General features: G+C 71.4%; 52 protein-coding genes, 1 other RNA gene and 4 pseudogenes (2 of these 57 only partly in view). 31 read left to right on the plus strand and 26 right to left on the minus strand.

Annotated elements, in window-relative coordinates; genetic code table 11:
- A protein-coding gene (locus AB0G20_RS00505; RefSeq protein ID WP_361293565.1) for a globin domain-containing protein crosses the window boundary here: on the plus strand, positions 1-1,124 show its 3' portion. 64 nt of this gene lie to the left of the window's left edge; 1,124 of the gene's 1,188 nt are visible here — the last part of the coding sequence; its start codon lies off the left edge, out of view; the stop codon is at positions 1,122-1,124.
- On the opposite strand, the gene AB0G20_RS00510 is transcribed toward AB0G20_RS00505, so the two are convergent.
- Positions 1,121-1,591 carry an Rrf2 family transcriptional regulator gene (locus tag AB0G20_RS00510; protein ID WP_361293568.1) on the minus strand — a complete coding sequence of 157 codons (471 nt, stop codon included), beginning with the start codon at positions 1,589-1,591 and terminating at the stop codon, positions 1,121-1,123. The two genes, AB0G20_RS00505 and AB0G20_RS00510, sit on opposite strands and share 4 nt — an antisense overlap.
- A gap of 192 nt (positions 1,592-1,783) precedes the next feature.
- Here AB0G20_RS00510 and AB0G20_RS00515 point away from each other — a divergent pair, with 192 nt between their 5' ends.
- From AB0G20_RS00515 to AB0G20_RS00540, 6 genes are all read left to right on the plus strand, one after another.
- Complete coding sequence (locus AB0G20_RS00515; RefSeq protein ID WP_361293571.1) at positions 1,784-2,449, plus strand: DUF3105 domain-containing protein; 666 nt, start codon at positions 1,784-1,786, stop codon at positions 2,447-2,449.
- On the plus strand, positions 2,446-3,066 hold the full coding sequence (locus AB0G20_RS00520; RefSeq protein WP_361293574.1) for a DUF305 domain-containing protein: 621 nt from the start codon (positions 2,446-2,448) through the stop codon (positions 3,064-3,066). Before AB0G20_RS00515 ends, AB0G20_RS00520 begins: the two co-directional genes overlap by 4 nt.
- Before the next feature lie 168 nt (positions 3,067-3,234).
- Entirely contained in the window at positions 3,235-5,175 is a 1,941-nt protein-coding gene (locus AB0G20_RS00525) for a S53 family peptidase (protein WP_361293577.1), read from the plus strand.
- 78 nt (positions 5,176-5,253) lie between these two features.
- Complete coding sequence (locus AB0G20_RS00530; protein WP_361293580.1) at positions 5,254-7,008, plus strand: NAD+ synthase; 1,755 nt, start codon at positions 5,254-5,256, stop codon at positions 7,006-7,008.
- Between the two features lie 130 nt (positions 7,009-7,138).
- A complete protein-coding gene (locus tag AB0G20_RS00535; RefSeq protein ID WP_361293583.1) occupies positions 7,139-7,534 on the plus strand; it encodes a VOC family protein in 396 nt (131 codons plus the stop codon).
- A 120-nt stretch (positions 7,535-7,654) separates the two neighbouring features.
- Positions 7,655-8,368: a haloacid dehalogenase type II gene (locus tag AB0G20_RS00540; protein WP_361293586.1), complete on the plus strand. Its 714-nt coding sequence runs from the start codon at positions 7,655-7,657 to the stop codon at positions 8,366-8,368.
- Positions 8,369-8,561: 193 nt separating this feature from the next.
- Here the strand turns inward: AB0G20_RS00540 and AB0G20_RS00545 are convergent, their stop codons facing one another.
- From AB0G20_RS00545 to AB0G20_RS00560, 4 genes are all read right to left on the minus strand, one after another.
- A complete protein-coding gene (locus AB0G20_RS00545; RefSeq protein ID WP_361293589.1) occupies positions 8,562-9,779 on the minus strand; it encodes an MFS transporter in 1,218 nt (405 codons plus the stop codon).
- 136 nt (positions 9,780-9,915) lie between these two features.
- Positions 9,916-10,968 carry an endonuclease/exonuclease/phosphatase family protein gene (locus AB0G20_RS00550; protein WP_361293592.1) on the minus strand — a complete coding sequence of 351 codons (1,053 nt, stop codon included), beginning with the start codon at positions 10,966-10,968 and terminating at the stop codon, positions 9,916-9,918.
- Positions 10,969-11,146: 178 nt separating this feature from the next.
- On the minus strand, positions 11,147-11,797 hold the full coding sequence (locus AB0G20_RS00555; protein WP_361293595.1) for a TetR/AcrR family transcriptional regulator: 651 nt from the start codon (positions 11,795-11,797) through the stop codon (positions 11,147-11,149).
- Between the two features lie 70 nt (positions 11,798-11,867).
- Positions 11,868-13,469: an MFS transporter gene (locus AB0G20_RS00560; protein WP_361293598.1), complete on the minus strand. Its 1,602-nt coding sequence runs from the start codon at positions 13,467-13,469 to the stop codon at positions 11,868-11,870.
- Between the two features lie 203 nt (positions 13,470-13,672).
- Between AB0G20_RS00560 and panB the strand changes: the two genes are divergently transcribed.
- The 3 genes from panB (at position 13,673) to AB0G20_RS00575 (ending at position 16,580) form a co-directional block, all read left to right on the plus strand.
- Complete coding sequence (panB, locus tag AB0G20_RS00565) at positions 13,673-14,548, plus strand: 3-methyl-2-oxobutanoate hydroxymethyltransferase (protein ID WP_361293601.1); 876 nt, start codon at positions 13,673-13,675, stop codon at positions 14,546-14,548.
- Positions 14,549-14,748: 200 nt separating this feature from the next.
- Positions 14,749-15,768: an ATP-binding cassette domain-containing protein gene (locus tag AB0G20_RS00570; RefSeq protein WP_361293604.1), complete on the plus strand. Its 1,020-nt coding sequence runs from the start codon at positions 14,749-14,751 to the stop codon at positions 15,766-15,768.
- The gene (locus AB0G20_RS00575) at positions 15,765-16,580 is read left to right on the plus strand and encodes an ABC transporter permease (protein WP_361293607.1); all 816 of its coding nucleotides are present in this window, start codon (positions 15,765-15,767) and stop codon (positions 16,578-16,580) included. Before AB0G20_RS00570 ends, AB0G20_RS00575 begins: the two co-directional genes overlap by 4 nt.
- A 19-nt stretch (positions 16,581-16,599) precedes the next feature.
- Here the strand turns inward: AB0G20_RS00575 and AB0G20_RS00580 are convergent, their stop codons facing one another.
- Positions 16,600-19,878, minus strand: a complete 3,279-nt coding sequence (locus tag AB0G20_RS00580; protein WP_361293610.1) for a BTAD domain-containing putative transcriptional regulator — start codon at positions 19,876-19,878, stop codon at positions 16,600-16,602.
- 308 nt (positions 19,879-20,186) lie between these two features.
- Entirely contained in the window at positions 20,187-20,906 is a 720-nt protein-coding gene (locus AB0G20_RS00585) for a DUF6578 domain-containing protein (protein ID WP_361293613.1), read from the minus strand.
- 104 nt (positions 20,907-21,010) lie between these two features.
- Between AB0G20_RS00585 and AB0G20_RS00590 the strand changes: the two genes are divergently transcribed.
- A complete protein-coding gene (locus tag AB0G20_RS00590; RefSeq protein ID WP_361293616.1) occupies positions 21,011-21,811 on the plus strand; it encodes a site-2 protease family protein in 801 nt (266 codons plus the stop codon).
- Positions 21,812-21,815: 4 nt separating this feature from the next.
- On the opposite strand, the gene AB0G20_RS00595 is transcribed toward AB0G20_RS00590, so the two are convergent.
- The 3 genes from AB0G20_RS00595 to AB0G20_RS00605 form a co-directional block, all read right to left on the minus strand.
- Positions 21,816-21,995 (minus strand): hypothetical protein, encoded by a 180-nt coding sequence (locus AB0G20_RS00595; RefSeq protein ID WP_361293619.1) that lies wholly within the window; start codon positions 21,993-21,995, stop codon positions 21,816-21,818.
- 72 nt (positions 21,996-22,067) lie between these two features.
- Complete coding sequence (gene npdG / locus AB0G20_RS00600) at positions 22,068-22,787, minus strand: NADPH-dependent F420 reductase (protein WP_361293622.1); 720 nt, start codon at positions 22,785-22,787, stop codon at positions 22,068-22,070.
- Between the two features lie 38 nt (positions 22,788-22,825).
- Positions 22,826-23,899 carry a sialidase family protein gene (locus tag AB0G20_RS00605; protein ID WP_361293625.1) on the minus strand — a complete coding sequence of 358 codons (1,074 nt, stop codon included), beginning with the start codon at positions 23,897-23,899 and terminating at the stop codon, positions 22,826-22,828.
- Positions 23,900-24,017: 118 nt separating this feature from the next.
- Between AB0G20_RS00605 and AB0G20_RS00610 the strand changes: the two genes are divergently transcribed.
- Positions 24,018-24,620 (plus strand): hypothetical protein, encoded by a 603-nt coding sequence (locus AB0G20_RS00610; RefSeq protein WP_361293628.1) that lies wholly within the window; start codon positions 24,018-24,020, stop codon positions 24,618-24,620.
- An 86-nt stretch (positions 24,621-24,706) separates the two neighbouring features.
- Here AB0G20_RS00610 and AB0G20_RS00615 read toward each other — a convergent pair whose 3' ends face one another.
- Positions 24,707-24,940: a hypothetical protein gene (locus AB0G20_RS00615; RefSeq protein ID WP_361293631.1), complete on the minus strand. Its 234-nt coding sequence runs from the start codon at positions 24,938-24,940 to the stop codon at positions 24,707-24,709.
- A 58-nt stretch (positions 24,941-24,998) separates the two neighbouring features.
- Between AB0G20_RS00615 and map the strand changes: the two genes are divergently transcribed.
- A complete protein-coding gene (gene map / locus AB0G20_RS00620; RefSeq protein ID WP_361293634.1) occupies positions 24,999-25,856 on the plus strand; it encodes a type I methionyl aminopeptidase in 858 nt (285 codons plus the stop codon).
- Between the two features lie 103 nt (positions 25,857-25,959).
- On the plus strand, positions 25,960-26,607 hold the full coding sequence (locus tag AB0G20_RS00625; protein WP_361293637.1) for a biliverdin-producing heme oxygenase: 648 nt from the start codon (positions 25,960-25,962) through the stop codon (positions 26,605-26,607).
- Positions 26,608-26,679: 72 nt separating this feature from the next.
- On the opposite strand, the gene AB0G20_RS00630 is transcribed toward AB0G20_RS00625, so the two are convergent.
- Positions 26,680-26,889 carry a hypothetical protein gene (locus AB0G20_RS00630; protein WP_097216267.1) on the minus strand — a complete coding sequence of 70 codons (210 nt, stop codon included), beginning with the start codon at positions 26,887-26,889 and terminating at the stop codon, positions 26,680-26,682.
- Positions 26,890-26,987: 98 nt separating this feature from the next.
- Positions 26,988-27,632: a PhzF family phenazine biosynthesis protein gene (locus tag AB0G20_RS00635; RefSeq protein ID WP_361293640.1), complete on the minus strand. Its 645-nt coding sequence runs from the start codon at positions 27,630-27,632 to the stop codon at positions 26,988-26,990.
- Positions 27,633-27,815: 183 nt separating this feature from the next.
- Between AB0G20_RS00635 and efeO the strand changes: the two genes are divergently transcribed.
- The 4 genes from efeO (at position 27,816) to AB0G20_RS00655 (ending at position 32,173) form a co-directional block, all read left to right on the plus strand.
- The gene (gene efeO / locus AB0G20_RS00640; protein WP_361293643.1) at positions 27,816-28,964 is read left to right on the plus strand and encodes an iron uptake system protein EfeO; all 1,149 of its coding nucleotides are present in this window, start codon (positions 27,816-27,818) and stop codon (positions 28,962-28,964) included.
- A gap of 11 nt (positions 28,965-28,975) precedes the next feature.
- Positions 28,976-30,211 (plus strand): iron uptake transporter deferrochelatase/peroxidase subunit, encoded by a 1,236-nt coding sequence (gene efeB, locus AB0G20_RS00645; RefSeq protein WP_361293646.1) that lies wholly within the window; start codon positions 28,976-28,978, stop codon positions 30,209-30,211.
- A gap of 4 nt (positions 30,212-30,215) precedes the next feature.
- A complete protein-coding gene (gene efeU / locus AB0G20_RS00650) occupies positions 30,216-31,052 on the plus strand; it encodes an iron uptake transporter permease EfeU (RefSeq protein ID WP_361293649.1) in 837 nt (278 codons plus the stop codon).
- Positions 31,053-31,180: 128 nt separating this feature from the next.
- A complete protein-coding gene (locus AB0G20_RS00655; protein ID WP_361293652.1) occupies positions 31,181-32,173 on the plus strand; it encodes a hypothetical protein in 993 nt (330 codons plus the stop codon).
- Between the two features lie 33 nt (positions 32,174-32,206).
- Here the strand turns inward: AB0G20_RS00655 and AB0G20_RS00660 are convergent, their stop codons facing one another.
- Positions 32,207-32,944, minus strand: coding sequence for a bifunctional DNA primase/polymerase (locus AB0G20_RS00660; RefSeq protein ID WP_361293655.1), 738 nt, complete (start codon positions 32,942-32,944; stop codon positions 32,207-32,209).
- A gap of 208 nt (positions 32,945-33,152) precedes the next feature.
- Here AB0G20_RS00660 and AB0G20_RS00665 point away from each other — a divergent pair, with 208 nt between their 5' ends.
- Complete coding sequence (locus AB0G20_RS00665) at positions 33,153-34,010, plus strand: glycerophosphodiester phosphodiesterase (RefSeq protein WP_361293658.1); 858 nt, start codon at positions 33,153-33,155, stop codon at positions 34,008-34,010.
- Here AB0G20_RS00665 and AB0G20_RS00670 read toward each other — a convergent pair.
- Complete coding sequence (locus AB0G20_RS00670) at positions 33,989-34,630, minus strand: TetR/AcrR family transcriptional regulator (RefSeq protein ID WP_361293661.1); 642 nt, start codon at positions 34,628-34,630, stop codon at positions 33,989-33,991. The genes AB0G20_RS00665 and AB0G20_RS00670 overlap by 22 nt on opposite strands.
- A gap of 108 nt (positions 34,631-34,738) precedes the next feature.
- Here AB0G20_RS00670 and AB0G20_RS00675 point away from each other — a divergent pair, with 108 nt between their 5' ends.
- Complete coding sequence (locus AB0G20_RS00675) at positions 34,739-34,948, plus strand: DUF6243 family protein (protein ID WP_361293663.1); 210 nt, start codon at positions 34,739-34,741, stop codon at positions 34,946-34,948.
- Positions 34,949-35,080: 132 nt separating this feature from the next.
- Complete coding sequence (locus tag AB0G20_RS00680; protein WP_361293666.1) at positions 35,081-36,448, plus strand: S28 family serine protease; 1,368 nt, start codon at positions 35,081-35,083, stop codon at positions 36,446-36,448.
- A gap of 7 nt (positions 36,449-36,455) precedes the next feature.
- On the opposite strand, the gene AB0G20_RS00685 is transcribed toward AB0G20_RS00680, so the two are convergent.
- The 3 genes from AB0G20_RS00685 to AB0G20_RS00695 form a co-directional block, all read right to left on the minus strand.
- Positions 36,456-37,439 carry a small ribosomal subunit Rsm22 family protein gene (locus AB0G20_RS00685; RefSeq protein ID WP_361293669.1) on the minus strand — a complete coding sequence of 328 codons (984 nt, stop codon included), beginning with the start codon at positions 37,437-37,439 and terminating at the stop codon, positions 36,456-36,458.
- Between the two features lie 586 nt (positions 37,440-38,025).
- Complete coding sequence (locus AB0G20_RS00690) at positions 38,026-39,201, minus strand: serine hydrolase domain-containing protein (protein ID WP_361293672.1); 1,176 nt, start codon at positions 39,199-39,201, stop codon at positions 38,026-38,028.
- Positions 39,144-40,451, minus strand: a complete 1,308-nt coding sequence (locus tag AB0G20_RS00695) for a multidrug effflux MFS transporter (protein ID WP_361293675.1) — start codon at positions 40,449-40,451, stop codon at positions 39,144-39,146. Before AB0G20_RS00695 ends, AB0G20_RS00690 begins: the two co-directional genes overlap by 58 nt.
- Positions 40,452-40,548: 97 nt before the next feature.
- Between AB0G20_RS00695 and AB0G20_RS00700 the strand changes: the two genes are divergently transcribed.
- A complete protein-coding gene (locus AB0G20_RS00700; protein ID WP_361293678.1) occupies positions 40,549-41,571 on the plus strand; it encodes a Gfo/Idh/MocA family oxidoreductase in 1,023 nt (340 codons plus the stop codon).
- 50 nt (positions 41,572-41,621) lie between these two features.
- Positions 41,622-42,380, plus strand: coding sequence for an SDR family oxidoreductase (locus tag AB0G20_RS00705; RefSeq protein WP_361293681.1), 759 nt, complete (start codon positions 41,622-41,624; stop codon positions 42,378-42,380).
- Positions 42,381-42,642: 262 nt separating this feature from the next.
- Here the strand turns inward: AB0G20_RS00705 and AB0G20_RS00710 are convergent, their stop codons facing one another.
- Positions 42,643-43,629, minus strand: a complete 987-nt coding sequence (locus tag AB0G20_RS00710; RefSeq protein WP_361293684.1) for an aldo/keto reductase — start codon at positions 43,627-43,629, stop codon at positions 42,643-42,645.
- 59 nt (positions 43,630-43,688) lie between these two features.
- Positions 43,689-44,015, minus strand: coding sequence for a nuclear transport factor 2 family protein (locus AB0G20_RS00715; protein WP_361293687.1), 327 nt, complete (start codon positions 44,013-44,015; stop codon positions 43,689-43,691).
- 171 nt (positions 44,016-44,186) lie between these two features.
- Between AB0G20_RS00715 and AB0G20_RS00720 the strand changes: the two genes are divergently transcribed.
- A complete protein-coding gene (locus AB0G20_RS00720; RefSeq protein ID WP_361293690.1) occupies positions 44,187-44,744 on the plus strand; it encodes a DoxX family protein in 558 nt (185 codons plus the stop codon).
- 48 nt (positions 44,745-44,792) lie between these two features.
- Positions 44,793-45,131 (plus strand): MazG-like family protein, encoded by a 339-nt coding sequence (locus AB0G20_RS00725; protein ID WP_361293693.1) that lies wholly within the window; start codon positions 44,793-44,795, stop codon positions 45,129-45,131.
- A gap of 138 nt (positions 45,132-45,269) precedes the next feature.
- Here AB0G20_RS00725 and AB0G20_RS00730 read toward each other — a convergent pair.
- Both AB0G20_RS00730 and AB0G20_RS00735 read right to left on the minus strand, forming a co-directional pair.
- Positions 45,270-45,587: pseudogene (locus AB0G20_RS00730) on the minus strand (ATP-dependent helicase); the annotation flags it as partial.
- 1 nt (position 45,588) lies between these two features.
- Positions 45,589-46,601, minus strand: a pseudogene (locus tag AB0G20_RS00735) (phage resistance protein); the annotation flags it as partial.
- Positions 46,602-47,554: 953 nt separating this feature from the next.
- Here AB0G20_RS00735 and AB0G20_RS00740 point away from each other — a divergent pair.
- The 3 genes from AB0G20_RS00740 to AB0G20_RS00750 all read left to right on the plus strand — a co-directional run bounded on the left by AB0G20_RS00740 (position 47,555) and on the right by AB0G20_RS00750 (position 49,421).
- Positions 47,555-48,013, plus strand: a complete 459-nt coding sequence (locus AB0G20_RS00740) for a lactococcin 972 family bacteriocin (protein ID WP_361293696.1) — start codon at positions 47,555-47,557, stop codon at positions 48,011-48,013.
- 881 nt (positions 48,014-48,894) lie between these two features.
- Positions 48,895-49,167: a type II toxin-antitoxin system Phd/YefM family antitoxin gene (locus AB0G20_RS00745; RefSeq protein WP_361293699.1), complete on the plus strand. Its 273-nt coding sequence runs from the start codon at positions 48,895-48,897 to the stop codon at positions 49,165-49,167.
- A complete protein-coding gene (locus AB0G20_RS00750) occupies positions 49,164-49,421 on the plus strand; it encodes a Txe/YoeB family addiction module toxin (RefSeq protein WP_055511941.1) in 258 nt (85 codons plus the stop codon). Before AB0G20_RS00745 ends, AB0G20_RS00750 begins: the two co-directional genes overlap by 4 nt.
- Before the next feature lie 452 nt (positions 49,422-49,873).
- Here AB0G20_RS00750 and AB0G20_RS00755 read toward each other — a convergent pair.
- Positions 49,874-50,564: pseudogene (locus AB0G20_RS00755) on the minus strand (hypothetical protein); the annotation flags it as partial.
- Between the two features lie 12 nt (positions 50,565-50,576).
- Between AB0G20_RS00755 and AB0G20_RS00760 the strand changes: the two are divergent.
- Positions 50,577-50,993 (plus strand): DUF6177 family protein, encoded by a 417-nt coding sequence (locus AB0G20_RS00760; protein WP_361293703.1) that lies wholly within the window; start codon positions 50,577-50,579, stop codon positions 50,991-50,993.
- A gap of 374 nt (positions 50,994-51,367) precedes the next feature.
- On the opposite strand, the gene rnpB is transcribed toward AB0G20_RS00760, so the two are convergent.
- The 3 genes and pseudogenes from rnpB to AB0G20_RS00775 all read right to left on the minus strand — a co-directional run bounded on the left by rnpB (position 51,368) and on the right by AB0G20_RS00775 (position 53,515).
- Positions 51,368-51,773: RNase P RNA component class A (gene rnpB / locus AB0G20_RS00765), an RNA gene on the minus strand.
- 115 nt (positions 51,774-51,888) lie between these two features.
- Positions 51,889-52,668 (minus strand): annotated as a pseudogene (locus tag AB0G20_RS00770) (EamA family transporter); the annotation flags it as partial.
- 19 nt (positions 52,669-52,687) lie between these two features.
- Entirely contained in the window at positions 52,688-53,515 is an 828-nt protein-coding gene (locus AB0G20_RS00775; protein ID WP_361293706.1) for an AraC family transcriptional regulator, read from the minus strand.
- A 100-nt stretch (positions 53,516-53,615) separates the two neighbouring features.
- Here AB0G20_RS00775 and AB0G20_RS00780 point away from each other — a divergent pair, with 100 nt between their 5' ends.
- Complete coding sequence (locus tag AB0G20_RS00780; RefSeq protein WP_361293710.1) at positions 53,616-54,371, plus strand: MerR family transcriptional regulator; 756 nt, start codon at positions 53,616-53,618, stop codon at positions 54,369-54,371.
- A protein-coding gene (locus AB0G20_RS00785; RefSeq protein ID WP_361293713.1) for a hypothetical protein crosses the window boundary here: on the plus strand, positions 54,368-54,909 show its 5' portion. The gene runs 37 nt beyond the window's last position; only the first 542 of its 579 coding nucleotides appear in the window; the start codon lies at positions 54,368-54,370; its stop codon lies off the right edge, out of view. The genes AB0G20_RS00780 and AB0G20_RS00785 overlap by 4 nt, the downstream gene beginning before the upstream one ends.

Below are 54,909 nucleotides of genomic sequence, written 5' to 3' on the forward strand. Positions count from 1 at the left end.
GCACGATCACCGAGCGCTTCTACGCCGGGCTGTTCGCGGCCCACCCGGAACTGCTGCGGGACCTGTTCAACCGGGGCAACCAGGCCTCCGGAACCCAGCGGCAGGCGCTGGCCGGTTCCGTCGCCGCCTTCGCCACGCACCTGCTGGACCGCCCCGGGCAGCGGCCGGACGCGATGCTGCAGCGCATCGCCCACAAGCACGCCTCGCTCGGTGTCACGCCGGAGCAGTACCGCGTCGTCCACGAGCACCTCTTCGCCGCCATCGCCGAGGTGCTCGGCGACGCCGTCACGCCCGAGGTCGCCGCCGCCTGGGACGAGGTCTACTGGCTGATGGCGAACGCGCTGATCGCCGTGGAGCAGCGGCTGCGCGAGGAGCGCGGCGGGCACACCTGGCGGGCCTGGGAGGTCGTCGAGCGGGTCGCCGAGACCGCGGACGTCGCCACGTTCCGGCTGCGGCCGGCCGACGGCGGTCCGGTGCGGGACTTCCTCGCGGGCCAGTACGTCTCCGTCCGCGTCGCCCTCGCGGACGGTGCCCGGCAGATACGTCAGTACAGCCTGTCCGGGGCGCCCGCCCCGGACCTGCGGCAGATCAGCGTGAAGCGCGTGCGCGAGGCCGGCGCCCCGGACGGCGAGGTCTCGAACCACCTGCACGCGCGCGTGCGGGTGGGCGACGTCCTGGAGCTGTCCGAGCCCTACGGCGACCTGGTTCTGGACGCCGGCCCCGACACGCCGCTGCTGCTGGCCTCGGCGGGCATCGGCGTGACCCCGATGACCGCGATGCTGGCGCACCTCGCCGACTCGGGGCACCGCGCCCCGGTCACCGTCGTGCACGCCGACCGCTCCCCCGCGACCCACGCCCTGCGCGCCGACCACGAGGCCTGGGCGGCCAAGCTCCCGGACGCGGCCGTCCACCTCTGGTACGAGCAGGACGCCCCGGCAGGCGCCCGCCCCGGCCTGGTCGACCTCACCGGCGTTCCGCTCGCCCCGGGCACGCGCGCGTACCTGTGCGGGCCGCTCCCGTTCATGCGGGCGGTACGGACCCAGCTGATCGCGCAGGGCGTGGCACCCGCCGACATCCACTACGAGGTGTTCGGCCCGGACCTGTGGCTGGCGGGCCGGGACTAGGGCCTGTCGTTCGGACCCTGGCCGTCACGGGGATCGGCGCCACGCGAGATCCCCAGCAGCAGCGCCCCGGTCGGCTCCGCCACGATGTCCTCCACCGTGACCGGGTCCAGTGAGGTGAAGAACGCCTCCTGGGCCCGGCGCAGGGCGGTGCGCAGGCGGCAGGCGGAGTTGAGGGGGCAGGGGGTCGGGCCCTCGCAGTCGACGACGTCGCCGCTGCCCTCGAAGGCGCGGACCACGGCACCCACCGAGGCCCTGCGGCCCTGCTCGGTGAGGGTGAGTCCGCCGCCGCGGCCGCGGCGGGCCTCGAGCAGACCCAGGTGCTGGAGCTCGGCGACGACCTTCGCCAGGTGGGTGTACGGCACGTCCATGCCGTCCGCGACCTCCCGGGTCGTCGGACTCGACTCGCCCGCGACGGCGAGCCGCATCAGGACCCGCAGGGCGAGGTCGGTGGAGCGCAGCAGCCGCATACAGGCAGCGTAGGTAATGGGAATCTGCGGTTCAAATTATCCGGCGGGACCCGGCCCCGGGCCCCGAAGCTGTCGCGCGGCTGTCGGTGCCGTATCGATTCGGCCCATTCCGGCGGCTGCTCTACGAGCCGCCCCGGCTCCCCCATTACGATCAGCCCACCCGACCGTCACTTTTCCCACGAAGGACACCTCATGGGCTCCGCCAACAAGAGCAGCACGGCACGCAAGGCGCGAATAGAGGAGATGCGGCGCGCCGAGCAGTCCCGTGAGCGCCGCAACCGGGTCCTCACGATCGCGGCCAGCGTCGTGATCGTCGCCGGACTCGTGGTCGGCGGCGTCGTGCTCGTGCGGTCCCAGGACGACAAGGGCAGCACCACCGCGGCGAGCGACTCCTCGGGCAAGGGCAAGTTCGTGACGGGCAAGGACGGCGTGAAGACCTGGGAGGGCAAGCTGGCCCGCAACCACGTCACCAAGGCCGTGAAGTACGCCTCCGAGCCGCCGGTCGGCGGTGACCACAACCGGGCGTGGATGAACTGCAACGGCGACGTCTACACCGAGCAGCTCGACAACACCAACGCCGTGCACTCGCTGGAGCACGGCGCGGTGTGGGTGACGTACAACGCCGCCGCGAAGAAGGCCGACATCGACGCGCTCGCGGCGAAGGTGAAGAAGACGCCGTACACGCTGATGAGCCCGGTGGACGGCCAGAAGGACCCGATCATGCTCTCGGCGTGGGGCCACCAGCGCACGGTGACGGGCGCGAGCGACCCGAACGTGGACAAGTTCTTCCAGAAGTTCGTCCAGGGCGAGCAGACCCCCGAGCCGGGCGCCGCCTGCACCAACGGGCTGTCCAAGTGAGGCACGTCGGCCTGATCGCCGGGGCCGCGGCGGCGGCGCTCGTCGCCGCCGGTGCGATCACCTACGCCGTCGCCGGGGACGACGGCAGCGGCAGGACCCCGTCCGCCGAGTCCGCGGACGCCGGGTTCGCGCGGGACATGGCGGTGCACCACCAGCAGGCCGTGGAGATGTCGTACATCGTGCGCGACCGCACCAAGGACGAGGCGGTCCGGCGCCTGGCGTACGACATCGCGCAGACGCAGGCCAACCAGCGCGGCATGATGCTCGGCTGGCTCGACCTGTGGGGCCTGCCCAAGGTGTCCTCCGAACCGCCGATGACCTGGATGGACATGGGCGGCATGGCCTCCGGCAAGGACGGCGCGCTGATGCCGGGCATGGCGACAAACTCCGAGATGAAGAAGCTCGGCGAGCTCAGCGGGAAGCAGGCGGAGGTCTTCTACCTCCAGCTGATGACGGACCATCACAAGGGCGGTGTCCACATGGCCGAGGGCTGTGCGGACAAGTGCGCGGTCGGTGTGGAGAAGCGGCTCGCGCAGGGCATGGTGGACGCGCAGCAGTCGGAGATCTCCTTGATGGCGGACATGCTCAAGGAGCGGGGCGCGGCGCCGCGGTCGTAGGGGCGGTGGGCACGTAAGCCTCAAATCGCCCTGCCCGGTTGTCTCTTGGGCTCTTCTTGGCCTCCGTAGAGCGCTTCTTGGGCTGCGCCATTCCCTGGCATGAACGGTTCATCGCGAGAGTGGCGACCGTCGAGTGATCCACTCGCGACGAACCGCACAGGGGGTTCCATGAGATCCAATCGCGCCAAGGTGCGCGCCGGGGTGAGCTGGGCGGCGACACTGCCGATGCTCGCCGGTGCGCTGGCGCTCGGCATACCCGCGGCGCACGCCGCCGACCACCCGGTCCGCGACCTGCTGGCCGGGACCCGGCCCGCCTGGGCCACGGCCGGGGCGGACGAGGGCGCCACCTCCGACGGCGCCCGGGTCTCGGCCCGGGTCTACCTCGCCGGCAAGGACGCCGCAGGCCTGGCCGCCTACGCGAAGGCCGTCTCCGACCCGGGCTCGGCCTCGTACGGCAAGTACCTGACGGCCGAGCAGGCGCAGGCCCGTTTCGGTGCGACCGAGGCCCAGGTGGCGGCCGTGAGGTCCTGGCTGACGGCGGCCGGCCTGAAGGTCACCGGCGTCACGCGGCACTACGTCTTGGTCAGCGGTGACGTGGCCGCCGCCGAGAAGGCGTTCGGCACCCAGCTGCACAACTTCGCCAAGGGCTCGAAGACCTACCGCGCCCCGGCGAGCACCGCCTCCGTGCCGCACGGCCTGGCCGACGCCGTCCTGACCGTGACCGGGCTGGACAACGCGCCGCACATGGCCACGCACGACGATCAACTGCCGCCGCCGGACACCGTGTTCCGCAACGCCGGACCGTTCTCCTCGTACTACGGCTCGAAGACCGCGAGCACGCTCCCGGACGCGTACGGCAAGAAGATCCCGTACGCCGTGAAGGGCTACACCGGCAAGCAGTTGCGGGCCGCCTACGGCGCGGGCAAGCGCACCGGCAAGGGAGTCCGGGTCGCCATCACGGACGCGTACGCCTCCCCGACGATCGCCTACGACGCCGGCACCTACGCCCGGCGCCACGGCGACGCGGCGTGGAGGACGGGCCAGCTGCACCAGGTGCTGCCCGGCAAGTACACGAACACCAAGGACTGTTCGGCCTCGGGCTGGTACGGCGAGGAGACCCTGGACGTCGAGGCCGTGCACGCGGTCGCGCCGGCCGCGGACGTCACGTACGTGGGCGCGGCCTCGTGCATGGACGGCGATCTGCTCGACGCGCTGGGCAAGGTCGTCGACCACCACCTGGCCGACATCGTCTCCAACTCCTGGGGCGAGGTCGAGGCCGTGCAGACGCCCGACCTCGCGGCCGCCTACGACCAGGTCTTCCAGCTGGGCGCGGTCGAGGGCATCGGCTTCTACTTCTCCTCCGGCGACGAGGGCGACGAGGTGGCCAGTTCCGGGACGAAGCAGGTCGACTCCCCGGCCAACTCGGCGTGGGTCACCGCCGTCGGCGGCACCTCGCTGGCCGTCGGCGAGGGCGACACCTACCTCTGGGAGACCGGCTGGGGCACCGACAAGGCGACCCTGTCGGCCGACGGCAAGAGTTGGACGGACTTCCCCGGCGCCTTCACCTCCGGCGCGGGCGGCGGCACCAGCAGGACCGTCGCCGAGCCCTCCTACCAGCAGGGTGTCGTGCCGGACGCGCTGGCGAAGGCCAACAGCGCCGACGGCAACCGGGTCGTCCCGGACATCGCGGCGATCGCCGATCCCAACACCGGCTTCCTGGTCGGCCAGACCCAGACCCTGCCGGACGGGAAGAAGCAGGCCTACGACGAGTACCGCATCGGCGGCACCTCGCTCGCCGCGCCGACCATCGCGGCCGTCCAGGCCCTGGCCCAGGAGGCCCGCGGCAAGGCGATCGGCTTCGCCAACCCGTCGATCTACGCGAAGTACGGCTCGAAGGTCTACCACGACGTCACCGACAACCCGACGGGCTCCGGCCTCGCCGTGGCCCGCGTCGACTTCGTGAACGGCTACGACGCCACCGGCGGTCTGGCCACGTCCGTGCGCAGCCTCGGCAAGGACAGCTCGCTGTCCGCCGCGAAGGGCTACGACGACGTCACCGGCGTGGGCTCGCCCGCGAGCGGCTACGTCGAGTCGTACCGGCGCCGCTGACCTCCGCAAGGGGACCGGGGTGGTGTGGGGTGACCCACACCACCCCATTGTGTCGCTCTGACGATTACACTGGGCGGCGTGCCTCAACTACGTCTCGCCCTGAACCAGATCGACGCCGGTGTCGGCGACCTCGCCGGGAACACCGAGTCGATCGTCCGCTGGACCCGGCACTCTGCCGAGCAGGGAGCGCATCTCGTGGCGTTCCCCGAGATGGTGCTGACCGGGTATCCCGTCGAGGACCTGGCGCTCAGGTCGTCCTTCGTGGAGGCCTCCCGCGCGGCGCTGCGCGCTCTCGCGGTGCGCCTGGCCGAGGAGGGCTTCGGAGAGCTGCCGGTGATCGTCGGCTATCTCGACCGCAGTGCGACCGCCCAGCCGAAGTACGGCCAGCCGGCCGGCGCGCCGCAGAACGCGGGCGCGGTGCTGTACGGCGGTGAGGTGGTCCTGAACTTCGCCAAGCACCACCTGCCGAACTACGGCGTGTTCGACGAGTTCCGCTACTTCGTGCCCGGCGACAGCATGCCGGTGCTGCGGGTGCACGGCGTGGATGTCGCCCTGGCCATCTGCGAGGACCTCTGGCAGGACGGCGGCCGCGTCCCCGCCGCCCGTTCGGCGCAGGCGGGCCTGCTGGTCTCGATCAACGCCTCCCCCTATGAGCGCAACAAGGACGACACGCGCCTGGAGCTGGTCCGCAAGCGGGCCCAGGAGGCCGGCTGCACCACGGCGTACCTGGCCATGATCGGCGGCCAGGACGAGCTGGTGTTCGACGGCGACTCGATCGTCGTCGACAAGGACGGCGAGGTCGTGGCGCGGGCCCCGCAGTTCTCCGAGGGCTGCGTGGTCCTGGACCTGGACCTGCCGGCGGCGTCGGCGGACGCGCCCACCGGCGTGGTCGACGACGGTCTGCGCATCGACCGCGTGGTGCTCTCGGAGGAGCCCCTTGCCCCGTACGAGCCCGAGCTCACGGGTGGTTACGCGAACCGCCTGGACGACGACGAGGAGGTCTACTCGGCGCTGGTCGTGGGCCTGCGGGCGTACGTCGCGAAGAACGGCTTCACGTCGGTCCTGATCGGCCTGTCGGGCGGCATCGACTCGGCGCTGGTCGCGGCGATCGCGTGCGACGCGGTGGGCGCGCAGAACGTGTACGGCGTGTCGATGCCGTCGAAGTACTCCTCGGACCACTCCAAGGACGACGCGGCCGAACTGGCCCGCCGCACGGGCCTGAACTACCGCACGGTCGCGATCGAGCCGATGTTCGACGCGTACATGGGCTCGCTGGGCCTGACGGGCCTGGCGGAGGAGAACCTCCAGTCGCGCCTGCGCGGCACCCTGCTCATGGCGATCTCCAACCAGGAGGGCCACATCGTCCTGGCGCCCGGCAACAAGTCGGAGCTGGCGGTCGGCTACTCCACTCTCTACGGCGACTCGGTCGGGGCGTACGGCCCCATCAAGGACGTCTACAAGACCTCGGTCTTCCGTCTCGCCGAGTGGCGCAACCGGGCCGCCCGGGAACGCGGCCAGACCCCGCCGATCCCCGAGAACTCCGTGACCAAGCCCCCGAGCGCGGAACTGCGCCCGGGCCAGGTCGACACGGACTCGCTGCCCGACTACCCGGTGCTGGACGCGATCCTGGAGCTGTACGTCGACCGGGACCGGGGTGCGGACGAGATCGTGGCGGCCGGGTTCGACGCGGAGCTGGTCGCGAAGACGCTGCGCATGGTCGACACGGCCGAGTACAAGCGGCGCCAGTACCCGCCGGGCACGAAGATCTCGCCGAAGGGCTTCGGCAAGGACCGGCGGCTGCCGATCACGAACGGGTGGCGGGAGTCGCTCTGACGGGCAAGGGTCGTAAGTGACAAGCACCAGCTCGGATCTCGGGCCCGGCGGTCTCCCGGCACTTCGCGGTGCCGGTGGCCGCCGGCCCTGTCGAGACCCGAGCTCCCCGACCTGACCACGGGAGCCCGCCGTGAAGATCCGTCTCACCAGCATCTTCGTCGACGACCAGGCCAAGGCCCTCCGCTTCTACACCGAGGTCCTCGGCTTCGTGAAGAAGTACGACGTCCCGGTGGGCGAGAAGGACCGCTGGCTGACCGTCGTCTCCCCCGAGGAGCCCGGCGGCACGGAACTGCTCCTGGAGCCCGCCGGCCACCCGGCCGTCAAGCCGTATCGCGACGCGCTCGTCGGTGACGGCATCCCGGTCACCCAGTTCGCCGTCGAGGACGTCCGGGCCGAGTACGAGCGCCTGAGCCGCCTCGGCGTCCGCTTCACCCAGGAGCCTGTGGACATGGGCCCCGTCACCACGGCCGTCCTCGACGACACCTGCGGCAACCTGATCCAGATCGCCACCCAGCCGCAGCAGTAGGCCGGCGGCGCGCCAGGTCTCGCCCGCTCCGTCACCATCTTGACCGGTGACAGATCCGCTGTCACCATCATCACCTGTTCAAGTGGTGACGTGCTCAGTGGACGGGACGCGGGAGAGCGCATGGCGGAGATCCGCGACATCGAGGTCGTCGTCTTCGATGTCCTCGGCACCATGGTCGACGAACCCGGCGGGCTTCGATCGGCCGTTCAGGAGGCAACGCACCTGTCCGACGAGGCGGTCGCCGACGAGCTCGTCGCCCTGTGGCAGCGGCACCGCGAGCAGGAGCAGGAACGCGTCCGGCAGGGGCTGCGCCCGTACGCCGGCACGGAGGTCGTCGACACCGAGGCCGCCCGGCGCGTGGCCGACCGCGCCGGAGTCACCGACCCGGGGGCCGTCGCCCGGCTCGCCACGGCGGGGCGGCGCCTGCCCCCGTGGAAGGACTCCGTCGCCGGGCTGGAGCGGCTCGCCCGGCGGTTCCCCGTGATCGGGCTGTCCAACGCCGGCCGCACGGCCCTGCTGCACCTCAACGCGTACGCCGGGCTGCGCTGGCATCAGGCGCTGTCCGCCGAGGCCGCCCTGGCCTACAAGCCGGCGCCGGAGGTCTACCGGCTCGCCCTCGACAGCGCCGGGTGCCCACCGGAACGCGTGCTGATGGTGGCCGCCCACGCCTGGGACCTCCGCGGCGCGCAGGCGGCCGGTATGCGGACCGCTTATGTTCACCGCCCGGGCGGGGATCCGCCCACGGGCTCCGACGAGTTCGACGGGCGGTTCGACGAACTCGATGAACTGGTCAGTGCGCTGACAGGCGGTCAGGTGGCGTCGAGCCCGTCGTGAAGGGGGGCCCGGTCATGAGTGGGCGTGCTGTTCCGGCGCGTGTTCTGGCCCATCCGGAGCCGGACGCGACCGAGGTCCTCACCACACCCACGAGTTCAGCGGTCGTCGCGGCGCGGCGCCAGGCACCCCGGTGGACGGAAAGAACGGCAGCCCGCGGGACCGGGTCCCACGAACTGCCGCGTGCCGGGAGCCGTCAGTGGTGCACCGCTTCCGCTTCCTGCGGGACGTGGCTCGCCACGATCCGCTCGCGTCCGGCGACCGGAGCCCGGCGCCGGTCCACCGCGTAGGCCAGCGACGCCACGGCCAGGCCGAGGACGGCCAGGGCCACACCGGCCAGGGCCGGGGAGGTGACACCGAAGCCCGCGGCCAGGGCGAGGCCGCCGATCCAGGCGCCGCCGGCGTTGGCCAGGTTGAAGGCGGCCTGGTTGGCCGAGGAGGCCAGGGACGGGGCCGAGGAGGCCTTCTCCATGACCATCAGCTGCAACGGGGAGCCGGTGGCGAAGGCCGCCATGCCGAGCAGGATCACGGCCACGGCGGCCGTGACCTCGGTGCGCATCAGCAGCGGGAACAGCGCCAGGACCGCCACCAGCGAGGCCAGGCCGCCGAACAGCGTGCCGCGCAGGGAGTGGTCGGCCAGGCGGCCGCCCAGCAGGTTGCCGGCGGTCGCGCCGACGCCGAACAGCGCCAGCAGCAGGGTGACGCTGGCGCCGGCGTAGCCGGCGGCGTCCGTGAGCATCGGCGTGATGTAGCTGTAGGCCGCGAAGAGGGCACCGAAGCCCGCCACGGTCGTGCCGAGCGACAGCCAGACCGGGAGGGAGTTCAGGGCGGCGAGTTCGCCGCGCAGGCCCTGGGCGGTGGTGTGCTCGTGGTCGTGCGGGATGAGGAGGGCGAGCGCGGCGATCGCCGCCAGGCCGATGGCACTGACGCCGAGGAAGGTCGCCCTCCAGCCGAGATGCTGACCCATGAGGGTCGCGACCGGCACGCCCGCGACGTTCGCGACCGTCAGGCCGAGGAACATCAGCGAGACCGAGCGCGCCTTGCGTTCGGGGGCGACCATGTTCGTCGCGACGACGGCGCCCACGCCGAAGAAGGCGCCGTGCGGCAGACCGCTCAGGAAGCGGGCGGCCAGCAGCCAGCCGTTGTCGGGCGCGAGGGCCGACAGGGCGTTGCCCACGACGAACAGCCCCATCAGGCCGATCAGGACCGTGCGCCGGGACATCTTGGCGGTGACCGCGGCCAGCAGCGGGGCGCCGATGACGACGCCCAGCGCGTACGCCGACACGAGATGGCCGGCGCTGGGTATCGAGATGTTCAGGTCGTCCGCGACATCGGGCAGCAGCCCCATCATCACGAACTCGGTCGTGCCGATGCCGAAGGCGCCCACGGCAAGGGCGAGCAGGGCCAGGGGCATGAAGGAGCCTTTCGAGACTTGCTTGGAGATCCGTACGTGTATGTTCAAGTACGGAACAAAGTCTCGCAGGCGCACTATTCCACGCGGTGACGCCGAGGTTGCGGATTTCTGACGGAACTGCCCTGACCAGCGGTTTTCAGGAACCGCTTGTGGTGACCCTCACACGGGCCGCGACCGGCAGATGGTCGCTGCCGGTCTGCGGGAGGGTCCACGAGCTCTCCGGCTTCAGGCCCCGGACCATGATCTGGTCGATGCGCGCCATCGGGAACGACGCGGGCCAGCTGAAGCCGAAGCCGTTGCCGGCCGCGCCCTGCGTGGAGCGCATCTGGGACGTGACGGCGTTGAGCGCGCGGTCGTTCATGGTGCCGTTCAGATCGCCGAGCAGGACGACGTTCTTCAGCGGCTCGTGGGCGATGGCCTCGCCGAGGTAGTCGGCGCTCCGGTCGCGCTGCCGGGCCGTGAAGCCGGCCTCCATCTTCACGCGCACCGAGGGCAGATGGGCGATGTAGACCGCGAGCTGCCCGGACGGGGCGGTCACGGTGGCGCGCATCGCGCGCGTCCAGCCCATGTCGAGGTCGACGTCCCGCACACCGGTCAGCGGGTACTTGCTCCACACGCCGACCGTGCCCTGCACCGAGTGGTAGCGGTACGTCGACGCCAGCGCCTGCTCGTACGTCGGGACCTCGTCCGGCGTCAGCTCCTCCAGGGCCAGCACGTCCGCGCCGGAGGCGGCCACGTCACGGGCGGTGCCGGCCGGGTCCGGGTTGTCGGCGTTGACGTTGTGCGTGACCACCGTGAGGTCGCCGCCGGTCGCGGTCTTGTCGCTGAGCTGGCCGCCGAAGAGGTTCAGCCACACCACGGACGGCAGCACCACCGCGATCAGCGCGGTCGCGGACCTGCGGACCAGGGCGAGGACGAGCAGCACCGGGACGAGGAGCCCCAGCCAGGGCAGGAACGTCTCGGTGAGGCTGCCCAGGTTGCCGATCGTGTTCGGGATGCGCGAGTGCAACCCCATGACCAGGGCGAGCAGCGCCGCGCACGCGGCGACGAACAGTCCGCGCCGCCAGATCCGCGGGTCGCCCCGCCAGGGGCCCGCCAGCCGGTCGAACAGGCGCCGAAGCCGGGTTCCCCGGTGCTCGGGCCCCGAGCCGCCGTTGTCCGTCTCCGTCATGTACGCCTGCTGCGCCATACCGTCGCCTCACTGCCTGCCGTGCACACCATCGCCCCCGTGTCTTTACGACCCTAGGGGATGATCCGTTCCGTTCCCGCCGTCCTTCGACGGCCGTACGGGGGCGATGACGTTCGAGTCCCCGCGGTGAGTTCCGATCACGCCCACCGAAAGCGCCCTCTGTGACGAAACGCGCACACTAGGAGCCCTGGGAGGCCGAACTGACAGAGGGTGAGCTGCCGGGTCGCAGCCCTTCGAGCAGGGTGTCGACGACCTGCTCGGCGAGGTCGTCGGGGAGGTCGGCGTCAGGGCGCAGCACGGCGCGTACGAGCACCGGGCCGACGAACAGGTCGTTCAGCAGTTCGAGGTCGAGGTCCGTGCGCAGTTCGCCGTTCTCCCGGCCGCGGCGCAGGACCTCCAGGCCGAGCCGGCGGCGCGGGGCGACGACGGTGGCGTGGTACGCCGCCCAGAGCTTCGGACTGCTCTTCATCTGGGCCTGCACGCTGTGCAGGATCGCCGAGGAGCGGTTGGCCAGGCCGCGCCGGCGCACCTGCTCCAGCAGGACCACGAGGTCGTCGCGCATGGAGGTGCCGGGGAGCGGCGGGTCCGGGGGCTCGGCGGCGCGTACGACGTCGACGAAGAGTTCCTCCTTGCCGCTCCAGCGGCGGTAGATGGTGGCCTTGCCGACGCCGGCGGTGCGGGCGATGCGCTCGATGGACAGCTCGGCGAGGGGCACGCCCTCCTCCAGGAGCTTCATCACGCCCTCGATGATGGCGCGCTCGACGGCCTCGCTTCTGGGGCGGCCCCTGGTGGGACCGTCGTGCGGGGAGTGCCGTTCGGCGAGGCTCACGTCGCTGCGTCCTTTCCTGACGGGGCGAAGACCGCTCCCGGCTGCGCGAAGAGTGAATTCTCCCGCGGGTCTACGACCCTGTGTGCGACAACTCCGCACTCTCGTCGGTCTGCTGGGACGCCGGCGGCTTCCCCGGCAGGCACAGCACCACGACGACCGCGCCGATCAGGGCGACTCCCGCACCGCACAGGGCGGTGACGTGCATCGCGTGCAGGAACGCGTCGTAGGCCGGGGTGACGAGGGACTCGCCCCGCGGGCCCAGCTCGGCCGCGACGCCGAGCGTGGCCTCGATGGACTCCCCCGCGGTGTGGCGCAGCGCCGGGGGCACCGCGCCGAGCTCGTCCTCGATGCCCGTGCGGTACGCCGTGGACAGCACCGAGCCGAGGACGGCGATGCCGAGGGCGCCGCCGACCTGCCGGAAGGTGTTGCTGAGCGCGGAGGCGGAGCCGGCCTTCTCGCGGGGCAGGGCCTGCATGATGACGACGCTGACCGGCGTCATGATGTGCGCCATGCCGGTGCCCATGAGGAAGAAGATCACTTCCAGGATCCAGATGGGTGTGTCGGCGTCCAGGGTGGCGAAGGCGGCCAGCATGGCGGCGATGACGAGCAGGCCGGCCGTGGTCGTGGCCCGGTTGCCGAAGCGGTCGACCACCAGCCGGGCGCGCGGCGCGAAGATCAGCTGGGCGGCGGCCAGCGGCAGCATCAGCAGACCGGTCTGCAGCGGCGAGTAGCCGCGCACGCTCTGGGTGTAGAAGACGGAGAAGAAGGTCACGCCCATCAGCGCGAAAAAGACCAGCGCGACGGCGGCGATGGCCGCCGAGAAGACCTTGTTCCTGAAGTACGTGACGTCGATGGACGGGTGGTCGCTGCGCTTCTCGAACACGACGAAGGCCACCAGCACGGCGAGACCGGCGCCGATCGTCGCCAGCACGGTGGCGTCGGTGAAGTCGGCGAGCTGGCCGCCCTCGATGATGCCGTAGACGAGCAGCACCAGGCCGACGACGGACAGGACGACGCCGACGGGGTCGATCCGGCCGGGGTTCGGGTCGCGCGAGTCGGGCACCAGCCACAGCATCAGCGCGAGCGCGAGGAGCACGATCGGCACGTTGATGAGGAAGACCGAGCCCCACCAGAAGTGGTCGAGCAGCACGCCGCCGGTGATCGGGCCGATGGCGATGGCGAGGCCGACGCCGCCCGCCCAGATGCCGATGGCCTTCGGCTGCTCCTCGCGCTCGAAGACGTTCATGAGGACGGCGAGGGTGGCGGGCATCACGAACGCGGCACCCAGGCCCATCACGGCGCGGAAGGTGATCAGCTCGCCCGGCGAGCCGGAGAACGCGGCGCACGCGGAGCCGATACCGAACACGGCGAGACCGCCGAGCAGCACCCTCTTGCGGCCCAGCCGGTCGCCGAGCAGCCCGGCGGTGAACAGCAGGCCCGCGAAGACGAGGGTGTAGGCGTTGATCGCCCACTCCAGCTCGCTCTGCGTGGCGCCCAGGCCGGTGGGGGCCGGGGTGGAGATCGTCTTGATGGCGACGTTCAGGATCGAGTTGTCGAGCACGACGATCAGCAGGCTCAGCATCAGCACGCCGAGGATCGCCCAGCGGCGCCGGTGCACCGCTTCCGGTACGCGCGGGCCGGTGGGGGCGGCCGGGCCGGCAGGAGTAGTCATGCGCACAGCCTAGGACCATTTCGATACGAGACCGTCTCGTATTGGAATTCTCTTACCGGGATCTTACGCGGCTTTCCGCCTGCGGGCTCCGCGGGCGGAACTCACAGGGGCTCCCCTAGCCCTCGGTGGCACGAGGTGCCACCATGGACGTGGTCCGGGGACGCCGTCAGGGCGCCTCGAGATGACGTGTTAGGAGCCGTGTAATGACGCAGCTTCCGGCTGCCCAGACTGCTCAGGCGAAGCCCTCCGACAGCGGCAGGGCGCTGTACGGGGGCAAGGGCACCCGCCGTATCACCGTGCGCGACATCGCCGCCGCCAAGGAGCGCGGCGAGAAGTGGCCGATGCTCACCGCGTACGACGCGATGACCGCGTCCGTCTTCGACGAGGCCGGGATCCCGGTGATGCTCGTCGGCGACTCGGCGGGCAACTGCCACCTGGGGTACGAGACGACCGTGCCCGTCACCCTCGACGAGATGACGATGCTGTCGGCGGCGGTCGTACGGGGCACCTCGCGTGCCCTGATCGTCGGCGACCTGCCCTTCGGCTCCTACCAGGAGGGTCCGGTGCAGGCGCTGCGCTCGGCGACCCGGCTGGTGAAGGAGGCGGGCGTGCAGGCCGTGAAGCTGGAGGGGGGCGAGCGGTCGCACGAGCAGATCCGGCTGCTCGTCGAGTCCGGCATCCCGGTCATGGCGCACATCGGACTGACCCCGCAGTCGGTCAACGCGATGGGCTACCGCGTACAGGGGCGGGGCGAGGAGGCGGCCCAGCAGCTGCTGCGGGACGCGAAGGCCGTGCAGGACGCGGGGGCGTTCGCGGTGGTGCTGGAGCTGGTTCCCGCGGAGCTGGCCGCCGAGGTGACGCGGGTGCTGCACATCCCGACCGTCGGGATCGGGGCGGGCCCCGAGACCGACGCGCAGGTGCTGGTGTGGACCGACATGCTGGGTCTGACCGGCGGGCGGGTGCCGAAGTTCGTGAAGCAGTACGCGAATCTGCGTGAGGTCATGGGGAACGCGGCGAAGGCGTTCGCGGAGGACGTCGTCGGCGGAACGTTCCCGCAGGAAGAGAACTCCGTCCACTAGAGCCACAGCGGCACCACGGACAGCCCGTCGACCTTCCCCCAGTCGACGGGCTGTCCCCTTTTTGCGCCTGAACCGGCGCCGCTCTCGCGGAGGTGGCCGGTCGCCGTCGTGGTTGCTCGATTTGATGGTTGCGGTGGCCGTCGGTGGGGTGTCGGCGGCCTGTCGGTGATTTGTCGGTGGGCCTTGGGACCGTCTGTCCCATGACGCGAATCGACACACGAACCGGCGGCGCCGCTGTGACCGTGCGGGGGCTGGTGAAGCACTACGGGGAGACCAAGGCTCTGGACGGGGTCGACCTGGAGGTGCGGGAGGGCACCGTGATGGGGGTGCTCGGGCCGAACGGTGCCGGGAAGACCACGCTCGTGCGGATCCTGTCCACGCTGCTCTCACCCGACTCGGGGCAGGCCACGGTGGCCGGGTACGACGTCGTACGGCAGCCGCGCCAGCTGCGGCGGGTGATAGGGCTCACCGGGCAGTACGCCTCCGTCGACGAGAAGCTGCCCGGCTGGGAGAACCTGTACATGATCGGCCGGCTGCTCGACCTGCCCCGCAAGGAGGCACGCGCGCGCGCCGACGAACTGCTGGAGCGGTTCTCGCTGACCGACGCCGCCAAGCGGCCCGCGAGCACCTACTCCGGCGGTATGCGGCGGCGGCTCGACCTGGCCGCCTCCATGATCGGCCGGCCGGCCGTCCTCTTCCTCGACGAACCGACCACCGGGCTCGACCCGCGCACCCGCAACGAGGTGTGGGACGAGGTGAAGGCCATGGTCGGCGGCGGTGTGACCGTGCTGCTGACCACGCAGTACATGGAGGAGGCCGAGCAGCTCGCCTCCGAGCTGACGGTCGTGGACAAGGGCAAGGTCGTCGCGGGCGGGGGCATCGAGGAGCTCAAGGCCAAGGTCGGCGGGCGGACCCTGCGGATCCGGCCGGCCGACGCCCTGCACCTGCGGCCGCTCGCCGGGTACCTGGACGATCTCGGCATCACCGGGCTCGCGACCACCACCGTGGACACCGACTCCGGCACCCTCCTCGTCCCGATCCTCAGCGACGAGCAGCTGACCGCCGTCGTGGGCGCCGTGACGTCCCGCGGCATCACGCTCGCCGCCGTCACCACCGAACTGCCCAGCCTGGACGAGGTGTTCCTGTCCCTCACCGGCCACCGTGCCAGTGCACCCCAGGACGCCGCGCCCGCCGAGGACCTTCAGGAGGCCGCCGTATGAGCGCCGTGACCGTCGACGACGCCAAGGTGGACGCCCGCATCTCGCTGCGCGGGCACCTGAGGCACACCGGTGCCCTCGTCCGCCGCAACCTGCTGTGGATCCGCCAGGACCCGGAGTCGATGGCCGACGCGCTGCTGATGCCGGTCATCTTCACCCTGCTGTTCGTGTTCGTGTTCGGCGGCTCGATCGGGCAGGCGCTGGGCGGCGGGCAGGACCAGTACGTGCAGTACGTGATCCCCGGCATGATCGCGATGATGAGCATGACGCTGTCCCAGGGCGTCGGCACCGGCTTCAGCCAGGACTTCAACTCCGGTGTCATGGACCGCTTCCGGTCCCTGCCCATCGGGCGCGGCTCGGTGCTCTTCGCGAAGATCTCGGTGGAACTGCTGCGCATGCTGTTCGCGACCACCGTGCTGATGATCGTCTCCGTGGCGGTCGGTTTCGACATCACCAACTGGCCCGGGCTGTTCGCGGCCGTGGCCCTGTCCACCGCGTTCGCCTCGTCGATCATGTGGGTGTTCCTCACCCTGGGCGTGATCATGAAGAGCGCGCAGTCCGTGCAGGCGATGGGATTCCTGGTGCTGTTCCCGCTGCAGTTCGGCTCGTCGATCTTCGCGCCGACCACGTCGATGCCGGGCTGGCTCCAGGCCTTCACCGACTACAACCCGCTGTCCACGCTCGCGGACGCCGCGCGCGGTCTGATGGTGGGCGGGCCGGTCGCGCACGACCTGTGGGTGACGCTCGGCTGGTCGGTGGCGATCACGGCCGTGATGGCGCCCGTCGCGATCCACAAGTTCCGCACCAAGAGCTGACCCACGCGCCCGGTCCGCGTCAGAAGAGGGCGGCGGCCTCCTCGAGGGAGAGGCCGCCGCCTTCGGCGTACGCGGCCTCGTACGCCGGGTCGCCGAGCTGCGCCCGGGCCCGCCGCTCCACCTGCTCACGGGTCGCGCGCTCCTGCCTCCGGGCGACGTGGCCGGACGGCAGCAGGGCGTCGAACGCGCCCAGGCACCGGGCCGCGTCGGCGGCGCGCCGCCCCCTGTCGAGGGCGGCCAGGGCCCAGGCGCCGATGAGCACGTATCCCGAGCGCATATGGGGCGCGATGGCCTCGGACAGCGGGTCGGAGGCGCGTTCCATCGCCTTGCGGATGCGGTCCAGGCAGTCGTCGTAGCGCTCCTCCTCGGCGTCCAGCCAGGCTTCCGTGCCGAGGATGAAGGCGTCGAAGACGATGAAGTGGGCGATACGGAAGTCCAGGCGCAGCCGCCGCAGTTGCTCGCGGGCCTCGGCGACGCGGCCCGTCATGCCGAGCCAGCCGGCGAGGAACAGCCGGGCTGCGGGCATCGCCTCGCTGTGCGATTCCTCGCGCTGGGCGATCACCTCGCGCAGCAGCCGCTCGCCGCGTTCGTCCTCGCCGGCCTCCAGCAGGGCGCTGCCGAGCCGGGCGGCGAGGACGGCTGCCTGGGCGCGGGCGCCGAGCTGCTCGGCGTGGGAGATGGCGGCTTCGTAGTCGGCGGCGGCCCGGGCGTGGTCACCCCTGCGTTCGTGGGCCTCGGCGCGGGCGGAGAGGGCCTCGGCGGTGCCCCAGGCGTCGCCGAGGCGCCGGTAGATCTCCAGCGACTCGTCGGCGTCACGGGCGGCGTCGCCCGCCCAGTCGATGCGGTTGGCGAGGAAGTTGGCCCGCATCTGGAGGCCGGAGGCCAGCTCCCATTCGAAGCCGGGGGTCTGCCTGCAGGTCCGGATGGAGGCGTCGATGATGACGCGCAGCCGGTCCATGTCGCCGGTCAGCATCACGGCGAAGAACCAGAGGATGCCGGGGAGGCGGCAGTTCTGCGGCAGACCGGGCTCGTAGGTCCGGGCGATGGTGCGCAGCTTCTGCTGGGAGCGCGGGTTCTGCCAGGCGTCCAGTTCGGTGTCCATGCACGCGAGATGGGCGAGGTGGATGCCGCGCCGGGCCTCGGTGAGGACCTCGCCGGTCATCGGGGGCGGGCTGTCGGTGCAGCGCTGCCAGACCGCGGTGGCGGGGCGGACGGGTTCGGTGAAGGGGTCGGGGCCGAGCGCCATGACCTCGCGGCACCAGTTGCGCGCCTCGATGCGCAGGTCGCGCATCTGCCAGTACCAGACGAGGGACAGCGCCAGGCACAGCGCCTCCTGCTCGTCGCGCAGGGCGACGGCGTGGCGCAGCGCGGTGCGCAGGTTCTCGTACTCGCGCTCCAGGCGGTGGATGGCGGCGAGCTGGCCGGCGCCGCGCAGCAACGGGTCGGTGGTGCGGGCGAGTTCACGGAAGTACGTCAGGTGGGCGCGCTCGGCGTCGGGGCGCTGCCCGGACTCGTCCAGCCGTTCGCCGGCGTACTCGGCGACGGTCTCCAGGAGCCGGTAGCGCATCTCCCCGTCGGCCGACTCACCGGGCGGGGCGGCCACCACCAGGGAGCGGTCGACGAGCGAGCCGAGCGCCTCCAGGGCGGCCGGCCCGCACACCGCCTCGGCGGCGGGCAGGTCGCAGCCGCCGGCGAACACCGACAGCCGCCGCAGGACGTCCCGTTCGTCCTCGTCGAGGAGGTCCCAGGACCAGTCGACGACGGCTCTGAGGGTCTGCTGGCGGGGCAGGACGGTGCGGCTGCCGGAGGTGAGGAGACGGAAGCGGTCGTCGAGCCGGTCGGCGATCTGGCGGGGTGTGAGCATCCGCAGCCGGGCGGCGGCCAGTTCGATGGCCAGCGGCAGGCCGTCGAGGCGCCGGCAGATCTCGGCGCACGCCCCGGGGTCGTCCTCGATCCGGAAGCCGGGCCGGGCCGCCGCGCCCCGGTCGGCCAGCAGCCGCAGCGCGACGGGCTCGGGCAGCGGCTCCACCGGGCGCAGCAACTCCCCCGGCACGCCGAGGGGTTCACGGCTGGTGGCCAGGACGGTGAGGTCGGGGCAGCGCGCCAGCAGCTCCTCGGTGAGCCGGGCGGCGGCGTCGGCGACGTGCTCGCAGTTGTCGAGGATCAGCAGCATGCGGGGCCGGGAGCAGTGCTCGGCGAGCCGCTCGACGGGGTCGTCCAGCCGGTCCGCGACGGCGGCGCGGATGCCTTCGGCGCCGGCTCCGTACAGCACGGTCTCGCGGGCGCCGACGGCGGTGAGTACGGCCTCCGGTACGGCGTCGGGGTCGTCGACGGGGGCGAGTTCGGCGAGCCACACGCCTCCGGGCATGGCCTCGCGGAGGGTCTCGGCGGTCTCCTGCGACAGGCGGGTCTTCCCGGCGCCGCCGGGGCCGAGCAGGGTGACCAGCCGGGCCGCCGCGAGATCCCCGCGGAGGGTCTCGATGTCGGTTTCCCGGCCGATGAAGGAGGTGAGGCGGGCACGGAGGTTGCCGGCGGATCTGCCCGGCCCCTCGGCGGCGGGCGCGGCTGCCGGCAGGTCCCCGAGGCGCAGCAGGTCCGCGTGCAGGGCGCGCAGTTCCGGGCCGGGGTCGGCGCCGAGACGGTCGGCGAGCAGCCGCCGGACGTCCTCGTAGGCGTCCAGCGCCTCCGCGGCCCGGCCGGCGTCCCGCAGGGCGCGCAGGCGCAGCGTCTGGAGGGGCTCGTCCAGGGGGTGGCTGTCGCACAGCGCGGTCAGTTCCGGCAGGGACTGCTCGGCCTGGCCGAGGGCGAGGGCGGCGGTGTGGCGGGCGCGCAGCACGTCCAGGCGGCGGGTGTCCCGGCGGGCCGCCTCGGCGGTGCGGTCGGGCAGGTCGGCGAGGGCCGGGCCGCGCCACAGGGCGAGGGCGTCGTCGAGGACCACGGCGGCTTTGGCGGGGTCGCCGTCGGCCAGCGCCCGCAGTCCCTCGCCGGCCAGCCGCTCGAACCGGTGCAGGTCGACGTCGTCGGGCGCGGCCGTGAGCCGGTACCCGCCCTCGACGGAGGCGACCGCGTCCGCCCCGAGCGCCCTGCGCAACCGCCCGACCAGTGCCTGCAGCGCCCCGGGCGCGTCGGCGGGCGGCTGCCCGCCCCACACCTCGTCGATGAGTAACCCCGCGGGCACGGTCCGTCCGGCCCGCAGCGCGAGCACGGTCAGCAGCGCACGCAGCCGCGCCCCACCGACCGGAACGGCCGTCCCGTCGGTGCGGAGCGCCTGCGTGGTGCCGAGGATGCGGTAGTGCACGGGCTCATTGTCTCCGTTGTACGGGGGCGGGTCACGACGGGTGACGGCGCGGCGGGCCGGTCAGGGGCGGGTGTTGGGGCAGGGTCATCGGCGGGGCGGGCCGGTCCGGTGCGGGTGTGGGGGCCTCGGGGTCATCGGCGGCGCGGGCAGGGCGGGGCCGTGCACGGACCGGCACCGGCCGCCGGAGTCACAGCAGCCGGACACGGCTGAGCCCCTCACCCACCCGCGCGAGACGCCGAGGTCACGGCGGCCCCACGCGGCAGGGCCCCCAGGTCGGTGTGAGTGTGTCGGGGTCATCGCGGGGCCGGTCACGCACCCGCGTGGCGGCGCCGGGCCCGTCGCCGCGGGGGCGTCCCCGTGCTCAGCGTCTCCAGGAGGGCCGCCAGGTCCGCCGCCCCGATGCCCCGGGTCTCCGCGCCGGGCTCCGCGCCCCGGCCGGGGATGCCCCGGGCCTCGCGGACGGCGTGGGAGAGCCGGGAGTCCGTGCCCGGCACGTCCAGGGTCACCACCACGCCCGACTCGCGTGAGCGCCGTCCCCGCCCGTCGGGCGCCCGCTCCCCTTCGGTCTCGGCGAACCACCGCGGGCAGCGCTCCACCGCCCGCAGCCCGCGCTTGCCCGCCACCGGCTCGTAGGAGCGCGATCCGGGCGCGGTCTCGGCCCAGGTCTGGGTCAGCACCTGTACGGCCCGCACCCGCCCTCCGGCCTCGGGCCACTTCGCGCCGTGCCGCTCGACGGACAGCAGCCCCGCCGACCGGGTCCGGCTCCCCGGCTGCGGGCGCCGGTCCTCCTCGGCGTCGGGGTCGGCCCCCAGCGCCACCGGGAGGCCCGTCTCCCCCCGGACCATCCGCACCCCGCCGACCTCCTCCACCGGCCCGGCGACCTCGGTGAGCTGGTCGTGCCAGCCGCCGCCCAGCACGGTGTCCGCGTCCAGGAGCAGCAGCGGCCAGCTCACCTCGTCCCCGACCGAGAACGGCGTGCCGCAGCACTCCATCTGCCAGCCCTCGTAGAACACGTGCCACAGCCCCATTGGCCCACCCTCCCCGGAACCGGCCGCCCCGCGCGAGACGTTTTTCACCTGCGCCCGGTACCGTCGGGCCGTCTCACCCCGTGTCGACGAGTGCAGGGAGCCCCATGACCACCGCCACCACCCGCCACAGCGAGCGGCGGATCAGTCCCGTGTTCGTCGGGATCGTCGCCGTGACGGCGGTCACGGGATGGGCGACCTGGACCGGGTTCGCCGAGCAGCCCGGTGTCGCCGTGTTCCTGTTCGTGACGGCGGCGTGGATCGTCTCGCTGTGCCTGCACGAGTACGCGCACGCGCGCACCGCCCTGCACAGCGGCGACATCTCCATCGGCGCGAAGGGCTATCTGACCCTCAACCCGCTGAAGTACACGCACGCGCTGCTCAGCATCGTGCTCCCGGTGATCTTCGTGATCATGGGCGGTATCGGACTGCCCGGCGGTGCCGTGTTCATCGAGCGGGGCCGGATCCAGGGCCGCTGGAAGCACAGTCTGATCTCGGCCGCCGGTCCGCTGACGAACGTGCTCTTCGCCGTCGTCTGCACCGCCCCGTTCTGGCTGGACGCGCTGAACGGCGTGCCGACCGACTTCCGGTTCGCGCTGGCGTTCCTCGCGCTGCTCCAGGTGACGGCCGCGCTGCTGAACTTCCTGCCGGTGCCGGGCCTGGACGGCTACGGCGTGATCGAGCCGTGGCTGTCGTACAACATCCGGCGCCAGGTGGAGCCGTTCGCGCCGTTCGGCCTGCTGTTCGTGTTCGCGCTGCTGTGGCTGCCGGCGGTGAACGGCGTCTTCTTCGACGTGATCGACACGATCCTGAAGTCCCTCAACATCAGCGACTTCGAGACGTACTGCGGTCAGGAGCTGTACCGCTTCTGGCAGGGCTCGAACGAGTTCTGCTCGGCGGCCCCGTGACAGGTCAGCCGGTGACGGACTTCCGCTGCCTGGCGCGCTTGACGTAGTACCAGCACATGTTGGACGACAGGCCCGCCAGCAGCACCCACACGATCCCCAGGAAGCTGCCCCGCGTGAACGAGACGACGGCGGCGGCCACGGAGAGGACGCAGACGATCAAAGCGTAGAGGCCGAGGCGGGGCATGAGGGTGACTCCTGTCGGGGGACACTGCGGCACTGCTGGTGCCGTCCAGTGTCCCCCATGGAGCTCACCGGCTCACACGTCGGTGACGCGGAGCCCGGCGTGCGCCTTGTACCGGCGGTTGACGGAGATCAGGTTCGCCACCAGCGACTCCACCTGGTGGGCGTTGCGCAGCCGCCCGGCGAAGATGCCGCGCATGCCGGGGATGCGGCCGGCCAGGGCCTGGACGATCTCGACGTCCGCCCGCACTTCACCGAGCACCATCACGTCGGTGTCGATCTCGTCGATCTCCGGGTCCTGGAGCAGCACGGCCGACAGGTGGTGGAAGGCGGCCGTGACCCGGGAGTCCGGCAGCAGGGCGGCGGCCTGCTCGGCGGCGCTGCCCTCCTCCGGCTTGAGGGCGTAGGCGCCCTTCTTGTCGAAGCCGAGCGGGTTGACGCAGTCGACGACGAGCTTGCCGGCCAGTTCCTCGCGCAGGGATTCGAGGGTCTTGCCGTGGCCGTCCCACGGCACGGCGACGATCACGATGTCGCTGCGGCGCGCGGTCTCGGCGTTGTCGGCGCCCTCGACCCCGTGGCCGAGTTCCTCGGCGGCTGCCTGGGCACGGTCGGCGGCCCGCGAGCCGATGATCACCTTCTGGCCGGCCTTGGCGAGCCGGTAGGCCAGGCCCTTGCCCTGCGGCCCGGTCCCGCCGAGCACCCCGACCACGAGTCCGGAGACGTCGGGCAGGTCCCAGGGGTCCTTGGCGGGCGCCTTCCGGGCGTTGGCGGTGGCAGCACTGTCGGTAGAGGTCATGGCCCCGACTCTACGACCGCGGCGGCGCCCCCCACGGCTCAGGTCAGCTCCGTCACGGGCACCCGCCGGAAGGTGATCGTCTCGTAGGCGCCGAAGTCGCCGGTCTCGTACAGCAGGCCCACGGTGTCCGCGTCGATCCGTACGAGGTCCGAGTACGCGGCGGGCAGGCCGTCCACCGTGCACGCCGGGCGCCAGGTGGTGCCGCCGTCGGTGGAGGCGCGGATCGTCATCAGGGCTCGGAAGCCGGGGTCGGCGGGGCCGGAGTACAGGAGCAGGTCGGGGTCGCGGAGCTGGAGGACGGCGGCCTCGCAGACCGGGGCGACGAGAGCGGCCTGCGGGCGGAAGGGCTTGACCAGGGTCTGGCCGCCGTCGGCCGAGTGGGCGTCGGCGCGGGTGCCGGGCGAGGGGGAGTCGTTGCGGGTGTTGAAGTAGACGCGGCCGTCGGGGAGTTCGGCGGCGGTGGTCTCGTTGGCGTTGATGTAGCCGTCGGTGTGGTCGTCGACGTAGCCGATCCGCCAGGTCGCGCCCGCGTCGTCGCTGAGCAGGCAGTGGCCGCCGTTGTACCTGCCCTCGGTGCCGTTGTCGGTGCCGGTGGGCGGCAGGGAGTGGTTGGCGGGGACGACGATCCTGCCGGTGCTCAGCTGGATCGCGTGGCCGGGGGTGGTGGCGTACCAGCGCCATTCGGGCCGCTTGGTCTCCTGGGTGATCTCCTTCGGGGCCGACCAGGTGCGGCCCTCGTCGTCGCTGTGCTGCACCCAGACGCGGCGCCCGTCCGCCGCGCTCACCTTGCCGCGCCGGATGGCGTCCTCGGTGGCGAGGGCCGCGTTGCGCACGTGCACGAGGAGGACGCGGCCGGTGTCGAGGACGACCGGGGCGGGGTTGCCGGCGAGGGCGTCGCCGTTGCGCGCGGCGACCTGGAGCGGCCCCCAGGTGCGGCCGCCGTCCGTGGAGCGTTTCAGTACGACGTCGATGTTCCCGAAGTCGTCCCGGGAGCCGACCCGGCCCTCGCAGAAGGCGAGCAGGTCACCGGCGCCGGTGGCGACGACGGCGGGGATACGGAAGCTGGCGTACCCCTCCTGTGCGGCGCGGAAGGGGACGCTGGTCTCGGTCATCGGCGGGTTCCTCCGGTCGTTCGACGGCGGTACGGGTGACCGGTCGGCCTACCCAGCCCGGGCGAATGCGTGGTGAACTCCACGTCACGAGTGACCGTTCGGGGCAGGATGCGGTCCCATGGATGCGGTACGGGTCGCGCTGCTGCGGGAAGTGCTCGCCGGGACGGAGTGGCTGGGGGCCACGAGGCGGTTCGCCGGGGCGCTGCGCGGCTCGGTGGTGTCGCACGGGGGCGGGCTGCTGCTCGTCGGCACGCCGGAGTACGAGCCGTGGCACCTCGCCGCGCATCTGGTGGACGAGGCCGCCTGGTCGGGCACTCCGGAGCTGGCCCCGACGCTGGTACGGCACGGCGCGCGCCCCTCGGACCCGGCGCATCTGGCGGTCGGTCTGGGACGGCTGGAGGCGGCCCGGCGGGGCGAGACGCTGCTGGTGGTCGCTCCGGAGGGGCCTGCCGCACCGCTCCTGGAACGGGTGTCCGACGCCCGCCGTGCCGGCGCGACGGTCCTGACCCTCGGCCCCGGCCAGGGCGAGCTGCCGTCCATGGCGCACGAGGCCCTGGCCGTCCCCGACGGCTCGGAGCTGGACCTCGACACGGTGCAGCACCTGGTCAGCGCGGCGGCCGGGGAGAACGCCCTGCCGGCCCCGCGGGGGCGGCGTCGCCTCCGGGACCGGGTGGCGCGGCTGGCGGAGCACCTGACGGCACCGCCACCGGCCCGCTGGTGACCTCGGGGCGTCCCGCTGTGAGCCGAGGCGCCCTGAATCACGCATGCCCTGGGCCGCGGCTGCCACGGCCCAGGGCGGGGGTCAGATCAGTGCTCGTCGTCCCGGCTGCCCGCCGGGGCGTCGTGCCACTTGGGGTCGTTCTCCCACTGAAGGTTGCGCTCTCGGGCGGTCGCCATCGCGTGTTCGGCCTCCGTGCGGGAGGCGTACGGCCCGAACCGGTCCTTGTTGGGGCACTCGGGCCCCTCCTCGACCTTCTTGTGCTCCAGGCAGTAGTACCACTCACCCGGCTTGCCGACCGTGCGCTTCTTGAACAGGGCCATGACCAGCTCCTCTCGCCATCGACATGTTCCCCCGTGGCCGCTGGTTAGACTCGCTGGCATGTCTGGCCAGTCGCTGCTCGTCCCAGGGGAGCTGTCCCCCACCCGTTCCGTGCCCGGAAACATCCGCCGTCCCGAGTACGTCGGCAAACCCGCGCCGACGCCGTACACCGGACCGGAGGTGCAGACGCCCGAGACCATCGAGGCGATGCGCCTGGCCGGCCGGATCGCGGCCCGGGCGATGGCGGAGGCCGCGAAGCTGATCGCCCCCGGGGTGACCACGGACGAGCTGGACAGGGTCGCGCACGAGTACATGTGCGACCACGGCGCCTACCCCTCGACCCTGGGCTACCGCGGCTTCCCGAAGTCGCTGTGCACGAGCGTCAACGAGGTCATCTGCCACGGCATCCCGGACTCGACGGTCCTGCGCGACGGCGACATCGTCAATCTCGACGTGACGGCGTACATCGGTGGGGTGCACGGCGACAACAACGCCACCTACCTGGTGGGGGACGTCGACGAGCAGTCGCGGCTGCTGGTGGAGCGGACCCGGGAGTCCCTCGACCGGGCGATCAAGGCGGTCAAGCCGGGCCGGCAGATCAACATCATCGGCCGGGTCATCGAGTCGTACGCCAAGCGCTTCGGCTACGGAGTGGTCCGGGACTTCACCGGGCACGGCATCAACTCGTCGTTCCACTCGGGCCTGATCATCCCGCACTACGACAGCCCGCACGCGACGACGGTCATCCAGCCCGGCATGACGTTCACGATCGAGCCGATGCTGACGCTCGGCACGCACGAGTACGACACGTGGGACGACGGCTGGACGGTCGTCACGAAGGACCGGAAGCGGACGGCCCAGTTCGAGCACACGCTGGTGGTGACGGACACGGGCGCGGAGATCCTCACGCTGCCCTAGCCCCCGCCCACACACCGCCGAACGGCCCGCTCTCCCCGGAGGGCGGGCCGCTCTTTTTCGGGAGTGAGGTTTTTACCGACAGCTCGTCGGGAAAAGTGTCGCCATGGAATCCTTCTCGACGCTCCTTCGGACCGCGTCTCGTGAGCAGCACGAGCAGGTCAGGGGCTCGACCTTCATCGGCGACCTGCTGGGACACAAACTGGGAGTCGACGCATTCGCGCGCTACACGGAGCAGCTGTGGTTCGTGTACGGCGCGCTGGAGTCCGGCGCCCGGCACCTGGCGGCGGACCCGGTGGCCGGCCCCTTCGTCCGTCCGGAGCTGTTCCGCATGACGGCGCTGGAGCAGGACCTGGAGTATCTGCGCGGCCCCGGCTGGCGGACGACGGTCAGCGCGCTGCCGGCCACCCTGGAGTACGCGGACCGGATCACGGCATGCGCCCGCACCTGGCCGGCCGGGTACGTCGCCCACCACTACACGCGCTACCTCGGCGACCTCTCCGGCGGGCAGATCATCCGCGACACGGCCGAGAAGACGTGGGGTTTCCCGAAGAAGGGCGACGGGGTCCGCTTCTACGTCTTCGAGGAGATCCCCAACCCGGCCGCCTTCAAGCGGACTTACTGCGAGCTGCTGGACGCGGTGCCCGGTGACGAGCTGGAGCGGCAGCGGATCGTGGCCGAGTGCAAGCGGGCGTACGAGCTGAACAACGGGATGTTCGAGGCACTGGGCGGGGAATTCCCCCTGACGGCGTGAACGGGCGGGGCCCCCTCGCGCGCGGCGAGGGGGCCCCGGTTCCGGCTCGGGAGAGAGCCGGGCCGGTCCTGCTCAGATGTCGAACGGACCGTTGTGGCAGACGGCCCCGCCCCACTCGATCTCGGCGGTCTCGGCCTCGAGCTCACCGAAGTACGGGCTGCACGCCACGTGGTGGTCGTTGCGGTACTCCTGACCGTCGTCGTCGGCGGAGGCCGCCGCCGCACCGGTGGCGGACAGGGCGGCGGTCAGGGCGACGACGGCCAGAGCGGATCGAATGCGCATGAGATTCCTCTCGCGGTGGTGCTTGGTCACGCCCAGAGGTCCCCGTTCACCACCGCGCACACACGCTGTTCCACCCGTACGGACGCGCTCCGACCGGGTCAGCGCTCCAGGTGGACCCGTCCGCCGACCTCGGTCCACCCGCCCGGCTGGGGTGCGGTCAGGATCTGGGAGCCCGCTCCCTGGGTGATGTTGAGGGCCCGGCCCAGCCGGTCGGTGAGCAGCAGGGCCGCGGCCCCGGTCGCCTCGTCCTCGTCGATGCCGTCGCCCCGGCCGGGGAAGGCCCGGGCCCGGATCCGCCCGGCGGGCTCGTCCTCCCACGCCCAGGCGTACACCCACTCCCCCGGCGGCGGCACGGCCAGGTCGTCGACCTCGGCGGCGCTGCCGTACTGCCGCAGCGTCCGCGGCGGCACCCACTCCGCCCGGGCCTCGATCCAGCAGAACTCCCCGTCCTGCCGGGCGCCGACCACCCCCGCGGGCGTGACCAGCTCGGGCACGTCGAGCAGCCACGCCGCCCCGACACAGGGATGCCCGGCGAAGGGCAGCCGCAGCGTGGGCGTGTAGATGTCGATCACTCCGCGCTCGGGGTCGTCTACGAACACGGTCTCGCTGAACCCGACCTTCGCAGCGAACGCCTGCCGCTCACCCTGCTCGGGCATCACGGACCCCTCGCGCACGACACCGAGCTCGTTGCCGTACCCACCGTTCGGCCCGCAGAAGACGCGGAGCACGTCGTAGTCAGTCACGTGGTGCATTCAAACATCGCCCGGACGGTCGAGGCACCGCAGGCGAGGTGGGGCATCCACGAGATCCCGAGATACCACCTTTGACCTTCCTTTGACTCGATCATGACGGCGATTTTTAGTCACTTAAGCCATCCTTATGTGCTGTCTTAGGTGAGCCTCACCTTCCTCTCCCCTGGAGCCTTCATGCGACCCGCCCGCCCTGCTTCCGTCGTCATCGTCGCCGCGGCGGCCCTGGCCGCTGTCACCGGCTGCACCGAGAAGAGCGACGCGAAGGACGGCGACCACGTGATCAACGTGACGGCGACGGACGACAAGTGCCAGGTGTCGAAGAAGGAGTTCCCGGCCGGGCACGTCGAACTGGCCGTCGAGAACAAGGGCTCCAAGGTCACCGAGGTCTACGTCCTCTTCCCCGACGACCGCGTGGTCACCGAGCGGGAGAACATAGGCCCCGGCACCAAGCAGCGGGTCACCGCCGAGGTGAAGGCCGGCGACTACCAGATCGCCTGCAAGCCCGGTATGAAGGGCGACGGCATCCGCCAGGCCGTCAAGGCCACCGGCGGCAAGGCCGTCAAGCGCGACCCGCGCCTGGACAAGGCCGTCGCGGCCTACCGCGCCTACGTCCAGCAGCAGGCCGACGAGACGCTGCCGAAGGCCGAGGTCTTCGCCAAGGCCGTCAAGGACGGCGACATCGAGGCGGCCAAGAAGGCCTACGCCCCCTCCCGCATCGGCTGGGAGCGCACCGAGCCGGTCGCCGAGTCGTTCGGCGACATCGACCCCAAGGTCGACGTCCGCGAGGACGGCCTGGAGGACGGCCAGGACCCGGCCACCGACTGGACGGGCTGGCACCGCCTGGAGAAGGCCCTGTGGCAGGACAAGAAGATCGGCGACCGCGAGAAGGACCTCGCCGACCTGCTGATCAAGGACCTGAAGGACTGGCAGAACCGGGTCGGCAAGGCGGAGATCACCCCGACCTCCATGGCCAACGGCGCCAAGGAACTCCTCGACGAGGTCGCCACCGGCAAGGTCACCGGCGAGGAGGAGCGCTACTCGCACACCGACCTGGTCGACTTCAAGGCCAACGTCGAGGGCGCGCAGAAGTCGTACGACCTGCTGAAGCCGGTCGCGAAGGAGAACGACGCGGCCCTCGTCACCGAACTCGACGAGCAGTTCGCGGCCCTGGACAAGCTGCTCGACCAATACCGCCCGAACACGACGTCGTACGACTTCACCTCCTACGACAAGGTCGGCAAGGCCGACCGCAAGGAGCTCTCGGACGCGGTCAACGCCCTGGCGGAGCCGCTGTCGAAGCTCGCCGCGGCCGTGGTGAAGTAGCGGGGGCCACGATGACGGACACCGACTCCCCTTCCCCCAGCCGCCGTTCCCTGCTCGGATGGGGCGGCGCGGGTCTGGCACTCGGCGCGGCCGCGGCGGGCGGCGCGGTGGCGATGGCCCGCACCGAGGACGACACCGAACCGGCCGGCTCGGCGATCGCCTTCCACGGCCCGCACCAGGCGGGCATCGCCACCCCGGTGCAGGACCGCCTGCACTTCGCCGCGTTCGACGTGACGACCGATGACCGGGACGCCTTCGTCCGGTTGCTGAAGGACTGGACGGAGGCCGCCCGGCGCATGACGGCCGGGCACGCCGTCGGCGAGGGCGCCTACGGCGGCCTGGCCGAGGCGCCCCCGGACGACACGGGTGAGGCGCTGGGCCTGAAGCCCTCCCGTCTGACCCTCACGATCGGCTTCGGCCCCACCCTGTTCGAGAAGTTCGGCCTGACGGACCGCCGCCCGGAGGCCCTGGTCGATCTGCCGAAGTTCGCGGGCGACAACCTGGACAAGAACCGCAGCGGCGGCGACCTGTGCATCCAGGCCTGCGCCGACGACCCCCAGGTCGCGGTCCACGCGGTGCGCAACCTGGCCCGCATCGGCTTCGGCAAGGTCGTCATCCGCTGGTCGCAGCTCGGCTTCGGCAAGACGTCGTCGACGACGCCCGAGGCGCAGACGCCGCGCAACCTGATGGGCTTCAAGGACGGCACCCGCAACATCGCGGGCACGGAGACGGACCGCCTGAAGAAGTTCGTCTGGGTGGGCGAGAAGGACGACCCGGCCTGGATGCGGGGCGGTTCCTACCTCGTCGCCCGCCGCATCCGCATGCACATCGAGACCTGGGACCGCACCTCGCTGCAGGAGCAGGAGGACATCTTCGGCCGCGACAAGGGCGAGGGCGCCCCGGTCGGCAAGGCCAAGGAGCGCGACGAGCCGTTCCTGAAGGCGATGAAGCCCGACGCGCACGTCCGGCTCGCGCACCCCGACACCAACCACGGGGCGACGATCCTGCGCCGCGGCTACTCCTTCACCGACGGCACGGACGGCCTCGGCCGCCTGGACGCGGGCCTGTTCTTCCTGGCCTACCAGCGCGACGTCCGCAAGGGCTTCATCCCCATCCAGCGCAGCCTGGCCGCGGACGCGCTCAACGAGTACATCCAGCACGTGGGTTCGGCGCTCTTCGCCGTCCCGCCCGGCGTCCGCGACAAGGACGACTGGTGGGGCCGGACGCTGTTCTCGAAGGAGGCCTGAGCCGGTGTTCTCCAACTACCTGATCGGTCTGCGCGAGGGCCTGGAGGCGAGCCTCGTCGTCTGCATCCTCATCGCCTACCTGGTCAAGACGGACCGCAGGGACGCCCTGAAGCCGATCTGGACCGGCATCGGCGTGGCGGTGGCCCTCGCGTTCGGCTTCGGCTGCGCCCTCGAATTCGGCTCCCAGGAGCTGACGTTCCAGGCGCAGGAGGCGCTCGGCGGCTCCCTGTCGATCCTCGCGGTCGGCCTGGTGACGTGGATGGTGTTCTGGATGCGCCGCACGGCCCGCCACCTCAAGTCGGAGCTGCACGGCAGGCTGGACGCGGCGCTCGCCATGGGCACGGGCGCGCTGGTCGCGACGGCGTTCCTCGCGGTGGGCCGCGAGGGCCTGGAGACGGCCCTGTTCGTCTGGGCCTCGGTCCACGCGGCGAGCGACGGCACGCCGCGACCGCTGCTGGGCGTCGCGCTGGGCCTGCTGACGGCGGTCCTCCTGGGCTGGCTGTTCTACCGGGGCGCGCTGCGCATCAACCTGGCGAAGTTCTTCACGTGGACCGGCGGCATGCTGGTGGTCGTCGCGGCCGGCGTCCTGGCCTACGGCTTCCACGACCTCCAGGAGGCCGACTTCCTGCCCGGCCTCACCGACAAGGCCTTCGACATCTCCGGCACGATCCCCCCGGACAGCTGGTACGGCACGCTCCTGAAGGGCATCTTCAACTTCCAGCCCGACCCCACCACCCTTCAAGTGGCGGTATGGCTCCTGTACTTGATCCCGACCCTGGCTCTGTTCCTCGCCCCGGGCCGCACCACCGCCACGACAACACCGGTGCGCGACAAGGTGTGACAACGCACGGCTGTTGACGCAGATTGCCCGAAGCCGAGCGGAAGCGCCCGCACTCACCCCACCCCCGCCCGACCGCCGGAGGCACCCGGTAGGGTTCGCCTCCGGAAAGGGGAAGGTGAAGGTACCCGATGAGCAGGGATCGCGACCCTCGAACGCTCCGCAGGCCCGCCCGGAGCGCCCTCATAGCAACCTCGGCGACCGCTTTGTCGCTGACGGCCAGTGGATGCGTCGTCGTGCACGGCGAACGGGAGATCCTCCCGTCCACGACCCGCGCCGAAGCCGCCGAGGCCCTCCAGGAGTTCACGACCGCGTACAACGAGGCCGACAAGGCCTACGACGGCACCCTGGACGCCGACCACACCACCGGCGCCCTCGCCGACATCGACTCGGCCCGCCTCAAGGCCGGGAAGGTGAACAACCCGGACGGCAACCCGAGCCACACCCCGCTGAAACTGACGGACGCGAAGTTCACGATCCCCAAGAAGGCCGGCTGGCCCCGCTGGTTCGTCGTCGACGCGGCCGGCAACAAGGGCGGCACCGCCCGCTGGCTGCTGGCGTTCACCCGCAGCAGCCTGGACGACCCGTTCCAGGTGGCGTACCTGACGCTCGTCGCCCCGGGCAAGGTCCCGCAGTTCAAGAAGGACGCCGACGGCTGGGCCGAGTCCGTCCCCGTGAACTCCACCGACCTGGCCACCGACCCGGGCGACCTGAGCCGGACCTACGCGACGTACCTGAAGAGCGGCGGAGAGGCCTTCACGGACGGCGCCCACACCAGCCAGTGGCGTGCCCTGCGCGAGAAGAACGGCAAGAAGCCGGGCATGGTCACCCAGTACATCGACGAGCCGCTGACGAACGGCGACTACGCACCGCTGGCGCTGCGCACGGCCGACGGCGGTGCACTGGTGTTCTTCACCACTCGGCACTACGAGAAGCAGACGGCCCACGCGGGCACGTCCGTCCCCGAGCCGAACAAGGACGTCCTCGCCCTGACGAAGGGCGAGATCAAGCAGTCCCTCACGATGGAGTTCGTCTCCAACGAGGTGGCGCTGGACCCCAAGGGCCAGGGCAAGGTGACGATCCTGGGCAGGATCCAGGGCATGACGTCGGCGGAGGGCTCGTAGACCCGGCCCTCACGGCACGGTCGCCGACAGGCCTCAGTGCCGCAGCGGCCAGCCCGCTCCGGCGGCCTGGTCGGCGTCCTCACCGACGTAGCGCCCGCAGACCTCCGTGAGCACCTCCAGCAGGGTCAGCGGATCCGGCAGCGCGTGCTCGGGCCCGCGCACCCACCGCACCGCCTGGTCCTCACCGGGCAGCCGCGCCGGCGGTACGAGGACGTAGGAGCCGCGGCAGTGCCAGCGCAGCCCGGGGTGCTCGTCCGCCGTCTCGGGGTGGCAGTCCAGTTCGCACGGCCACCACTCGTCCTCGTCCTCGGGCGTACCGCGGGTGAGCGTGAAGAAGAGGAGGCGGCCGTCGTCGCTCTCGGCGACCGGCCCGACCTCGATGCCCTCGGAGAGCAGCCGCTCCAACGCGTCGCGACCGGCGTCGAGGGGCACGTCGAGGACGTCGTGCACCATGCCGGTCGCGGTGATGAAGTTGGCCTGCGGCTGATGGCGGGCCCAGCGCTCGATCTGGGAGCGGTCGGTGGTCGACTGCGTCTGCCAGGCGAAGGACACCGGGTGCCGGGCTGGGGTGGGACAGCCGACCCGGTCGCAGGAGCAGCGGTATCCGGACGGGTGGGCCGCGGGCGCGAGGGGCAGTCCCGCGTCGGCGGCGGCGAGCAGCAGGGCCTCACGACCGCCGTCCCCGGCGGTCTCCTTCGGCCGGCGCCCCGCGCGCAGCCACTGGGTGAGTTTGCCCTGCAGGCCGGTCCGGTCGCCGAACTCCGCGCTCATCTATCCCCTCGCCTCGCCGTCGTGCGGAACAGCATGCCTCATGGTCCCATCTTCCCGCGCACCGGGGGGCCAGTGCCCACATCCGGGACAGGGAGGACGCAACGTACACCGGGCGTCCGATGGGAGGAGAAACGGCGAGCCCCACTCTCCCCCATGATCGGGTGTCATTGCCCGCTTTGCCATGACATGGCGCCCTACCGTGGTCGGCATGGTCACATGGATCGCGCTGACGGGACTGGCCTCCGTGGCTTCCGTGGTCTCGCTGACCCTCACGGGACCCGGTGGCCGTGCACCGGCCCCGCTGGAGTGGGGCGCGGGTCCGCTGACCGTGGCCGCCCTGCCCCGGATCACCTACGTCGCGCACCGCGGCGGCGCCCGTGAGGTCCCCGAGAACAGCATGGCGGGGCTGACGACCGCCTACGAGCGCGGGACGGCGCAGGTGCTGGACTTCGACACGCGGCTGCTGCGCGACGGCACGCCGGTGGTGTTCCACGACGAGACGCTGAACCGCACCACCTACCTGGGCGGTGAGGTGCGGGGCCTGGACGCCCGGGAGTGGCAGGGCGTACGGCTGCGCCCGAAGGACCGGCTCCCGGGGAGCTGGCGGTCGGAGCGGCCGCCGACGGTAGCCGAGGTGCTGGATCGTTTCGGCGGGCGGATCGTGCTGATGCTGGAGGCGAAGGACCCGCGGAGCCTGGACCGGCTGGCCGAGCTGATCCGGGCCCGCGGACTGACCCGCTCGGTGTTCGTGAACTCCAACGACCCCGAGGTGGCCCGGCGCGTCCACCGCCTGGGGCTGCTCTCGCAGTTGTGGCGCTCGGCGCAGCAGTTGCGCACGGACCGCCCGGAGCGCTGGCGGTCGTTCGTGGACCTGCTGGACGTGGACCACCGGGCGCGGGACGTGGATCTGGTGCGGGCGGTGAACTCGGGGATCGCTCGGGTGTGGGCGCACACCGTGGTGTCGGACGCGCAGCGGGACCGGGTGCTGGCGCTGGGCTGCTCCGGCGTGATCACGGACGCGCCGGGGCGCCTGGCCCGGGCCGCTCAGCGCGGGGCCAGGCCGTGAAGGGCGTAGTCGACGAGGGTGTCGGTGTACTCGTGGGAGATCGGGCCGGTGTGCTGGAGCCAGCGCTGGGCGAGCGGGGAGATGAAGAACTCCAGGGCGATGCGCGGGTCGATCTCGGGCCGGACCTGGCCGGCCTCCTGCGCGGCGCGCAGCCGGCCGATGTAGAGGTCGAGTGAGGGCTGCATCAGCTTGGCCACGAGCTCGCGCCCGAGCTGCTCGTTGACGACGCCCTCGGCGGCCAGCGCGCGCGAGGGCGCCTCGAACCTCGGGTCGCGCAGTTCGTCGACGGTGGCGCGCAGGACGGCCTTGAGGTCGGCGGCGAGGTCGCCGGTGTCCGGGAAGGTGTACGGCTTCGGTCCGGCCTCCGGCACGGACTGATCGGCCAGGTCGAGGAACGCCTCCATCAGGACGTCCGCCTTGGACGACCACCACCGGTAGATCGTCTGCTTGCCGACACCGGCGCGGGCGGCGATGCCCTCGATGGTGGTCTTCGGGTAGCCCACCTCGACGACGAGCGCGAGGGCGGCGTCGTAGATGGCGCGGCGGGACTTCTCGCTGCGCCGGGTGGAGTCGGGGGCGGGCTTTCCGGGGGCGGGCTGGGCTGATTTCTGGGCGGCCATGACTTGAATTTATCAGGTTGACAAGACGGAGCGTCTCGCGGACAGTGGAGCGGTACGCACGAGACGAACCGTCTCGTCGCGGAACAGGAATCAGGGAAGGAGCCCGGGATGACCCGAGGCGGAGCCGGAAACATGCTGGGTGTCGGCGGATCGCGCAGCAACCTCGGCCGCAGGGCGCTGCGCGGCGGCGGCCAGGGCGGCCGGATCGGCGGCGGTCTCGACCCGCAGGCCCAGAAGCGCGAACTGCTGCGCAAGCTCCAGGAGAAACGACAGCAGCGGGAAGCACAGGAGGGAGGCACGGCGGGCGAGGCGTCGTGAGCCTCCCCCGCGCGAGGGAGAGCGGACCCCCGCGCGCGGGATCCTCCCGGGCTGTCCGGCGGATGTACTGAGGCGGTCGCGGCAAGCGACCGGTGAACACCCGCCCCACGGACACCCGGGAGGACTCGGCTCATGACCGTATGGACCAGACGACGGCTGCTCACCTCGGCGGCCACGGCCGTCTCGGCGGCGGGCCTCGCCACCACGGCGGCCCGACCCGCGCGAGCGGCGTCAGCGACTGCCCGCCCCGGGGACACCGACGTGGCCGGCGCCTTGCGGGCCCTGCCCGGACTGCGCCTGATCGAGGAGCGGCAGGACGCCGATGCGGGGTACCGGCATTTCGTCCTGGGCCTGCGGCAGCCGGTCGACCACACGAACCCGGACGCCGGCACCTTCGAGCAGCGCCTCACCCTGCTCCACACCGCCGCCGACCGCCCCACCGTGCTGTTCAGCACGGGCTACCAGGCGGTCCTCACCCCACGGCGGACCGAACCGGCGGTCCTGCTCGGCGCCAACCAACTCCAGGTCGAACACCGCTACTTCGGGATTTCGCGCCCCGCGGACCCCGGCTACGCCCACCTCACCATCCGCCAGGCCGCCGACGACCACCACCGCGTCGTCCGGCTCTTCCGCCGGCTCTACCCCGGCGCGTGGATCTCCACCGGCGGCAGCAAGGGCGGGATGGCGAGCGTCTACCACCGCCGTTTCCATCCCCATGACGTGACCGGCACAGTGGTCTACTCGGCCCCGAACAACGTCGACGACCGCGACGACTCCGCGTATCTCCGTTTCCTGGAGACGGTCGGCACCCCCGACGCCCGGGAGGCCCTGAAGGCGGCCCAGCGGGCGATCCTGCAGCGCCGTAGCGAGATGGTCGCCCGCTACGAGGCCTGGGCGGCCGCCGACGGCGACACCTTCCGGCTCGTCGGCAGCGCCGACAAGGCGCTCGAAATCGCCGTCCTGCGCGCGCCGTTCATGTTCTGGCAGCGCGGCACACCGGCCGACGTCGCCGCGATCCCCGGACCCGGGGCGACGGCCGACGAGCTGTACACCTGGCTGGACGACACGGCGGGCCTGGCGCTGTACGCCGACACGACCGCCCGGCACTACATCCCGTACTGGTACCAGATCGGCACCCAGCTCGGTTACGGCAGCTTCCCCACCGCCCACCTCACCGACCTGCTCCGCCACCCCGGAGCCGCCGAGCCGCGCAGTTTCGTCCCACGGGACATCCCCCTGCGCTTCGACCGCGCCGCCATGCCCGACATCGACCGCTGGGTCCGCCGGCGCGGCAGCCGGATGCTGTTCGTCCACGGCACCCAGGACCCGTCCGTGGCCGAGCACTTCCGCCCAGGGGGGCCGGACTCACGGGTGCTGTGGGTGCCAGGCGGGAATCACGGCGTCGACATCGCGGACCTGTCCCCCGCCGACCGGACGGCGGCGGAGGACACGCTGGTCCGCTGGGCGGGTCAGGAGTACTTCACGCACACGCGTACCTGACAGAAGATCAGGAGGGCGGCCAGGCGTCTCCCCAGTCGGCGTCCCGCGCGGCCTTGTACAGGTCGCCGTGGCGTTTGGTGACGGTGTCGCGGCGCAGGGACGGTTCGGTCTCGCACAGGTCGAGGAGGACCTGGCCCTTGCGGATCTGAGGGCGCCGGACGATGCGGGAAGGAGCCGGTTCGACGGGGAAGCGGGCGGCGGCGACGTAGGCGAACTTCTCGTCCTCGTAGGCGAGGGAGCCGCCCTTGACCTGGCGGTGCAGGGAGGAACGGCTGACCCGCGCGGAGAAGTGGCACCAGTCCGTGCCGGGAGTGATGGGGCAGGCGGCGCTGTGGGGGCAGGGGGCGGCGATGCGGAAACCGGCGGTGATCAGCCGGTCGCGGGCCTCGATGAGGCGGGCGTAGCCGTCGGGGGTGCCGGGTTCGACGATCACGACGGCCCGGGCGGCGGCCGCGGCGGCGTCGACGAGGGCGGTGCGGTCGGCGGCGGTCAGCTCGTTGAGGACGTAGGAGACGGTGACGAGGTCCGTGTCCTCGAGGGCGAGCGCCGCTCCGATCCGGGAGCGCTGCCAGCGGACGTCCGTCAGCTCCGGGTTGGCCGCGGCGATCTCACGCCCCAGGGCGAGCGCGGGCTCGGACCAGTCGAGCACGGTGACGGGCCGCTGCCCGCCCCAGACCGCGCTCACGGCCCAGGCCGCCGCGCCCGTGCCCCCGCCGAGGTCGGTGTGCCCGCCCGGCACCCACTCGGGTGCGGCATCCGCGAACGCCTCCAGCGCGGAGCGCACGGCCTCGAAGGTCGCGGGCATCCGGTAAGCGGCGTAGGCGGCGACGTCGGCCCGGTCCCGGAGGATGGGAGCGTCGGTCGGGGTGGCCCCCCGGTAGCTGGCGATCAGCCGCTCGACCGCCTGCGAGGCCTGCCGGGGCGGCAGCCCGTCGAGCAGACCGGCGAGGGCGGCACGGAGGTTTTCGGCCGGGGGTGCGGGGGCGTTCACCCGGCGATTCTACGAGGCGGGCCGGGGCGGCTGCCGCGCTCGCCCGGGGGATCCCCGCCCGGGCTCCCCGACCACCGGCCGACCACGCTGGCGCCACGCCCCCGGGCCGGGACCGGCAGAGCCGGGCCGCTCGCGACCGGGCCAGCGCGAGAGGGCGCGAACGCCCACGCGGAACCCGTCGAGGCCTCCCTGCGAGATCCCCGCCCGGGCCCCCGACCACCGGACCAACCGCGCCCGCGCCACCCGCCCCGCCCCGGACCCGGACCGGCCGGGCTCCCCCGGGGCCGCCCGCGACTGCCACCGCGAGAGAGCACGAACGCCCACGCCGAGGCCCATCGAAGCCGCCGGGCGACCACCGCACCCGACCGGCGAGATCCCCGCCCGAAATCCCGACCACCGGCCGACAACGCCGAAGCCACCCGCCCCGCCCCGGCCCGGAACCGGCACAGCTCCCCCCTCCCCCCGCCGTTCCACCGCGAGAGGGCACGAACGCCCACCCACGAGGCCCGGTCGAGGTCGTGAGGTTCAGGGCGTCATCCTCGCCCGGACGCCCCCGGCTCACCCCTCACCTGAGCCCCTGAAGAGGTCACCGCACCGCCCGGGCCACCCGGGACGCCGCTGCCGCCCTCGGGGCGCTGTCCGGGCGGCGGCGGATCGGATGGACCGCGTTCGTGAGGAGGATCAGGAACGTGTCCGTGGCCGGGTCGAGGACGAGGGACGTGCCGGTGAAGCCCGTGTGGCCCGCCGCGCCGCCGCCCGCCAGGTCGCCCATGAACCACGGCTGGTCGAGGGAGAAGCCGAGGCCCGGCGGGGTGAAGAGGAGCTCGACGAAGTCGGGGCCGAGGATTCGGGCGGGGCCGTAGGAACCGCCGGCGAGGAGGGTGCGGCAGAACACCGCGAGATCCCGGCCGGTGGAGAACAGGCCCGCGTGCCCGGCCACGCCCCCGAGTGCCCAGGCGTTCTCGTCGTGGACCTCGCCCCGCAGCATCCCCCGGTCCGCCTTGGCCCACGGCCGGCGCTGGTCCTCCGTCGCCGCGGCGTCCGGGCACGGCCCGAAGTCCGTCGCGGTCATGCCCAGCGGCCGGGTGATGCCGTCGTGGACGAGGACGTCGAGCGTGCGGCCGGTGATGCGTTCCAGGACGTACTGGAGGAGGAGCATGTTGAGGTCGGAGTAGCAGTACGTGCCCGGCGCCCCGACCGGCGGCTCCGTCTGGAGCGCCGCCAGCCGCTGCGCGTCGTCGGCGCAGTCGTACAGCGGGAGTTCGGGCCGCAGCCCGGAGGTGTGGGTGAGCAGCTGCCGCACGGTGATGCCGTGCCGCGCGGCCGCCGTGAAGTCGGGCAGATACGCCCCGACCCTCGCGTCGATGCCGAGCGTGCCACGTTCGATCTGCTGCACGGCGGCCACGGCCGTGAACAGTTTCGTGAGGGACGCCAGGTCGAAGGGCGTGCCGACGGTCATCGGGACCCGGTCCTCGGGGGGCAGTTCCACCCCGACGTCGGTGTCGGGGTCGTAGGCCGCGTAGCGGACGGCCCAGCCCGCCGCCTCCTCGACCGCGATCACCGGGCCGCGTCCCACGACCAGGACGGCGCCCGGCGCCCAGGGGCGCTGCCCGGTGGTGAGGACGTGGACCTCCCGGACGAGGTGCCGCAGTTCCGCGGGGTCGAGTCCGGCCCGCTCCGGCGTGCCGTCGCGCAGTCTGGCGCTCAGCTGACTGCTCCCTCCACGCTCGGGCGGCTGCTCTCCTTCTTCCAAGGTCGGCACATTCCCATGAAGCAGGCCAGTGCCACCAGTGCGGCGGCCAGTTGGACGACGGCCATCGGGAGGGCGGTGTCCTCCCCGGCGACGCCGACGAGCGGGGAGGCGATCGCGCCGATGAGGAAGGAGGACGTGCCGAGCAGCGCCGACGCGGAGCCGGCGGCGTGCTTGGTGCGCATCAGGGCGAGGGCCTGGGTGTTGGGCAGGGTGATGCCCATCGCGGACATCAGCACGAACAGCGCGACGGCGACGGGCGCCAGACCGACCTCGCCGAAGACGCCGAGGGACATCAGCAGCAACGCGGTCGCGGCGGTGATGACGATCGCGAGGCCGATGCCCAGCACCCGGTCCAGGCTGACCCGGCCGACCAGGACCTTGCCGTTGATCTGGCCGACGATGACCAGCCCGACGGAGTTGACGCCGAACAGCAGGCTGAACGTCTGCGGGGAGGCGCCGTAGATCTCCTGGATGACGAACGGGGACGCCGAGATGTAGGCGAACAGCGCGGCGAAGGCGAAACCGCCGGTGAGGGTGTAGCCGGCGAAGGACCGGTCGGCGAGCAGACCGCGCATCGAGCGCAGGGCCTCGCCGACGCCGCCGCTGTGCCGCTCGGCGGGCGCCAGGGTCTCGGGCAGTCGGAACCAGACCAGGGCCCCGATCAGCACGCCGATGACCGTGAGGACGGCGAACACACCCCGCCAGTCCGTGACCCGCAGGACCTGCCCGCCGATGAGCGGCGCCACGATCGGGGCGACCCCGGAGATCAGCATGAGGGTGGAGAAGAAGCGGGCCATGGCCATGCCGTCGTAGAGATCGCGGACGACCGCCCGGGCGATGACGATGGCGGCGGCGCCCGCGAGGCCCTGGGCCAGCCGGAAGGCCACCAGGAGCTCGACGGTGGGGGCGAGGGCGCACAGGACGGTGGCGACGACGAAGACGGCGAGCCCGGCGAGCAGCGGGCGGCGGCGCCCCCACCGGTCGCTCATCGGCCCGACCACGAGCTGCCCGAGTGCCATGCCGGCCAGGCACGCGGTGAGCGTGAGCTGGACGGTCGCGGCGGGCGCGTGCAGGGAACGGGTGACCTCCGGCAGGGACGGGAGGTACATGTCCATCGCCAGCGGAGGCACGGCGGTCAGGCTTCCGAGGAGGAAGGTGACCAGGAGCCCGGTGCGGCGGTGCGGCGTGCGGTCGGGCCGCTCCGTCCCGGCTGCGGCCCCCTGCGCGGTGTTCGATATGGACGCCCCACCCTCGGGCATGAGTCCCTCCCTTTGCGAGTCGATCGCCACCTATGCTCTCAGCTCGTACGGACTGCTCGTACGGACTGCTCGGGTCACGAGGTGGAGGCGGGGCGCAATGACGGCGGACACGGTGCGGTGGGGGATCCTGGCGACCGGCGGGATCGCGGGCGCGTTCACCGCGGATCTGATCGACCTGCCGGACGCGGAGGTCGTGGCGGTGGCGTCGCGTTCGGAGGCCTCGGCGAAGACGTTCGCGGAGCGGTTCGGGATACCCCGGGCCTACGGCGACTGGAACGCGCTCGCGCAGGACGAGGACATCGATGTCGTCTACGTCGCCACCCCGCACACGGCGCACCGGACCGCCGCCGGTCTGTGTCTCGCGGCCGGGCGGCACGTGCTGTGCGAGAAGCCCTTCACGCTGAACGTGCGCGAGGCGGAGGAACTCGTCGCGCTGGCGCGGGAGCACGGGCGCTTCCTGATGGAAGCGATGTGGATGTACTGCAACCCGCTGGTACGGCGGCTGAAGGCGATGGTCGACGACGGGGCGATCGGCGAGGTGCGCAGCGTCCAGGCCGACTTCGGGCTGGCCGGCCCGTTCCCGCCCTCGCACCGGCTGCGGAACCCGGAGCTGGGTGGCGGCGCGCTGCTCGATCTGGGCGTGTATCCGGTGTCGTTCGCGCAGTTGCTGCTCGGGGAGCCGTCGGACATCACGGCGCGAGCGGTGCTCTCCGAGGAGGGCGTCGATCTCCAGACGGCAGCGGTGCTCTCGTGGGAGAGCGGCGCTCTCGGTTCGGTGCACTGCTCCATCGTGGGCGGTACGGCGACCTCCGCCTCGGTCACCGGCTCCCAGGGCCGTATCGACATCCCGCACGGGTTCTTCTTCCCGGACCGTTTCGTCCTGCACCGGGACGGCCGTGACGCCGAGGAATTCGCGGCGGACCCGGCCGACGGGCCGCGCAACAGCCTGCGGCACGAGGCGGCCGAGGTGATGCGGGCCGTGCGCGCCGGTGAGACCGAGTCCCCGCTGGTCCCGCTCGACGGCACGCTCGCCGTGATGCGGACGCTCGACACGATCCGGGACCGGGTCGGCGTCCGCTACCCCGACGAGACGGGCGAGCCAACACTCACGCCGGCCTGAGGCCCTGACCCCGCAGGGAGCATGGGGGTGCTCCCGTACGCTGCGGGCCCATGAATGCCAAGGACAATGCAATCGCGGTGGTGACCGGGGCGGGTTCCGGCATCGGCCGGGCGGTCGCCGTGGAACTGCTGCGCGCGGGCTGGTCGGTGGCGCTGGCCGGCCGACGCGTCGAGACGCTGGAGGAGACGGCGGCCCTGGCGCCCGGGGGCGATTCTCTGGCGGTACGGACGGACGTCTCACGCCCCGAGGACGTCAGCGCCCTCTTCGCCGCCACCGTCGAGCGCTTCGGCCGGGTCGACCTGCTGTTCAACAACGCGGGCACGTTCGGGCCCGGCGGCGTGCCGGTCGAGGAACTGCCCTACGAGGCGTGGCGGCACGTGGTGGACACCAACCTCAACGGGGCGTTCCTGTGCGCGCAGGCGGCGTACCGGCAGATGAAGGAGCAGGACCCGCAGGGCGGCCGGATCATCAACAACGGCTCGATCTCCGCGCACACGCCCCGCCCGCTGTCGGTGGCCTACACGGCGACCAAGCACGCGCTGACCGGCCTGACCAAGTCGCTGTCGCTGGACGGGCGGCCGTACGGGATCGCCGTGGGGCAGATCGACATCGGCAACGCGGCCACCGACATGACGTCCCGTATGCAGACGGGAGCCCTGCAGGCAAACGGGGAAGTCGCCCCGGAACCCGTGATGGACGTCGCGGACGTGGCCCGCACGGTCCGGCACATGGCGGAGCTGCCGCTGGAGGCGAACGTGCAGTTCGCGACCGTACTGGCGACGGCGATGCCGTACGTCGGACGCGGCTGAGCTCGCGGCGGAGTTCGTCAACTCGTCAACCTGCACAAACGGAATAGGAACGTCCGCACCATTGCGGCCGGTAGGGAGCTTATGCTCAAATCTCCTACACGAAAGCTTCACAGTTGGAGCAGAGAGCTTCCGTCGGCCACATCCAAGGGGGGTCGGCAGTCGTTCCACCGCACCGGGTGGGGGTGGATTCCGCGAGGGACCGCGGAGTACGCACCGGTGCGCGTGGAACGACTGCCGCACACGTCAGGAGCCGGATGTGGGATCACCGCCCGAGCAACCGGTCCACCTCTGCGAGTTGCGCGCCGGTCAGGGCCCCCTTCGCCAGCGCCCCCGCGTTCTCCTCCGCCTGGGCGACCGACCGGAAGCCGGGGATGGGAACCGTGCGCGGGCTGCGTGCCCACAACCAGGCCAGGGCGCCCTGGGCGAGCGTACGGCCCCCGCTGGTGAGGACGTCCCTGAGAGCTTCGACGCGGGCGAGCCACTCCGGGTCGGCGCCTGACCCGTCGCCGAAACCCTGCAGCCAGGCCGGGGGCCTGCTGCGGATGTCCCCGGCCTCCAACGGCTGCCGGTCCCGGCGCTTCCCGGTGAGCAGCCCCATGGCGAGCGGACTGCGGTTGATGCTCGCGAGGCCCGCCTCCTCGCACAGCCGGAGCATCGCGGGAGCGTCCTGGAGGACGTTCAGCGCGTGCTGGACGGCGGCGCAGTGCCGGCCCTCGGCGAACACGGCGGCACGCACGGCATCGTCCGTGCTCCACGCGTAGGCCCGTATCAGCCCCTCGCGGACCAGTTCCTCGCACGCGTCCCGGAGCAGGGCGGCCTGCTCGGTGTCCGCGTCGGAGAGATGGAACTGGTAGAGATCCACGTAGTCGGTGCCGAGCCGGGCCAGGGACGCGGTCAGGGCGCGGCGCAGATACGCCGGGGAGTCGTCGCTGCCGGTGAGGGTGCGGGTCTCCTCGTCGAACACGTTGCCCCACTTGGTGGCGACGACGACATCGGCCCTGCGCTTGCCGAGGGCCCGGCCCAGCACCCGTTCGCTGTGCCCGGCGCCGTAGGTGTCGGCGGTGTCGAAGAAGGTGACGCCCAGGTCGAGGGCGCGCCGCACCGCCCGTACCGACTCCTCGTCGTCGACTGTGCCCCAGCCGAGCGGCTGTCCGTCGGCGGCCTGCCATTCACCGCCGATCGCCCAGCAGCCGAAGCCGAGTGCGCTCACCTCGATGCCGCTGCGTCCCAGCAGTCGTGTGGTCTCCATGCCGGGAGAGGCTAGGAGTTGGAGCGCACACGAGGACAAGCCCCTGCGGGAGGCGGGTTTCAGGCCTGCCCGGTCTCGAAGCGCGTGATCCTGCCGTCGTCGTCCACGGTGAAGCTCCACCGGGTGCGCATCTCGCCCCAGGTGTCGTTGCTGTAGCGGGCGAGGAGGGAACGGCCGCCGTTGGACTCGTTGTCGACCTCCATGTGGCCGTGGGAGGAGAAGATCTCCCGGTCCACCCAGTCGGCGAGGTCGCGGTCGGAGCCGTCGTCCGTCATGGTCGCGCCCGGGGCGAGGAGCTCCATGAAGCTCTCGCGGTCGTGGTTGTTCACGGCGGTCACGAAGGCACGGACGGCCGGATCGCTGAGGCGCGTGGTCTGGATCGTCATGCCAGCCAGCCTCGTACCGGCCACCGCCGCACGCCACCCGTGCCACCCGAACGGCGTCCCCGGCCGCTCCGCCAGGTGTAGCCCCGGGTCGCGGGTGCGACGGTGGAACCCGGCGAGAGACGCCCTTCTGTTCCTGCTGCTCTGTTCCTACTGCCCGCTCCGGGAGACGACGTGACGCGTAACGACCGACGTGATCTGGGCCTGCTGCTGCTCCGGCTGGGGGCGGGCGGCGCGCTGGCCGCCCACGGCGCGCAGAAGCTGTTCGGCTGGTTCGGCGGGCACGGCATCGAGGGGACCGGCCAGTTCATGGAGTCCGTCGGCTACGTCCCCGGCAAGGCCAGCGCGACGGCGGCGGGCCTCGCGGAGACCGGCGGCGGCACGCTGCTGGCCCTGGGCCTGGCCACCCCGGCCGCGGGCGCGGCAGCGGCCGGCGCGATGGCCGGAGCGGCGGCGGTGCACGCCCCGAACGGCTTCTTCAACCAGGGCGGCGGCTACGAGTACGCGGCGACGCTGGGCCTGACCGCCGCGGGCCTGGCCGTCACCGGCCCGGGCCGCCTCTCCCTGGACCACCTGCTGGGCCACGCGGTGAACCGCGGCTGGATGATCCCGGCGGCCTTCGCGGCGACGGCGGCGGGCACGGCGGTGGTGGTGGGGGCTCGGGCGAGGCGAATGCGGAAGGCGAAGGAGGGGGAGCAGGAGGCGTTGTTCGAGGAGGAGTTCATGGAGTAGCAGCGGCGGCCGGGGCGTTGTCAGTCCTGCATGACAGGCTGCGCCCCTATGAACGAGCAGACCCCAGCCCCTGAACTCTGGTCCACCATCGACGCCTTGTGGGAGTGGCTCGACACCAACCGCCCCATCGAGGGCCCCGAGGGTGTCCTGCTGCGCATCCTGAAACTGTCCGAGGAGGTCGGGGAGGTCTCCGAGGCCGTGATCGGGGCGACGGGGCAGAACCCGCGCAAGGGGGTCACGCATACGTGGGAGGACGTGGAGGCGGAGTTGTGTGATGTCGCCATCACGGCGTTGATGGCGTTGCGGACGCTTACGCCGGAGGCTCGGGAGGTGTTCGGGGGGCATTTGAGGCGGGTGCGGGAGAGGTCGCTGGGGCCGCAGGGCTGACCGCGGATTCCGGCTGGGAGCGACAGTGCTCAGTCTCCAGCCCGTCAGAAGGCCTCCGGCGGGCAATGATGACGTAGCAGTTGAGGCGGGCGTAACCGGAACAGTGCGGCTCGAAGCAGCCTTGCCTGCTTCTCCGGATCAGCCGTGGATCTGAAAGCGCGCCGGTTCGCCAAGCACCATGCTGGCGCCCTCGAAGTCGGCCAGGCGAGCCGCCACCGTGGCCACGGCAAGGCGTTCCGGGAGGGCGGCGGAGAACTTCAGCCCGCGTACGGCCCGGCGGTCCAGCGCAGGTAGGACGAGGTTCTTTCCGGCACTCTCACGGGCCACACGCACGGCCGCCGGGGTGAGGTTCTCACGCAGGCGCAGCCAGCTGTCGGTGGGCCGTTGCAGGGGGTCGGTGACCGACGGGAGGGTGGCCGCCAGAGTGGCGTTGGCTCGGTAGCCGGCCCAGGTCCACCCGCAGGTCCCGCTGGCGGGCGATGAACGACACGACGGGGATGGCACGACGGGCGTCGCCCCCCTCCACGAAGTTCGTGATCTTGCTGGCCTCCCGCGCCACGAACTTCTGGTCGTGGATGAGGGCGGCGAGCCAGAGGATCTGCTCGTCCATGAACAGGATGAGCCCGTCGTAGCCGAGCGACTTGGCGTGCTCAGCGACGACGGACAAACCGGCGTCCAGGGAGATGAAGCCGTGTTCGTCCTCGGCGGCGTTCCTGGTGAAGCCGGGAAGGAGATTGGTACCGGCGTCGTTGACGAGCTTGGCCCGCAGCTCGGCCGGGGTGGAGGGGTTAGTGAGGTTGAGCGCGGTGCCCGCCTCGTGGTTCTCCTCGGCGGCGAGCGCGGTGTCCAGGAGCTGCGGGGTCCAGGCGAAGCCCTCGCCCCACTCGTCCTCGTCATCGTCGTCCACGCCGGTGCCGAGCCCCCGGATGACGGCCTCATCGCCCATGTTGGCCCGCATGGCGCGGATGTCCGCGAAGAGGGAGTCGGTCCGGTAGACCTGCGGAGTCGGGGCGTCCGGGTGCAGCTTCTTGACGTGGTGCACGTACCCGCCGAGGACGCGCTGCTCCAGGGCCTTCGCACCGAGCATGTGGTACGGCACGAGCAGGAACTTCTTGCCGTCCGTGCTCAGCCACTCGTGCTTGTCAGCACCGGGTCGAACTCGCTGCGGGAGCGGGCGACTGCATTGCCGCTGAGCAGTGCGTACAGGACGGCCATGAAGTGCGACTTACCGGAACCGAACGAGCCGTGCAGATACGCCGCCTTGGATCGGTGCCCGTCCAGCGCGGACTTGACGAGGGCCAGCGCCTCGTCAAAGTTCTCCAGCAGCCGCTCGGTGACGACATAATCCTTTAGTGCGTGCTGGGCACCTTCGCCTGTCGTCGCCTCGGCAAGGGACAGCACGAAGTCCGAGGTGGAGATGGATTCCTTCATGTCGATGACATCGCGGAGGAGGGGCGGCTGCTGGGCCATTGCCGGTCACGCTCTCCATCTGGTGGCCTCCGCCACCGCTCGTCCTCAATCGGCGGGATGTCCGCCGGCCGACCGACGACGGTGAAGCCGACCGGCCGCAGCGAGGGCGGGCCGCTGCCCACCCGCGCCGGGAGCGTCCGGCCGCCGGGCAGGCGGTTACTCCCCCCTGCGCCGTACACCCGCCTTCATACCGATCGATCAACCGCGGCCCTCAGTAGGTGTTCTTGAAGGTGGGTGAGACGGACCGGTCTGTCGCTTGCGATCACACCGGTCGTCTCATGCAGCACCGCGTTGCCGGTCTCTCGGGTGTAGGTCCCGAACAACGTCTGGTTCTGGCTGTCGGTTCGATGTGGACGCACTGCGGCTCGGTCTGGCCGACGTAGTGCTGATACAGCTCGGCTGGATCGGTGCATTCGATGATGCGGACGCTCACGATGAACCCCGCCCGGGGGAGTCTGCGGTGACGGAGCGACGTGCATGTGACGCCGCGCGCGGGATGCTCTCCGAGTCGCTTACGGAGGAGCTGGGGGCTCTCCCCTGCCTCACTTCTGCATGCCACAGCGCGGTGGCTGATGGGGGCGCCGGCTCGTACGCGCCCATGTACACCTCGATCAGGTAGCCGACTGGCGGAGGCGCTTGAGGAGTTCCCTGACGTAGCCGGCGTAGATCGTCCTGCCCAGGATGGCGAATCGGCCTACGGTACGCCTCCGACCTCACTGCCCGCCCTGCTCGCGGATGGAGCGGCGCGCACCAGTCCAACCTGCCGGACATTACGCACTCAAACGACCATTACGAGGAAGCGGTACTAACCATTGAGCGGGTATGCAAATCTCACACATCCATCGTCGGCACTTTTCAGTCAAGTGCTTTAGCGTCTCTTTACCGGGATGTGCGGGTTGGGGGAAGATCCATCCGCAGCCCCCGCGACGGGGGCATCACGGGAGGGGAATCGCATGAAGGCATCCGGTAGGTCCATAGCTTTTTCTATTGCGGGTGGGTTCCTGGCTGTGGGCACCCTTGCCGCCCCGGCCACTGCGGACAGCGCCCAGGTTCCGAACGCTGGCGCGGTCACCGTCACGGCCCACACCAGGGGTGACGGCACCCAGCCGCCTGCGGCGCTGGGAGACCCCAAGGAATGGGGCGTAGTGGAGTTCACGGCTGGCTCCACGGGAGGCATCAGGCCGAAGACCGTCCTCGACATTGGTGGCGGAACTTGGAGCTATGGGAAGGACCTCACCACCGATGGCCAGTACTGCTACTCGAATTACTACCACCCCAAGGTGATGCATGGGTCGACCGTGCAGCTGGCCGGGGGGGAGAATAAGGCCGTGGCGGCCAAGGGTAAGTGGTCTTACGCCAATATGACCGCAGGTGCGGCGTACACGTGCAAGACCTACTACGCTAAGTACTAGTTCCGTCCGCCCCCGGCCGGCCACCGCCGGGGGCGGATTTTCTCCGCCTGAGAAATTGACCACAGAGTAGGGTCATGAGAATCCCACACTTTACGTCTTCTCGCATCGCTCCTATTGCGACAGTTCTCGGGGCAGGTGCGCTGCTCGGCGCGGTCGGCCCATTCGCGAGTAAATTCGACAACCCGGTCTGCCAGGCCGTGGGCGTCATATTTTCTGTGGGATGGTCGTGGGCATGCTTCGCCTTCCTGGTCGGTTACTCCCGGCGGTCAAGAATTGAGGCATCGCTGCTGGCTTCTTCGGCGTTGGCAGTAGGCGTAGCTGTGTATTACCTTTTCAAGTTTCTGAGCCCCGTCGTTCCGGCCGGGGGGCACGTCATCTCTGGTGCGGGCGATGGCCTCTCCTCAAGGGCGCTGTTCTGGGGAGTAGCGGCTTTCGCCTTTGGTGCGCCCGTCGGGCTCCTGGGGAATCTGGCGAGAACGCCCGGAATCGGCGGTCTCGGGTTCCGCCTGCTTGTCCCGTTGATCGCCTTCTTCGAGGCATCCCAGCGGCTGGCAGCGGAGGTGGACGACTCGCAGGGCCGGGTCGTCGAAATGGTCTGGGCTTCGGTTCGCGCGCTCTCGGCCGTGGCAGTCGTGCTTCTCGTGGGCCATACGGTGTGGAGCTGGTGGCATGGCCGGGGCACACGGCAGCCTGCCCCAGCGAAGCGTCTCTGACGCCTCACCGGTACACAGGCCGGGCGGCCGGTCAGCAGCGGCGCCCGTCAGGCCGCCGCCCACGCGAAACCGATCAAGGCCGTCAAAGGCATCTCAGTCCGCGGCTCGTACGGGAAAGTCGTACCATTGCGGTACAGTTTTCCCGTACAAGCAAGAGGGGTGCCGCAGATGACGATAAGTGCCAGCGAGGCCCGCAAGGACCTCTTTCCACTCATCAAGCGCGTCAACGACGACCACACTCCCGTGCGCATCAGCTCCAAGAGCGGCGACGCGGTACTGATGTCCGCCGACGACTACGACTCCTGGCAGGAGACCGTCTACCTGCTGCGCTCCCCCGCCAACGCGCGAAGCCTCATGGAAGCCGTCGCACGGGACAGGGCCGGCGAGGCCGTGGTCACCAAGACGATGGCGGAGCTGGAAGAACTGGCGGGTGACGGGTGAGGAGCGTCCACTTCGACCCGGCCGGATGGGAGGACTTCCTGTTCTGGCTGGGCTCGGACCGCGCCATGGCCCGCCGGATCACCCGGCTGATCGCCGAGATCCAGCGCACACCCTTCACTGGCATCGGCAAGCCGGAGCCCCTGAAGGGTGACCTGTCCGGCTACTGGTCACGGCGGATCGACGACGAGCACCGGCTCGTCTACCGGGTGGACGAGAAGGAAGTCAAGATCCTCAAGGCCCGCTACCACTACTGAGGCCGGCTCGCCCCCGCGCCGAATACCCGCGTCTCCACGAGGCGGTTGCGGCGGTCCCACGAACGGTTCAATGCCGTCTACTGCGTGTGGGGCGCGCTGTGGTTCACCGACCACGAGCGACTGCTTCCCCTCATCAGTCGGCGCCTCACCCCCGGAGGCGTGCTGGCCTTCTCCAACGCCCCGGCCGTACCCGGCTCGTACGGCGTCCAGGGCATGTACGGAGCCGGATTCAGAGGCCGCCAACTCTGGATCTACCGGTGGGCCTACACGCCGGATGACTGGGCCGGAATCATCGAGCAGCACGGGTTCATGGACGTCGACGCACAAGTGCTTGAGGCACCGGACCCCGAAAACGTCGGCACGCTCGTCACGCGCCCCCCTGCTGACGGCACACGGGTCGACGGCCATCGCAGCGCAACCTCACCGCGAGTGAGCTACAAGGACCGAGAGCCCTATACGGTGACGTCAGTTCCGCCCGAGGCAGAGTTCCTCGCCTCTGCCGCGACGAAGGACTCGTGGCCCTCTTCGGCTTCGACAACCACAACTCGGCGCTTCGGCTTCGCCAGTTCCGAGTCGGCGAGGTGCTTCTTCAGCCGCTTCGACATGGGACGGTAGGCGGCAAAGGTGAGCGTGCCGGAGATGGCGGCGCCGACGAGAGGGATGGCCTTCGAGACGCTCTTCGCGAAGGTCTGCTTCGTCATCTCGGCGCCGATGTAGGCCGCGACCTTCTTCACTATGGGATAGATGACGCCTTTGGTGAGCGCCTTCTGGGGCAGCTTCTTGGCGGCCTGCTTCGCCATCATCTCGGCGACCTTCCCCACAGCGGCGTTCGCAGACTGGGTACCGAACATCACGCCGAAGAACAGCGTGAGCACCCCCATGGTCGCGTCGTCGACGTCATCGCCGTCGTCGGAGAACAGGTCGGGCCAGCTGTAGAGGTAGGCGAGCTTCTGAGCGATACGCAGCATGTGGCCGAAGTACTGCGCCAAGTCGGCGGGCAGGCACGGTAGCGGGAAGGGCCATGAAACCGGGCAGCCCGGCAGCGGCGGAGAGAGCGCTGACCTTAGCGGTTTCGTAGCGGATCGAGTCGTTGGCCACCTTGTCCAGCACGTCGACCGGGATACCGGCTGCCGCGGGGGTCTCGCCACCGTCCGTGTGCTCCGCACACCGTCGGGAGTCGAGGAGGACGTCACCCTCGCGTTCGGCTACGGCAGGGACGAGGCACCACCCCTGGACGTCATCGAGGAACTCGCGACCGCACTCGACACCGACCGCCGTCTCGTCACGCTGCTTACGACCATCCGTGCGGCCCGCCACGACCTAACGGTCCCACCGTCCTTGGAGGCCCCGCCCTTTCCCGTCGCGTTCACGCTCGGCAGTGACGAAGCCGAGGCCATCGGTCGGGCCCATGCCGGGCATCCACCCCTCAGCCTCATGCCCACGCGCCTCGGCCTCGGAAGGAAGCCAGCTCTTCACTACTTGATGGGCGACGGAACCGACCCCGACGCCTGGAGCACGTTCCAGCGCCTCATCCGCCACCTGTTCATCCCACGGCAGACTCAAGGGAAATGATCGTCAGGCCTTCCTGCAACAGAGAGACCCCGCTCCCAGAAAGGTGAACCCTTGCGTTGTGGGGCGGGTCGAAGGAGTCGACTCGATGCCCATAACGTTCGATCCAGTCCAGCGTGACATGGAAGCTCTCACCTGAATTGCCATCTGCAGACTCGACAGTGAAGCGCTGGCCAGGGCGCACAAGTCCGCCCACGCAGCGGACGATGCAAGTGGCCGACAGAGGTTCCGTCTCTTCCTCGGCGTAGATCTGGAGCTTCCCTGGATTGTGGTCATGCATGCTCGTAAGCCTCACAACGTCTCAGGTGGAGGCGGGATGTGCCCCGACACGCAAAGGGCCCTGGCCAGGCCAAAAGCCCAGGCCAGAGCCCAGCCAGCAGACGAGTCGGGCTGTACGCCGGGTTCTGTTCCCCGGTTCCCTCGCGGGAGCCGGGGCGACGGCCATCCATCTAGGGCCGGCGTTGCCACCGGCCTCGTGCGGTCTACCCGCGGACTCGGGCGGGCAGCCCTCGATCGTCCGCGCAGGAGCACCGAGGTACTCCCTCTTGACCTTGCTCCGGGTGGGGTTTACCTAGCTGCCCAGGTCACCCTGGGCACTGGTGGTCTCTTACACCACCGTTTCACCCTTACCGAGGACCGAGGCCCCCGGCGGTCTGCTTTCTGTGGCACTGTCCCGCGGGTCACCCCGGGTGGCCGTTAGCCACCACCCTGCCCTGTGGAGCCCGGACGTTCCTCGGGAAGCTCCCCGTCAGGGGGACTCCACGCGGCCGTCCGCCCGGCTCGTCTGCCGTGTCGACCATGGTACCCGGGGGACGTCCTGCTTCGGTCCCGCGGCCGTCGCCAGGACCGAACCCGCGAGGATCAGGGTGAAGGCCACGCCGATGCCGAGGGTCAGCTCCTCGTCCAGGAAGAGGGCGCCCGCGGCGACGGCGACCGCCGGGTTGACGTAGGTGATCACGCCGGCCCGGGTCGGGCCGACCTCCTTGATCAGCTCCAGGAAGGCCACGAACGCGATCGCGGTGCAAACCACTCCCAGGCCGGCGAGGGCGGCAAGGACCTCGCCCGAGGGCATGGTGGCGGGCCGGGTCAGGAAGGCAGCGGGGGCGTAGACGACGGCCGCCAGCGTGAGGCAGGGCGTGATCAGCTGAAGGGTCGGGACGTCCTTGAGGTACCGGGCCGCTATCAGCGGAGCCGTGGCATAACCGACGACCGTCACCAGCACCTCGGCCATCGACAGGGCGTCGCCGCCGGTGAGGTGCGGCAGAGTCAGGACGGTGACACCCGCGAGGCCGAGGGCCAGACCCGCGATACGGCGGGCGCCCACCCGCTCCCCCGCGCCGAAGAAGTGGGCCAGGAGCAGGGCGACGATCGGCACGCCCGCGATGAGGAGTCCGGCGGTGGAGCTGGACAGATGGCGTTCGGCGTCGGTCAGGGTCCACCAGGGGCCGATGATCTCGATGACGGCGAAGGCCAGCATCGGCTTCCAGTGGGCCCGGACGGTACGGCCGAGGCCGCCCTGGCGCAGGGCGAAGGGGAGCAGGAGTGCGGCGCCGAGGGCGCAGCGCGTGAACACCACCATGGACGGGGACAGGTCGTCCACCGCCACCTTGATCATCAGGTAGGGGACGCCCCAGACCACTCCCATCAGGGAGAACAGGAACCAGCCGCGTGCAGTCATGCGGTGAGTCTCGGCCGTCTCACCCCGCGGTGTCTTGAACGCTGTTGCGGTACGCCGCCGGGGTCACCCCCAGCACCCGGCGGAACCAGCGGGTGAGGTGCGCCTGGTCGGCGAAGCCGACGAGGCCGGCGACCTCGGCGGGGCGCAGTCCGGCTTCCAGGAGGCCGCGGGCCCTGGCCACCCGGTGCTGGGCGAGCCAGGCGTACGGCGGTACGCCCATCGTCGTGCGGAAGGCGCGCAGGAGCTGGTAGCGGGAGAGGCCCAGGTCGGTGGCGAGGGCGGCCAGGGACGGGGGGTCCAGCAGTTCGTCCGCCAGACGGTCGCGTACGGACCTGGCGATGTGGCCGGCGCCGGGCACGGTGTCGTCGGTCGCCCGGGCCGTGGAGTGGCGGCGGGCCAGGGCCGTGAGCAGCCAGGGCAGCCGGGACTCGGCCTCCAGCGGGTCGGGGCGGGCGCTGATGTCGGTGTGGGCGGCGCGGAGGGCCGCGGCGAGTTCCGGGTCGTGGAGGACGGGGTCCCGGAAGTGCGGGAGGCCGCCGAGGGTGCCGTCGGTGAGGAGGGCCGGTTCGGCGTAGAGGGCCTGGTAGGCGTAGCCGTCGCAGGCGGCCGGGCCGCCGGTGTGCATCTCGCCGGGCTCCAGGACGACGATCGAGCCGGGGTAGGAGTGGATGTGCCCGCCCCGGTACGCGATGACCTCCGACCCGCCGACCGTGACGCCGATGGTGAACTCGTCGTGGGCGTGGGGCGCGTAGACGTGGCTGTCGAAGTGGGCGGTGAGGAGGTCGAGGGGCGGGCCGCATCGGCCCAGTCGCGCCCTGGTCCAGCGGGCCTGTTCTCGAATCCCCATGTCGTACCCCCGGAGCAAAGAGGACCAGAAGAGACCCGCGCTGTCCAGACCGGAAGGGCGTGCTTGACCTTGCCGCAGCGTCAACGTCTTCACTGGTGGCATGCGGATCGGAGAACTCGCCGTCACCGTCGGCGTCACCACGCGGGCCGTGCGGCACTACCACCATCTGGGGCTGTTGCCCGAGCCCGTGCGGCGGGCCAACGGGTACCGGGAGTACGGGTTGCGGCATGCCGTCGTGCTGGCGCGGATCCGGCGGCTGACCGAGCTGGGGCTGGGGCTCGCGGAGGTGCGGGACGTGCTCGCGGACGATGCCGGGAAGGACCTCGTCGAGGTGCTCACCGAGCTGGACGAGGATCTGGCGCGGCAGGAGGAGGCCCTCCGGGAGCGGCGGGCGCGGTTGCGGACCCTGCTGGACGCGGAGGGCGGAGTGCCCGCCGAGGGGCCGGTGTCGCCCGAGCTGGCCGCCCTGTTCGCCGGGACCGCGCATCTGTCGGACTCGCCCATGGCCACCAAGGACCGCGAGATCATCGCGTTCCTGGAGACCGCCATGCCGGCCGAGGACCGGGAGCGGTTGGTGTCGTCGGTGGGTGAGGCGCTGGGGAGTCCGGGGGCGCTCGCGCGAGCGGGTGAGGCGTACGCGCTGCTCGACGCGCTCGCCGGCGCCGAGCCCGATGACCCGCGCGTCGCCGAGGCGGCGCGGGCGCTCGCCGACTGCATTCCCCCGACGCTGTTCCCGGAGGTCGGTGAGCTCGATCAGCACGACAGCGTTCTGCGCGCGTTCTACGACGACCTCTCCCCGGCCCAGGCGGAGGCCGTCCGCCGTGCGCTGCGGATCCTCACCGAGGAGCGGCGATGAGAGGCGGGTGGCTGCTGGTCCGGCACGAGGTGCGGTTGCTCGCGAGTCTCGCCCTGTGGGTGGCGCGGCGCACGCACGGGACGACGAGCGGGTCGGCCTTCGGATACGCGCGCGGGCAGGGCGCGATGATGGCCGGGTTCGCGTTCGTGTGCCTGGTCGAGACGGTCGCGCTGTCCGTGCTGCTGCGGGACTGGCCGGCCGTGCACGCGGTGGTCCTCTTCCTGGACGTGTACACGATCGTGTTCGTCGTCGCGCTGCACGCCTCGTCCGTCGTGCGACCGCATGTGCTGGATGTGGGCCGCGGCGTGCTGCGGATACGGCGGTACGTCCATGTCGACCTGTGCGTGCCGCTGGAGCGGATCGCCTCGGTGCGGCGTGAGCTGCGGATGACGCACGAGCGGGCCGACGGGGAGCTGGATGTGGAGGTGGGCTCGCAGACCAGCGTCACGCTCGAACTGACGGAACCCGTCACGCACGTCGGCTTCTTCGGGCGGAGCCGGGAGGTGCGTGTCGTCCGCTTCCACGCCGACGACGCCGA

The organism is Streptomyces sp. NPDC024017, from assembly GCF_040638895.1.
Lineage (GTDB): Bacteria > Actinomycetota > Actinomycetes > Streptomycetales > Streptomycetaceae > Streptomyces.

Excerpts from the sequence above, each read along its gene's own strand:
- AB0G20_RS00745 (WP_361293699.1), top strand. The coding sequence starts at position 48,895 with ATGACGATAAGTGCCAGCGAGGCCCGCAAGGACCTCTTTCCACTCATC.
- AB0G20_RS00515 (WP_361293571.1), top strand. The coding sequence starts at position 1,784 with ATGGGCTCCGCCAACAAGAGCAGCACGGCACGCAAGGCGCGAATAGAG.
- efeB (WP_361293646.1), top strand. The coding sequence starts at position 28,976 with ATGACGGACACCGACTCCCCTTCCCCCAGCCGCCGTTCCCTGCTCGGA.
- AB0G20_RS00575 (WP_361293607.1), top strand. The coding sequence starts at position 15,765 with ATGAGCGCCGTGACCGTCGACGACGCCAAGGTGGACGCCCGCATCTCG.
- AB0G20_RS00590 (WP_361293616.1), top strand. The coding sequence starts at position 21,011 with ATGACCACCGCCACCACCCGCCACAGCGAGCGGCGGATCAGTCCCGTG.
- AB0G20_RS00585 (WP_361293613.1), bottom strand. The coding sequence starts at position 20,906 with ATGGGGCTGTGGCACGTGTTCTACGAGGGCTGGCAGATGGAGTGCTGC.
- AB0G20_RS00670 (WP_361293661.1), bottom strand. The coding sequence starts at position 34,630 with ATGGCCGCCCAGAAATCAGCCCAGCCCGCCCCCGGAAAGCCCGCCCCC.
- AB0G20_RS00775 (WP_361293706.1), bottom strand. The coding sequence starts at position 53,515 with ATGGGGATTCGAGAACAGGCCCGCTGGACCAGGGCGCGACTGGGCCGA.
- AB0G20_RS00665 (WP_361293658.1), top strand. The coding sequence starts at position 33,153 with ATGGTCACATGGATCGCGCTGACGGGACTGGCCTCCGTGGCTTCCGTG.
- AB0G20_RS00705 (WP_361293681.1), top strand. The coding sequence starts at position 41,622 with ATGAATGCCAAGGACAATGCAATCGCGGTGGTGACCGGGGCGGGTTCC.
- AB0G20_RS00540 (WP_361293586.1), top strand. The coding sequence starts at position 7,655 with ATGGCGGAGATCCGCGACATCGAGGTCGTCGTCTTCGATGTCCTCGGC.
- AB0G20_RS00700 (WP_361293678.1), top strand. The coding sequence starts at position 40,549 with ATGACGGCGGACACGGTGCGGTGGGGGATCCTGGCGACCGGCGGGATC.
- AB0G20_RS00525 (WP_361293577.1), top strand. The coding sequence starts at position 3,235 with ATGAGATCCAATCGCGCCAAGGTGCGCGCCGGGGTGAGCTGGGCGGCG.
- AB0G20_RS00550 (WP_361293592.1), bottom strand. The coding sequence starts at position 10,968 with ATGGCGCAGCAGGCGTACATGACGGAGACGGACAACGGCGGCTCGGGG.
- AB0G20_RS00605 (WP_361293625.1), bottom strand. The coding sequence starts at position 23,899 with ATGACCGAGACCAGCGTCCCCTTCCGCGCCGCACAGGAGGGGTACGCC.
- efeO (WP_361293643.1), top strand. The coding sequence starts at position 27,816 with ATGCGACCCGCCCGCCCTGCTTCCGTCGTCATCGTCGCCGCGGCGGCC.
- AB0G20_RS00680 (WP_361293666.1), top strand. The coding sequence starts at position 35,081 with ATGACCGTATGGACCAGACGACGGCTGCTCACCTCGGCGGCCACGGCC.
- AB0G20_RS00570 (WP_361293604.1), top strand. The coding sequence starts at position 14,749 with ATGACGCGAATCGACACACGAACCGGCGGCGCCGCTGTGACCGTGCGG.
- AB0G20_RS00560 (WP_361293598.1), bottom strand. The coding sequence starts at position 13,469 with ATGACTACTCCTGCCGGCCCGGCCGCCCCCACCGGCCCGCGCGTACCG.
- AB0G20_RS00660 (WP_361293655.1), bottom strand. The coding sequence starts at position 32,944 with ATGAGCGCGGAGTTCGGCGACCGGACCGGCCTGCAGGGCAAACTCACC.
- AB0G20_RS00695 (WP_361293675.1), bottom strand. The coding sequence starts at position 40,451 with ATGCCCGAGGGTGGGGCGTCCATATCGAACACCGCGCAGGGGGCCGCA.
- AB0G20_RS00710 (WP_361293684.1), bottom strand. The coding sequence starts at position 43,629 with ATGGAGACCACACGACTGCTGGGACGCAGCGGCATCGAGGTGAGCGCA.
- AB0G20_RS00630 (WP_097216267.1), bottom strand. The coding sequence starts at position 26,889 with ATGCGCATTCGATCCGCTCTGGCCGTCGTCGCCCTGACCGCCGCCCTG.
- AB0G20_RS00780 (WP_361293710.1), top strand. The coding sequence starts at position 53,616 with ATGCGGATCGGAGAACTCGCCGTCACCGTCGGCGTCACCACGCGGGCC.
- map (WP_361293634.1), top strand. The coding sequence starts at position 24,999 with ATGTCTGGCCAGTCGCTGCTCGTCCCAGGGGAGCTGTCCCCCACCCGT.
- AB0G20_RS00715 (WP_361293687.1), bottom strand. The coding sequence starts at position 44,015 with ATGACGATCCAGACCACGCGCCTCAGCGATCCGGCCGTCCGTGCCTTC.
- AB0G20_RS00545 (WP_361293589.1), bottom strand. The coding sequence starts at position 9,779 with ATGCCCCTGGCCCTGCTCGCCCTTGCCGTGGGCGCCTTCGGCATCGGC.
- AB0G20_RS00625 (WP_361293637.1), top strand. The coding sequence starts at position 25,960 with ATGGAATCCTTCTCGACGCTCCTTCGGACCGCGTCTCGTGAGCAGCAC.
- AB0G20_RS00615 (WP_361293631.1), bottom strand. The coding sequence starts at position 24,940 with ATGGCCCTGTTCAAGAAGCGCACGGTCGGCAAGCCGGGTGAGTGGTAC.
- AB0G20_RS00675 (WP_361293663.1), top strand. The coding sequence starts at position 34,739 with ATGACCCGAGGCGGAGCCGGAAACATGCTGGGTGTCGGCGGATCGCGC.
- AB0G20_RS00725 (WP_361293693.1), top strand. The coding sequence starts at position 44,793 with ATGAACGAGCAGACCCCAGCCCCTGAACTCTGGTCCACCATCGACGCC.
- AB0G20_RS00655 (WP_361293652.1), top strand. The coding sequence starts at position 31,181 with ATGAGCAGGGATCGCGACCCTCGAACGCTCCGCAGGCCCGCCCGGAGC.
- AB0G20_RS00510 (WP_361293568.1), bottom strand. The coding sequence starts at position 1,591 with ATGCGGCTGCTGCGCTCCACCGACCTCGCCCTGCGGGTCCTGATGCGG.
- panB (WP_361293601.1), top strand. The coding sequence starts at position 13,673 with ATGACGCAGCTTCCGGCTGCCCAGACTGCTCAGGCGAAGCCCTCCGAC.
- npdG (WP_361293622.1), bottom strand. The coding sequence starts at position 22,787 with ATGACCTCTACCGACAGTGCTGCCACCGCCAACGCCCGGAAGGCGCCC.
- AB0G20_RS00595 (WP_361293619.1), bottom strand. The coding sequence starts at position 21,995 with ATGCCCCGCCTCGGCCTCTACGCTTTGATCGTCTGCGTCCTCTCCGTG.
- AB0G20_RS00610 (WP_361293628.1), top strand. The coding sequence starts at position 24,018 with ATGGATGCGGTACGGGTCGCGCTGCTGCGGGAAGTGCTCGCCGGGACG.
- AB0G20_RS00740 (WP_361293696.1), top strand. The coding sequence starts at position 47,555 with ATGAAGGCATCCGGTAGGTCCATAGCTTTTTCTATTGCGGGTGGGTTC.